This is a genomic window from Bradyrhizobium sp. CSA207 (assembly GCF_029051685.1).
Lineage (GTDB): Bacteria > Pseudomonadota > Alphaproteobacteria > Rhizobiales > Xanthobacteraceae > Bradyrhizobium.
This window is the reverse complement of sequence record NZ_JAACFT010000005.1, coordinates 170,843-223,929: the sequence shown is the minus strand read 5'-3', so window position 1 is coordinate 223,929 and position 53,087 is coordinate 170,843. Positions and strand designations below refer to the sequence as shown.

General features: G+C 64.0%; 63 protein-coding genes and 2 pseudogenes (1 of these 65 cut by a window edge). 15 read left to right on the top strand and 50 right to left on the bottom strand.

Annotation, left to right across the window (positions count from 1 at the left end; genetic code table 11):
- Positions 1-31 precede the first annotated feature (31 nt).
- On the bottom strand, positions 32-3,523 hold the full coding sequence (locus GWG65_RS07445) for an indolepyruvate ferredoxin oxidoreductase family protein (RefSeq protein WP_275194721.1): 3,492 nt from the start codon (positions 3,521-3,523) through the stop codon (positions 32-34).
- Positions 3,524-3,803: 280 nt separating this feature from the next.
- On the opposite strand from GWG65_RS07445, the gene GWG65_RS07440 reads away from it, so the two are divergent.
- Entirely contained in the window at positions 3,804-5,015 is a 1,212-nt protein-coding gene (locus GWG65_RS07440) for a c-type cytochrome (RefSeq protein WP_275194785.1), read from the top strand.
- Positions 5,016-5,236: 221 nt separating this feature from the next.
- Here the strand turns inward: GWG65_RS07440 and GWG65_RS07435 are convergent, their stop codons facing one another.
- The gene (locus tag GWG65_RS07435; RefSeq protein WP_275194720.1) at positions 5,237-5,878 is read right to left on the bottom strand and encodes a trimeric intracellular cation channel family protein; all 642 of its coding nucleotides are present in this window, start codon (positions 5,876-5,878) and stop codon (positions 5,237-5,239) included.
- Between the two features lie 162 nt (positions 5,879-6,040).
- Between GWG65_RS07435 and GWG65_RS07430 the strand changes: the two genes are divergently transcribed.
- Entirely contained in the window at positions 6,041-6,418 is a 378-nt protein-coding gene (locus GWG65_RS07430) for a hypothetical protein (RefSeq protein ID WP_275194719.1), read from the top strand.
- Between the two features lie 199 nt (positions 6,419-6,617).
- On the opposite strand, the gene GWG65_RS07425 is transcribed toward GWG65_RS07430, so the two are convergent.
- From GWG65_RS07425 to GWG65_RS07415, 3 genes are read right to left on the bottom strand one after another with little or no spacing between them, the layout of a single operon-like run.
- Positions 6,618-7,427, bottom strand: coding sequence for an isocitrate lyase/phosphoenolpyruvate mutase family protein (locus tag GWG65_RS07425; protein WP_275194718.1), 810 nt, complete (start codon positions 7,425-7,427; stop codon positions 6,618-6,620).
- Positions 7,428-7,481: 54 nt separating this feature from the next.
- Positions 7,482-7,832, bottom strand: a complete 351-nt coding sequence (locus tag GWG65_RS07420) for an antibiotic biosynthesis monooxygenase (RefSeq protein ID WP_275194717.1) — start codon at positions 7,830-7,832, stop codon at positions 7,482-7,484.
- A gap of 28 nt (positions 7,833-7,860) precedes the next feature.
- Positions 7,861-8,169 carry an NIPSNAP family protein gene (locus GWG65_RS07415; protein WP_275194716.1) on the bottom strand — a complete coding sequence of 103 codons (309 nt, stop codon included), beginning with the start codon at positions 8,167-8,169 and terminating at the stop codon, positions 7,861-7,863.
- 258 nt (positions 8,170-8,427) lie between these two features.
- Here GWG65_RS07415 and GWG65_RS07410 point away from each other — a divergent pair, with 258 nt between their 5' ends.
- The 3 genes from GWG65_RS07410 (at position 8,428) to GWG65_RS07400 (ending at position 10,773) form a co-directional block, all read left to right on the top strand.
- Positions 8,428-9,126, top strand: a complete 699-nt coding sequence (locus GWG65_RS07410) for an ArsR family transcriptional regulator (RefSeq protein ID WP_275194715.1) — start codon at positions 8,428-8,430, stop codon at positions 9,124-9,126.
- 149 nt (positions 9,127-9,275) lie between these two features.
- On the top strand, positions 9,276-10,283 hold the full coding sequence (locus GWG65_RS07405) for an alpha/beta hydrolase (RefSeq protein WP_275194714.1): 1,008 nt from the start codon (positions 9,276-9,278) through the stop codon (positions 10,281-10,283).
- Between the two features lie 238 nt (positions 10,284-10,521).
- Positions 10,522-10,773: a hypothetical protein gene (locus GWG65_RS07400; RefSeq protein ID WP_148737809.1), complete on the top strand. Its 252-nt coding sequence runs from the start codon at positions 10,522-10,524 to the stop codon at positions 10,771-10,773.
- A gap of 176 nt (positions 10,774-10,949) precedes the next feature.
- Here the strand turns inward: GWG65_RS07400 and GWG65_RS07395 are convergent, their stop codons facing one another.
- Entirely contained in the window at positions 10,950-11,219 is a 270-nt protein-coding gene (locus GWG65_RS07395) for a twin-arginine translocation signal domain-containing protein (protein ID WP_275194713.1), read from the bottom strand.
- 183 nt (positions 11,220-11,402) lie between these two features.
- On the opposite strand from GWG65_RS07395, the gene GWG65_RS07390 reads away from it, so the two are divergent.
- A complete protein-coding gene (locus GWG65_RS07390) occupies positions 11,403-12,059 on the top strand; it encodes a glutathione S-transferase family protein (protein WP_275194712.1) in 657 nt (218 codons plus the stop codon).
- A gap of 93 nt (positions 12,060-12,152) precedes the next feature.
- Entirely contained in the window at positions 12,153-12,305 is a 153-nt protein-coding gene (locus GWG65_RS07385; protein ID WP_275194711.1) for a hypothetical protein, read from the top strand.
- A gap of 24 nt (positions 12,306-12,329) precedes the next feature.
- On the opposite strand, the gene GWG65_RS07380 is transcribed toward GWG65_RS07385, so the two are convergent.
- Both GWG65_RS07380 and GWG65_RS07375 read right to left on the bottom strand, forming a co-directional pair.
- The gene (locus GWG65_RS07380; RefSeq protein ID WP_275194784.1) at positions 12,330-12,677 is read right to left on the bottom strand and encodes a hypothetical protein; all 348 of its coding nucleotides are present in this window, start codon (positions 12,675-12,677) and stop codon (positions 12,330-12,332) included.
- Positions 12,678-13,390: 713 nt separating this feature from the next.
- Positions 13,391-14,923, bottom strand: a complete 1,533-nt coding sequence (locus tag GWG65_RS07375; protein WP_275194710.1) for an acyl-CoA carboxylase subunit beta — start codon at positions 14,921-14,923, stop codon at positions 13,391-13,393.
- A 139-nt stretch (positions 14,924-15,062) separates the two neighbouring features.
- Here GWG65_RS07375 and GWG65_RS07370 point away from each other — a divergent pair, with 139 nt between their 5' ends.
- From GWG65_RS07370 to GWG65_RS07360, 3 genes are all read left to right on the top strand, one after another.
- Positions 15,063-15,467: a DUF4260 domain-containing protein gene (locus tag GWG65_RS07370; protein ID WP_275194709.1), complete on the top strand. Its 405-nt coding sequence runs from the start codon at positions 15,063-15,065 to the stop codon at positions 15,465-15,467.
- Positions 15,468-15,629: 162 nt separating this feature from the next.
- Positions 15,630-16,226, top strand: coding sequence for a hypothetical protein (locus GWG65_RS07365; RefSeq protein WP_275194708.1), 597 nt, complete (start codon positions 15,630-15,632; stop codon positions 16,224-16,226).
- Between the two features lie 181 nt (positions 16,227-16,407).
- The gene (locus GWG65_RS07360; RefSeq protein WP_275194707.1) at positions 16,408-16,890 is read left to right on the top strand and encodes a hypothetical protein; all 483 of its coding nucleotides are present in this window, start codon (positions 16,408-16,410) and stop codon (positions 16,888-16,890) included.
- A gap of 21 nt (positions 16,891-16,911) precedes the next feature.
- On the opposite strand, the gene GWG65_RS07355 is transcribed toward GWG65_RS07360, so the two are convergent.
- The 4 genes from GWG65_RS07355 to GWG65_RS07340 all read right to left on the bottom strand — a co-directional run bounded on the left by GWG65_RS07355 (position 16,912) and on the right by GWG65_RS07340 (position 20,548).
- Positions 16,912-17,730 (bottom strand): penicillin-binding transpeptidase domain-containing protein, encoded by an 819-nt coding sequence (locus GWG65_RS07355; protein ID WP_275194783.1) that lies wholly within the window; start codon positions 17,728-17,730, stop codon positions 16,912-16,914.
- A 72-nt stretch (positions 17,731-17,802) separates the two neighbouring features.
- Positions 17,803-18,066 carry an EscU/YscU/HrcU family type III secretion system export apparatus switch protein gene (locus GWG65_RS07350; RefSeq protein ID WP_275194706.1) on the bottom strand — a complete coding sequence of 88 codons (264 nt, stop codon included), beginning with the start codon at positions 18,064-18,066 and terminating at the stop codon, positions 17,803-17,805.
- A complete protein-coding gene (locus tag GWG65_RS07345; RefSeq protein WP_275194705.1) occupies positions 18,063-19,700 on the bottom strand; it encodes a flagellar hook-length control protein FliK in 1,638 nt (545 codons plus the stop codon). The genes GWG65_RS07350 and GWG65_RS07345 overlap by 4 nt, the downstream gene beginning before the upstream one ends.
- Positions 19,701-19,753: 53 nt before the next feature.
- Positions 19,754-20,548, bottom strand: coding sequence for an ATP12 family protein (locus GWG65_RS07340; protein ID WP_275194704.1), 795 nt, complete (start codon positions 20,546-20,548; stop codon positions 19,754-19,756).
- A gap of 76 nt (positions 20,549-20,624) precedes the next feature.
- Here GWG65_RS07340 and GWG65_RS07335 point away from each other — a divergent pair, with 76 nt between their 5' ends.
- Entirely contained in the window at positions 20,625-21,071 is a 447-nt protein-coding gene (locus tag GWG65_RS07335) for a hypothetical protein (protein ID WP_275194703.1), read from the top strand.
- A gap of 217 nt (positions 21,072-21,288) precedes the next feature.
- Here the strand turns inward: GWG65_RS07335 and GWG65_RS07330 are convergent, their stop codons facing one another.
- The 4 genes from GWG65_RS07330 to GWG65_RS07315 all read right to left on the bottom strand — a co-directional run bounded on the left by GWG65_RS07330 (position 21,289) and on the right by GWG65_RS07315 (position 25,688).
- Positions 21,289-22,566: an RluA family pseudouridine synthase gene (locus GWG65_RS07330; protein WP_275194702.1), complete on the bottom strand. Its 1,278-nt coding sequence runs from the start codon at positions 22,564-22,566 to the stop codon at positions 21,289-21,291.
- On the bottom strand, positions 22,563-22,874 hold the full coding sequence (locus GWG65_RS07325) for a HigA family addiction module antitoxin (RefSeq protein WP_275194701.1): 312 nt from the start codon (positions 22,872-22,874) through the stop codon (positions 22,563-22,565). The genes GWG65_RS07330 and GWG65_RS07325 overlap by 4 nt, the downstream gene beginning before the upstream one ends.
- A 76-nt stretch (positions 22,875-22,950) precedes the next feature.
- Complete coding sequence (locus GWG65_RS07320) at positions 22,951-24,285, bottom strand: replication-associated recombination protein A (protein ID WP_275194700.1); 1,335 nt, start codon at positions 24,283-24,285, stop codon at positions 22,951-22,953.
- The gene (locus GWG65_RS07315) at positions 24,282-25,688 is read right to left on the bottom strand and encodes a DegQ family serine endoprotease (protein ID WP_275194699.1); all 1,407 of its coding nucleotides are present in this window, start codon (positions 25,686-25,688) and stop codon (positions 24,282-24,284) included. The genes GWG65_RS07320 and GWG65_RS07315 overlap by 4 nt, the downstream gene beginning before the upstream one ends.
- 316 nt (positions 25,689-26,004) lie before the next feature.
- On the opposite strand from GWG65_RS07315, the gene GWG65_RS07310 reads away from it, so the two are divergent.
- Both GWG65_RS07310 and GWG65_RS07305 read left to right on the top strand, forming a co-directional pair.
- Positions 26,005-27,606, top strand: coding sequence for an OprO/OprP family phosphate-selective porin (locus GWG65_RS07310; RefSeq protein ID WP_275194698.1), 1,602 nt, complete (start codon positions 26,005-26,007; stop codon positions 27,604-27,606).
- A gap of 141 nt (positions 27,607-27,747) precedes the next feature.
- Positions 27,748-28,757: pseudogene (locus GWG65_RS07305) on the top strand (zinc-binding alcohol dehydrogenase family protein).
- Positions 28,758-28,885: 128 nt separating this feature from the next.
- Here the strand turns inward: GWG65_RS07305 and GWG65_RS07300 are convergent.
- Positions 28,886-29,185, bottom strand: coding sequence for a DUF1330 domain-containing protein (locus GWG65_RS07300; RefSeq protein WP_275194697.1), 300 nt, complete (start codon positions 29,183-29,185; stop codon positions 28,886-28,888).
- A gap of 8 nt (positions 29,186-29,193) precedes the next feature.
- Positions 29,194-29,982, bottom strand: coding sequence for an SDR family oxidoreductase (locus GWG65_RS07295; RefSeq protein ID WP_275194696.1), 789 nt, complete (start codon positions 29,980-29,982; stop codon positions 29,194-29,196).
- Between the two features lie 199 nt (positions 29,983-30,181).
- Here GWG65_RS07295 and GWG65_RS07290 point away from each other — a divergent pair, with 199 nt between their 5' ends.
- On the top strand, positions 30,182-31,159 hold the full coding sequence (locus tag GWG65_RS07290) for a tripartite tricarboxylate transporter substrate binding protein (RefSeq protein ID WP_275194695.1): 978 nt from the start codon (positions 30,182-30,184) through the stop codon (positions 31,157-31,159).
- A gap of 75 nt (positions 31,160-31,234) precedes the next feature.
- On the opposite strand, the gene rplQ is transcribed toward GWG65_RS07290, so the two are convergent.
- The 31 genes from rplQ to rpsL form a co-directional block, all read right to left on the bottom strand.
- Positions 31,235-31,651 carry a 50S ribosomal protein L17 gene (gene rplQ, locus GWG65_RS07285; protein WP_275194694.1) on the bottom strand — a complete coding sequence of 139 codons (417 nt, stop codon included), beginning with the start codon at positions 31,649-31,651 and terminating at the stop codon, positions 31,235-31,237.
- 121 nt (positions 31,652-31,772) lie between these two features.
- Positions 31,773-32,804, bottom strand: coding sequence for a DNA-directed RNA polymerase subunit alpha (locus GWG65_RS07280; protein WP_275194693.1), 1,032 nt, complete (start codon positions 32,802-32,804; stop codon positions 31,773-31,775).
- Between the two features lie 112 nt (positions 32,805-32,916).
- Positions 32,917-33,306: a 30S ribosomal protein S11 gene (gene rpsK, locus GWG65_RS07275; protein ID WP_007603045.1), complete on the bottom strand. Its 390-nt coding sequence runs from the start codon at positions 33,304-33,306 to the stop codon at positions 32,917-32,919.
- A gap of 130 nt (positions 33,307-33,436) precedes the next feature.
- Positions 33,437-33,805, bottom strand: a complete 369-nt coding sequence (rpsM, locus tag GWG65_RS07270; RefSeq protein WP_275194692.1) for a 30S ribosomal protein S13 — start codon at positions 33,803-33,805, stop codon at positions 33,437-33,439.
- A gap of 187 nt (positions 33,806-33,992) precedes the next feature.
- The gene (locus GWG65_RS07265) at positions 33,993-34,850 is read right to left on the bottom strand and encodes an adenylate kinase (RefSeq protein WP_275194691.1); all 858 of its coding nucleotides are present in this window, start codon (positions 34,848-34,850) and stop codon (positions 33,993-33,995) included.
- A 276-nt stretch (positions 34,851-35,126) separates the two neighbouring features.
- Positions 35,127-36,458, bottom strand: coding sequence for a preprotein translocase subunit SecY (gene secY, locus GWG65_RS07260; protein ID WP_275194690.1), 1,332 nt, complete (start codon positions 36,456-36,458; stop codon positions 35,127-35,129).
- Positions 36,459-36,606: 148 nt separating this feature from the next.
- Complete coding sequence (gene rplO / locus GWG65_RS07255; RefSeq protein ID WP_275194689.1) at positions 36,607-37,092, bottom strand: 50S ribosomal protein L15; 486 nt, start codon at positions 37,090-37,092, stop codon at positions 36,607-36,609.
- Between the two features lie 75 nt (positions 37,093-37,167).
- The gene (rpmD, locus tag GWG65_RS07250; RefSeq protein WP_148737839.1) at positions 37,168-37,365 is read right to left on the bottom strand and encodes a 50S ribosomal protein L30; all 198 of its coding nucleotides are present in this window, start codon (positions 37,363-37,365) and stop codon (positions 37,168-37,170) included.
- Positions 37,366-37,389: 24 nt separating this feature from the next.
- Complete coding sequence (gene rpsE, locus GWG65_RS07245) at positions 37,390-37,983, bottom strand: 30S ribosomal protein S5 (protein ID WP_275194688.1); 594 nt, start codon at positions 37,981-37,983, stop codon at positions 37,390-37,392.
- A 47-nt stretch (positions 37,984-38,030) separates the two neighbouring features.
- Positions 38,031-38,393 (bottom strand): 50S ribosomal protein L18, encoded by a 363-nt coding sequence (rplR, locus tag GWG65_RS07240; protein ID WP_275194687.1) that lies wholly within the window; start codon positions 38,391-38,393, stop codon positions 38,031-38,033.
- 11 nt (positions 38,394-38,404) lie between these two features.
- The gene (gene rplF, locus GWG65_RS07235) at positions 38,405-38,938 is read right to left on the bottom strand and encodes a 50S ribosomal protein L6 (protein WP_275194686.1); all 534 of its coding nucleotides are present in this window, start codon (positions 38,936-38,938) and stop codon (positions 38,405-38,407) included.
- Positions 38,939-38,954: 16 nt separating this feature from the next.
- Positions 38,955-39,353, bottom strand: a complete 399-nt coding sequence (gene rpsH, locus GWG65_RS07230) for a 30S ribosomal protein S8 (protein WP_007603034.1) — start codon at positions 39,351-39,353, stop codon at positions 38,955-38,957.
- Positions 39,354-39,367: 14 nt separating this feature from the next.
- A complete protein-coding gene (rpsN, locus tag GWG65_RS07225) occupies positions 39,368-39,673 on the bottom strand; it encodes a 30S ribosomal protein S14 (RefSeq protein ID WP_148737843.1) in 306 nt (101 codons plus the stop codon).
- Positions 39,674-39,719: 46 nt separating this feature from the next.
- A complete protein-coding gene (gene rplE, locus GWG65_RS07220; protein ID WP_148737844.1) occupies positions 39,720-40,277 on the bottom strand; it encodes a 50S ribosomal protein L5 in 558 nt (185 codons plus the stop codon).
- Positions 40,270-40,584 (bottom strand): 50S ribosomal protein L24, encoded by a 315-nt coding sequence (gene rplX / locus GWG65_RS07215; protein WP_148737845.1) that lies wholly within the window; start codon positions 40,582-40,584, stop codon positions 40,270-40,272. Before rplX ends, rplE begins: the two co-directional genes overlap by 8 nt.
- The gene (gene rplN / locus GWG65_RS07210) at positions 40,584-40,952 is read right to left on the bottom strand and encodes a 50S ribosomal protein L14 (protein WP_008549246.1); all 369 of its coding nucleotides are present in this window, start codon (positions 40,950-40,952) and stop codon (positions 40,584-40,586) included. Before rplN ends, rplX begins: the two co-directional genes overlap by 1 nt.
- A gap of 83 nt (positions 40,953-41,035) precedes the next feature.
- Positions 41,036-41,284: a 30S ribosomal protein S17 gene (gene rpsQ, locus GWG65_RS07205; protein ID WP_145660379.1), complete on the bottom strand. Its 249-nt coding sequence runs from the start codon at positions 41,282-41,284 to the stop codon at positions 41,036-41,038.
- A 13-nt stretch (positions 41,285-41,297) separates the two neighbouring features.
- Positions 41,298-41,504, bottom strand: a complete 207-nt coding sequence (gene rpmC, locus GWG65_RS07200) for a 50S ribosomal protein L29 (protein WP_148737846.1) — start codon at positions 41,502-41,504, stop codon at positions 41,298-41,300.
- A gap of 5 nt (positions 41,505-41,509) precedes the next feature.
- Complete coding sequence (gene rplP, locus GWG65_RS07195; RefSeq protein WP_027535296.1) at positions 41,510-41,923, bottom strand: 50S ribosomal protein L16; 414 nt, start codon at positions 41,921-41,923, stop codon at positions 41,510-41,512.
- Positions 41,924-41,955: 32 nt separating this feature from the next.
- Positions 41,956-42,678, bottom strand: coding sequence for a 30S ribosomal protein S3 (gene rpsC / locus GWG65_RS07190; RefSeq protein ID WP_275194685.1), 723 nt, complete (start codon positions 42,676-42,678; stop codon positions 41,956-41,958).
- A gap of 18 nt (positions 42,679-42,696) precedes the next feature.
- Positions 42,697-43,083 (bottom strand): 50S ribosomal protein L22, encoded by a 387-nt coding sequence (gene rplV, locus GWG65_RS07185; protein WP_247387520.1) that lies wholly within the window; start codon positions 43,081-43,083, stop codon positions 42,697-42,699.
- A gap of 10 nt (positions 43,084-43,093) precedes the next feature.
- The gene (rpsS, locus tag GWG65_RS07180) at positions 43,094-43,372 is read right to left on the bottom strand and encodes a 30S ribosomal protein S19 (protein ID WP_008136357.1); all 279 of its coding nucleotides are present in this window, start codon (positions 43,370-43,372) and stop codon (positions 43,094-43,096) included.
- Between the two features lie 12 nt (positions 43,373-43,384).
- Positions 43,385-44,218 (bottom strand): 50S ribosomal protein L2, encoded by an 834-nt coding sequence (gene rplB / locus GWG65_RS07175; RefSeq protein WP_275194684.1) that lies wholly within the window; start codon positions 44,216-44,218, stop codon positions 43,385-43,387.
- Between the two features lie 12 nt (positions 44,219-44,230).
- Positions 44,231-44,533, bottom strand: coding sequence for a 50S ribosomal protein L23 (locus GWG65_RS07170; RefSeq protein WP_148737850.1), 303 nt, complete (start codon positions 44,531-44,533; stop codon positions 44,231-44,233).
- A complete protein-coding gene (gene rplD, locus GWG65_RS07165) occupies positions 44,530-45,150 on the bottom strand; it encodes a 50S ribosomal protein L4 (RefSeq protein ID WP_011088150.1) in 621 nt (206 codons plus the stop codon). Before rplD ends, GWG65_RS07170 begins: the two co-directional genes overlap by 4 nt.
- A gap of 1 nt (position 45,151) precedes the next feature.
- On the bottom strand, positions 45,152-45,868 hold the full coding sequence (gene rplC, locus GWG65_RS07160) for a 50S ribosomal protein L3 (RefSeq protein ID WP_275194683.1): 717 nt from the start codon (positions 45,866-45,868) through the stop codon (positions 45,152-45,154).
- Positions 45,869-45,921: 53 nt separating this feature from the next.
- A complete protein-coding gene (gene rpsJ, locus GWG65_RS07155; RefSeq protein ID WP_002712302.1) occupies positions 45,922-46,230 on the bottom strand; it encodes a 30S ribosomal protein S10 in 309 nt (102 codons plus the stop codon).
- A gap of 85 nt (positions 46,231-46,315) precedes the next feature.
- On the bottom strand, positions 46,316-47,506 hold the full coding sequence (tuf, locus tag GWG65_RS07150) for an elongation factor Tu (RefSeq protein WP_129268061.1): 1,191 nt from the start codon (positions 47,504-47,506) through the stop codon (positions 46,316-46,318).
- 40 nt (positions 47,507-47,546) lie between these two features.
- On the bottom strand, positions 47,547-49,619 hold the full coding sequence (fusA, locus tag GWG65_RS07145) for an elongation factor G (protein WP_275194682.1): 2,073 nt from the start codon (positions 49,617-49,619) through the stop codon (positions 47,547-47,549).
- 32 nt (positions 49,620-49,651) lie between these two features.
- The gene (gene rpsG, locus GWG65_RS07140) at positions 49,652-50,122 is read right to left on the bottom strand and encodes a 30S ribosomal protein S7 (protein ID WP_148737852.1); all 471 of its coding nucleotides are present in this window, start codon (positions 50,120-50,122) and stop codon (positions 49,652-49,654) included.
- A gap of 15 nt (positions 50,123-50,137) precedes the next feature.
- Complete coding sequence (rpsL, locus tag GWG65_RS07135) at positions 50,138-50,509, bottom strand: 30S ribosomal protein S12 (protein WP_007603006.1); 372 nt, start codon at positions 50,507-50,509, stop codon at positions 50,138-50,140.
- A 641-nt stretch (positions 50,510-51,150) separates the two neighbouring features.
- Here rpsL and GWG65_RS07130 point away from each other — a divergent pair.
- Positions 51,151-51,473, top strand: a pseudogene (locus tag GWG65_RS07130) (FAD-dependent monooxygenase); the annotation flags it as partial.
- 156 nt (positions 51,474-51,629) lie between these two features.
- Here the strand turns inward: GWG65_RS07130 and GWG65_RS07125 are convergent.
- Positions 51,630-53,087, bottom strand: partial view of an ABC transporter ATP-binding protein gene (locus tag GWG65_RS07125; RefSeq protein ID WP_275194681.1) — the 3' portion only. The gene runs 564 nt beyond the window's last position; the window shows 1,458 of its 2,022 coding nt (coding positions 565-2,022); its start codon lies beyond the right edge, outside the window; the stop codon is at positions 51,630-51,632.

The window sequence follows — 53,087 nt, the reverse complement described above, 5'->3', positions numbered from 1 at the left end:
CTTCGCGCTCCTCACCATGAGGAGATGAAGTCTACTCCGCCGCGATCTGCCTTGGCGCGGGCGGCGGGCTGGCGAGGTCGGCGGCGAGCTGGGCGTAGCGGGCCTTGGCGTCCGCGACTGCCTTCTCCTTCACCGGGCCGTAGCCGCGGATGCGGTCGGGCAGCGAGAGCAGTTCGACCGCGGTGTCGATCGTGAGCGGCGACAACAGCCCGAGCACGGTGGCGACGTCCTTCTCGTAGCCGGCGATCAGGTCGCGCTCGAGCTTGCGGTCGGCGCTATAGCCGAAGATGTCGAGCGGCGTGCCGCGCAGGAACTTGAACTTCGCCAGCGTGCGGAACACACCGAGCATCCACGGGCCGAAGGCGCGCTTCTTCGGGCGTCCCAGCGCATCGACGCCAGAGGCCAAGATCGGCGGGGCGAGATTGAAGTTGAACTTGAAGTCGCCCTCGAACTGGTCACGGAGCTGCTTTTCGAAGGCGCCGTCGGTGAAGAGCCGCGCGACCTCGTATTCGTCCTTGTAGGCCAGCAGCTTTGCGTAGTTGATCGCGACCGCGCGCGGCAGCGCATCGTCGTAGCCGCCCTTCAACGCCGCATCGCGGACCTGGTCGACCAGCTTGCGATAGCGCCTGGCGAGACGACCGTTCTGATAAGCGGTCAGATGCCTGGTGCGATGCTCGATGACCTCGTCCAACGTCATCGCGTCCAGTGCCTTGGGCGCGACGACCTCGTCCGTCCCCTTCAGCATCTCCGCAAGGCGCGCGGGATCGGCGACCGCGAGACGGCCGAGCCTAAACGCTTCCTTGTTCATCTTGATCGAAACGCCGTTGACCTCGATCGCCTGCTCGATCGCTTCGGCGGACAGCGGCAAGAGGCCCTTCTGATAGGCATAGCCCATCATCATCATGTTGGTGGCGATGCTGTCGCCGAGCAGCTGCTCGGCCGGCTTGGTGAAATCGAAGAACACCGAGTCCTTGTGCAGCGCGGTTTCCAAAAGCCCATTCAGCTTGCGGGTCTGGAAGTTGAAATCGCGGTTGAGGACGAAGTCGGCGGTGGGAATGACGTGGCTGTTGATGATGCCGCGGGTGCGGCTGGTGTCGCAGAGCGAGATGGTGTCCTTGGCGACCGCGACCACCTCGTCGGCGGCGAGCACGACATCGGCCGTGCCGGTGACGATGCGCGAGCAAGTCACCTCCGCCGGATGATCTGACAGGCGGACGTGGCTGAGCACGGCGCCGCCTTTCTGTGCGAGGCCGGACATGTCGAGGATCATCGAGGCCTTGCCCTCGATATGCGCGGCCATGCCGAGCAGCGCGCCGATGGTCAGCACGCCGGTGCCACCGACACCGCCGACCGCGATGTTGTAGGGCTTGTCCAGCGTCGGGCGCGAGGCAGGCTCCGGCAGCGTGCCGATGTCGCTGAGATCGGCCGGCGCGCGGTGGCGCGGCTTGCCGCCATCGACGGTGACGAAGGACGGGCAGAAGCCCTTCACGCAGGAATAGTCCTTGTTGCAGGACGACTGGTTGATGGCGCGCTTGCGGCCGAACTCGGTCTCCAGCGGCTCGACCGAAATGCAGTTCGACTGCACCGAGCAATCGCCGCAGCCTTCGCAGACGGCCGGATTGATCATGACGCGGCGCGCCGGATCCTCCATCAGGCCGCGCTTGCGGCGGCGGCGCTTCTCGGCGGCGCAGGTCTGCACGAAGACGATGGCCGAGGTGCCCTTGAACTCGCGGCACATCTTCATGACGCTGTCGAGTTCGTCGCGGTGATACTTCTTCACGCCGGGCGCGATGGTGTCGGCGGGATAAGCGTCGGGCGCCTCCGAGACCAGGTAGATCTCGCGAATGCCCTCGGCATGGAGTTGGAAGGTGATCTGCTGCGGCGAGAGATCGCCGTCGTGGCGCTGGCCGCCGGTCATGGCGACCGCATCGTTGTAGAGGATCTTGTAGGTGATGTTGGTCTTGGAGGCGACCGCCTGGCGGATAGCCAGAAGCCCGGAATGGAAATAGGTGCCGTCCCCGAGATTGGCGAAGATGTGCTTCTCGTCGGTAAAGGGCGCGATGCCGACCCACGGCACGCCCTCGCCGCCCATATGGGTGAAGGTCTCGGTCGAGCGGTCCATCCACAGCGCCATGAAGTGGCAGCCGATGCCGGCGAGCGCGCGGCTGCCTTCGGGGACCTTGGTCGAGGTGTTGTGGGGGCAGCCGGAGCAGAAATATGGAGTGCGGGACACGGGTGCGACCGCCTGCATCTGGGTCGCCTGGCGGCCGTTGAACCAGTCGGCCTTGACGCGGAGCATCTCCGCGATCTCGGGGTTGAGATTAAGCCGTAGAAGTCGCTCGGTAAGCGAGGTCGCAAGCGAGGCGACGCTGAGCTCGGCCGAGAAGGTCAGGAAGCGCTTGTCGTGCTCGTCCATCTTGCCGACGATGCGCGGGCGGACGTCGTCGCGCCAGTTGAACAGCTCCTGCTTGACCTGGTTCTCGACGATCTCGCGCCGTTCCTCGATGATGAAGATCTCCTCGAGGCCGACGGCGAACTGGCGTACGCCTTCCGGCTCCAGCGGCCAGGGCATGCCGATCTTGTAAAGCCGAAGCCCGATCTTGGCGGCGACCTCCTCGGTGATGCCGAGCTCGCGCAGCGCCTGGCGGACGTCCTCATAGCTCTTGCCGGACGCCATGATGCCGAACCGGGCGTTCGGCGAATCCATGGTGACGCGGTTGACCCTGTTGGCGCGCGCAAAGGCTATCGCGGCAAAGCCCTTGTAGTCCTGGAGGCGGCGGTCCTGGTCGAAACGATCGTCGGGCCAGCGCAGGTTGAGACCGCCGGGCGGCAACTCGAAATCAGGGGGAATGATGAAGGGCTTCATCTCGTCGGAGAGATCAATCTCGGCGGTGGTCTCCACCGTCTCCGTGATCACCTTCATGCCGACCCAGCAGCCGGAGTAGCGCGACATCGCGATGCCGAGCAGGCCCATCTCGATCATCTCGTGGATGCTGGACGGGTAGAGATAGGGCATCAGCGCCGACATGAAGGCGTGGTCGGACTGATGCGGAACGGTGGAGGATTTTGCGCCGTGGTCGTCGCCGGCAAGGCACAGCACGCCGCCGTTCTTCGCGGAGCCCGCCGCATTGCCGTGGCGGAAGACGTCGCCGCAGCGGTCGACGCCGGGGCCTTTGCCGTACCAGATGCCGACCACGCCATCGTATTTGGCGCCGGGCGAGAGGTTGAGCTGCTGCGAACCCCAGACCGCGGTGGCAGCGAGGTCCTCGTTCACGCCGGGCTGGAACTTGATGTTGTACTGCTCGAGATGCTTGCGCGCGGCGAACAGCTGCTGGTCGTAGCCGCCGAGCGGCGAACCGCGGTAGCCGGAGATGAAGCCGGCAGTGTTGAGGCCGTTGGCGCGGTCGCGCCGGATCTGGGCCATGGGCAAACGAACCAGCGCCTGGATGCCCGTGGTGAAGACGTGTCCGGTGTCCTGGGTGTATTTTTGATCGAGACTGATCGGACCCTGGTTGATGCCCATTGTTGTCCTCTTCCGCCCTTTGAGCGTTTGGCTGCCTAAGCCGTTGCCTGCCCGTTGTTTTTAGCTAGGGCGCGCCGACCACCTCCGCCACTCTATGTCGGATATTTCACGTTCCGCATCACAAATCTGCCGCTTCGGCGGCGCCGGGTAAAAATCGCAATTTAGTGCCCGGAAGGTGCCGGCCATTTTCAATTTGTGTCACCATACCCCCGCCACCGCGAAACGACGTGACGCGCACATCATGCGGCTGGGGGCGATTGGCCGCGGGAGAAGGTCGATGATGCGGACGATTCTGGCTGCCGTGCTGTTGTCAGGTGCGGTTGCGAAGGCGGCCATAGCGAGCGAGCCGTCGCCCGAGTTGATCGCCTACGGCAAGATGCTGGTCGAGGCCGGCGACTGCGCGGGCTGCCACACCGCCGATCCCGCCAAACCGTTTGCGGGTGGAAAGCGCATCGACACGCCCTTCGGCGCGATCTATGCGCCGAACCTGACCCCGGACCGCCAGACCGGTATCGGCGGCTGGGCGGATGCCGATTTCACCCGTGCCTTGCGCTACGGCGTGGCGCCTGATGGCTCAAACTACTACCCGGCCTTCCCCTATCCCTACTTCACCAGGATGACGAAGGACGACACGCTGGCGATCCGCGCCTATCTCGGAACGCTCGCACCCGTCGCCAGCCGCAACAAGCCGCCGGATCTGCGCTGGCCGTTCGGTCATCGCGGCCTGATGAGGGCCTGGAACTATTTGTTCTTCAAGCCCGGCCTGTTCGAGCCGGACCAGGACAAGAGTGCGGCGTGGAACAGAGGTGGCTATCTCGTCACCGGGCTCGGCCATTGCGGCGCCTGCCACACGCCGAAGAACTATTTTGGCGCGGACAAGGAGGCGCAAGCGCTGTCCGGCAGCGAGGTCGGCGGCTGGTTTGCGCCGCGGCTCGACGGCGCTGCGCGCAGCGGGCTGAAGTCGTGGAGCGCCGAGGACATCACCGAGTATCTGCAAAGCGGACGCAATGCCAAAAGCCATGCCGGCGGGCTGATGGCGGAGGTGGTCGTGGGCGCGACCTCGAAGATGAGCGATGCCGATGTGCAAGCGATCGCCGTATATCTGAAAAGCCTGCCGCCGGCGCGGCGCGAGCCGACAGTGACGCCGCCCAACGATGCCGAGATGAAGGCAGGCCAGGTCATCTATGCACGGCTCTGCATCGCCTGCCATGAAGCCGATGGCGCCGGTGCGCCGCGGATCTATCCGCCGCTGCCCGCCAACGCGCTGCTGCAATCGATCAACCCATCCTCGACCTTGCGCATCATTCTCGACGGCGCCAGGACCGTAACGACGCCCCGCGCACCCAACACCGGCGAAATGCCGGCCTATGCCAAGCAATTGTCCGACGAGCAGATCGCGGCGGTGACGAACTACATGCGCAATTCCTGGGGCAATGCGGCGCCGCTGGTGACGCCGGCGCAGGTGGCGAAGGCGCGTAAGCAGGAGCCGTAGCGAGGGCCCCTGCCGCCTCCTCTTCGTCATTGCGAGCGCAGCGAAGCAATCCAGAGTCCATCCGCGGAAAGATGCTGGATTGCTTCGCTGCGCTCGCAATGACGAGTGGATAAAGCTGTGCGCGTGTCGACCAGTTCGACTCGCGGAGACTCCCCCTCACCCGGAATTTGCTCACGCAAATTCCGGCCTCTCCCCGCAGGCGGGGAGAGGCGAAAGAAATGCTACCGCTTATCTTCCGTGAACAAGAATTTCGGCATCTCCCATTTGTAGCGGACCGCGAGCAGGCGGAAACTGATGCCGAGGATGAAGGTCAGGATGGTCCAGAGTTCGGCGTTGAGATTGAGGCCGAACGCGGTGGCGTAGAACAGTCCGGTCACCACCGAGACGCTGGCATAGAGCTCGGAGCGAAACAGCAGCGGCACGTCGTTGCAGAGCACGTCGCGCAGCACGCCGCCGGCGCAGCCCGTCACCATGCCCGAGACAATGACGATCGGCAGCGTGGCATCCATCTGCCAGGCGATGTCGCAGCCGGTCATGGTGAAGACGACGAGGCCAATGGCATCGAGCACGATGAATGCGAGGCTCAGCCGATGCACCAGCCGCGCGATCACGATCGTCAGCAGCGCCGCCCCACCCGGCAGAGCGAGGTAGATCGGGTTCGCGACCCAGGCCAGCGGATAGTGCCCGAGAAACAGATCGCGCAGCGTGCCGCCCCCGAGCGCCGTGACGCAGGCGAGAAAACAGACGCCGACATAGTCCATGCTGCGGCGCCCGGCGGCCAGCGCAGCCGTCATCCCTTGCGCCGTCAAGGCGACCAGCGCCAGGACGTGTAGCACGCTATCGCTCGGTGGCACGCTCCACATCGATCTGTTCCCCCATCCCGTGGAACTTACGTCCGCGGTTCCCCAGACGAACAGGTTCCCGATTCCGGGCCCGGGAGCAACATGCGACGAAAGCATAAAGGCCGCGGAACTGAATCTCGCATCCACGGGTTGTCTCTGTCTCATAAGCGAGGAGACCAATCGATGGCCGACGACCGTTTTCCCAACGATCCGTACCGCCCGAACTTCGCCGACGATGAGTATCTCCGTGCGGCACGGCGGGATGCGAACCTTCAGGCCGACCCGGAGCTGGGCGAAGGCCCCGCCTCCAGCGGCAAGGTCGCGCTGTTTGCCGTGGCCGTCGCCCTGGTGCTGGGCGCCGTGTTCTACGGCTTGAACAATACGACCACCAGTAACCAGGCGAGCAATACGCCAGCGTCGCAGACCGCCCAGACCAATCCGGCCAATCCGGCCGCGCGTGACATGACGCCGCGCAACAATACCCAGCCGGGCGTGACCACGGGTGCAGCGCCGAGCAAGCCGGCCCCGGATACGCAGGCGCCGTCGGACGGCGCCAAGTAGCGGCAACAACTGTCATCGCCCGGCTTGACCGGGCGATCCAGTATTCCGAGGCGGTCGAATTTATGTCGAGTGGACGCCGCGTACTGGATGCTCCGCCGGAGCCTGTCATGGGCTCGCCGAGGGCGAGACCCGGTGGCGACGCATGACGTCGAGAGCGAAATAAAGCGGCGGGATGAAAGTCCCGCCGCTTTATTTGCCGCTAGCTGAACATCTTGTTGAGCTCGCCGCCGGGATAGCCGCTGCCGAGTTCGGCGAAAGTCCCCTTCTCCGCCATCTCCTTCGCCGCACGCATGAAGCCGCCCCAGGCGGCGCGCGCGAGCGAACCGCCGACGCTGATCCGGCGCACGCCGAGATCGGCGGCTTCCCGCAACGACAGCCCGGAGCCGCCGATCAGGAGATTGAACGGCTTTGGATGCACCGCCTTCACCACCGCGGCGATATCTTCGCGGCTCTTCAGGCCCGGCGCGTAGAGACAGTCGGCGCCGGCGTCCGCATAGGCGGTGAGCCGATCAATGACGAGCTTGAGGTCGGCGACGCCCCAGAGATACGCCTCGCAGCGGCCGACCAGCAGCGTGCCGCTGTCGCCGATCGCCTTGCGCGCCGCCTTGATGCGTTCGACCGCGAGCGCGCGGTCGTAGATCGGCTTGTGCTTGTCGCCGGTGGAATCCTCGATCGAGAGGCCGGCGACGCCGGTGCGCACCCCGCGCTCGACATTTTCCCTGACCTGATCCGGCTCGACGGCAAAGCCGCCCTCGAAATCGGCGTTCACGGGGATGTCGACGGCCGAGCACAATGCTGCCAGATGCTGACAGACGTCTTCGACGGTGACGTGGTTGTCGGCCTTGCCGATGGTCCAGGCAAAGCCCGCGCTGGATGACGCAAGCGCCTTGAAGCCGAGATGCTGCAACGCCTTGGCGCTGCCGACGTCGAACGGATTGGGCAGGATGAAGCAGCCGCTGTCGTGCATCTTCCTGAACGTCGCGCGCTTGTCCGCGGTCGTGACCTGCATGTTTCTCTCCCTGATTGTTGGCGGCGCAGACATAGGCATGTTGTTTCGCGTGCGCTAGTGCGCATCGTGCACGGCGCGGCTGTCCTTCGGCGCCTGCTCGCGATCGTTCATGCCGTAGTCGCGGATGACGCTGGCGATGCGCAGGCGGTAGTCGGCGAAGATCTGGCCGCGGCCTTTGGCCTGGCTGCGACGATGCTCCATCGTGTTGCGCCAGGCCTCGACCGCCGCCTCGTCGCGCCAGAACGATACCGACAGGATCTTGCCCTTCTCGGTCAGGCTCTCGAAGCGCTCGACCGAGATGAAGCCGTCGATGGTTTGCAGGATCGGCTTCAGGTCGGCTGCGATGTCGAAATAATTCTGGCGGTGTTCCGGCTTCGGCCAGACCTCGAAGATCACGGCGATCATTGGGCGTCTCCTGCTATGCGTGGTTCGCCTACAATACCACTTTGCGCAGGAAGGTGCGCTCCTCTGCGAGGATGAATTTGTGCTCCTCCGCAAAGTGGAAGTTCGCCATGCCTTCCGCGTCCTGCCGCAGCCGCGCGCGATAGACCTCGTAGGCGGCGAGACTCTCGAAACTGATCAGCGCAAAGGCGATGTTGTTTGTGCCCTCATGCGGCATGAAATAGCCGATCAGCTCGCCGCCGCATTTCGGGATAATGGTGAGCCAGCGTTTCGAATATTCCTCGAACTGCGCGCGCTTGAACGGATCGAGCTGGTAGCGGATGAAGACGGTGATGGACATGGTGGGCTCCTATGTTTGCACACCGTCATTGCGCGAAGCATCGCCAAAGCCTGACCCTCACCCTGAGGAGCCGCGCGTGCGCGGCGTCTCGAAGGGCGAGGCCACAGCAGGGGCCATCATCCTTCGAGATGCGCGCAAGGGCGCGCTCCTCAGGATGAGGGTCGGGCAATAAGGATTGCCTCGTCATTCGTTCGCAACGACGACGTGACGGCACGCTACGCGCTTGCCCGACCTCAATGCTTCGGCTATCATCGAAGCATGAAATCAGGACCCGACATCGCCATGGTCGCTTCGCTGGTCGGCGACCCCGCCCGCGCCAACATGCTCACGGCGCTGATGAACGGCCGTGCCCTGACCGCGAGCGAGCTGGCGCAGGAGGCCGGCATCACGCCGCAGACCGCGAGCTCGCATCTGTCCAAGCTCGAGGCCGGTGGCCTCATCGAGCCGGAGAAGCAGGGCCGCCACCGTTACTACCGCCTCACCGATCCCGACGTCGCCGGCGTGCTCGAAGGGCTCGCGGGGCTTGCCGCGCGCACCGGCCACATGCGCGTCCGCACCGGGCCGAAGGATCCGGCGCTGCGGCGTGCGCGGATCTGCTACGACCATCTCGCCGGCGATCTCGGCGTGCAGATGCTCGACTCCTTGCGCGAACGGCGCCTGATCAAGCAGAAGAAGCAGGAGATCGAGCTGACGCCGGACGGCCGGCGTTTCCTGAGCGAGCATTTGCAGATTTCATCCGAGATGCTGAGCCATCCGCGCCGTCCCGTCTGCAAGGCCTGCCTCGACTGGAGCGAGCGGCGCCACCATCTCGCCGGCACGCTGGGTGCGGCGATGATGAATCGCTTCACCGAACTGAAATGGGCCGCCCGCGACGCCACGCCCGGCAGCCGCGTGGTGAATTTTACCCGTACCGGCGAGAAGCAGTTTGCCGCGCTGTTCGGCAACGGGCGAGACTAGCCACGCAAATCGTGTGAGACCACACAATCGCGTGTGAGCGACTCTTCTCGTTGTGGTCGGGCTTGACCCGGCCATCCGCGTCTTTATTTGCGGCTCGCACGTGAATGCGACTGTGTCTCGCAGCGTCAGTTCCAGACAGAGCCCTTCCCATGAATCGCATCCTCACGGCCGCGCTCGCCGCCGCCCTCCTCACCGTCCCGCTCGCATCCCGCGCTGCCGACAGCCCGCAGCGCGAGCCTTACGGCGTCGCACTGGAAGGCTTTGCCTATCCCTATCCCGTGCACCTGCTGCCTGTCGTCAATGACGGCGAACAGCTCGGCATGGCCTATATGGACGTGGCGCCAGCGCAGTCGAACGGCCGCACCGTGGTGCTGCTGCACGGGCGCAATTTTCCGTCGAGCTATTGGGCGCCGGTCATCAAGATGCTGGGCGAAGCCGGCTACCGCGTCGTGGTGCCGGACCAGGTCGGCTTCGGCAAATCCTCCAGGCCGACGGGTGAATTGCATTTCGACACGCTGGCGCGCAACACCATCGCGTTGCTCGATCATCTCAAAATCGACAAGGCCGAGATCGTCGCCCACTCGCTCGGCGGCATGCTCGGGGTGCGCATTGCCCGCGCCTATCCGGAGCGCGTCGCACACCTGGTGCTGACCGCGCCGATCGGGCTCGAGGACTACCAGCTCTACGTGCCGCCGACGCCGACTGAGAAGATCATCGAGGCCGAAGACAAGCTCACGGCCGAAGGCTACCGCAAGCAGCTCCAGACCAATTACGCGATCAAGCTGCCGGGCGAGGCGATCACGCCGTTCATCGACGCCCGCTTCAACATCAAGGGCAGCCCGGACTATCCACGATGGCTGCGCGCGTTCGTCAGCTCCGGACAGATGATCTATCGCGAGCCGGTCGCGCACGAGATCCCACTCCTCGCCGAGCCGACGCTCTTCATCATGGGCGCCGACGACCACAACGCGCCGGGTCGGCCGAATGCGCCGGAGGCGCTGCGCGCAAAAATGGGACAGAATGCCGAGCTCGCGAAGGCGCTGGCTGCGAAGATGCCGAACGCGCGGGCCGAGGTGATCCCGGACACCGGGCATCTCGTCTTCCTGGAGGCGCCGGACAAGTACAGGGAATTGGTGCTCGGCTTTCTCGGCCGCTGACGCCGCTTGCGTGTCGCCTCATGCAGCATGCGGCAGGGTGTTCATGCCGCATTCAGGTCATGATTGGCAGGTTTGGATCGCGACGTATCGGCACGTTATCTCCCCAAATTTAACGTGTCGAATCGTGCCTTTTGATTCATTGTGCGCCGCGAGCGCCAAGCCCCCAAGACTTACCCCCGACACTTACCCCAAAGACTTGCCCCCAAAACTTGCCCCCAAGAACAAGAAGGAAGATCGAATGAAATATCTGTTCGCCGCCGTGATGCTTGCCAGCGCGGTCGTTGGTTTCAGTGAGGCGGCCAGCGCCGCCGAGGGCTGCGGCCCGGGCTGGTACCGTGGCCGCTACGGCAACTGCCGCCCGATGCGCGGTGCGGTCGTCGTGCGCCCGGGCCCGGTGGTGGTCGCGCCGGCCCCCGTTGTCGTCGTGCCGCGCGCGCGCGTCTGCCCCTATGGTTTCCGCTGGTACGCCGGCCGCTGCCGCCCGTTCTGATCTCGTCTTTCGCATTGCGAAATGGCCGCGCGGCTTTGGCTGGCGCGGCCACTTTCTTTTTGCGCGGTCTTTTTTTGAACGTCTCGAAACAGGTCGCCGGCACATTTCCGTAGCGACTTCGAATCAAAACGGGGACCGCAACTGCGATCCCCGTCCAAGCCTCGATCGGCGAGAGTTTACCAGTGGCGGCGATGCCAGCGCCGACGGCGCCAGCCCCAGTGACGGGGATGCCAGCCGCGGCCGCGCCAATGCACCTGCTCGGGTTTCAACTGCGCGGCCGCATCGCTGGTGGTGACAGCGGGATGGGCGTCGGCATCGGGCCGCGGCGTTCCCGACGGGCCACCGACCGGCTGCGGCGACAGCGGCGCGGCCTGCGCGGTCGCGGCGAAGGCGGCGGCGCCTGCCGTCACACCAAATACGAATTTCAAAAAGTTCCGGCGCTCCATGACGTCTTTCCTCTAGGATGGTCGTGCCCGTGATGCGCGCGGAATGTCGCGGTGACGACATGAACCAAAGCTGAATCGCGCCGCGGCGACAAAAAGAGTTGGCATCGGTGTCGGAACGCCCGCCCGTCGCCCGTCCTTTGCACAGAACCAAGACACACTTGAGCAAAGGCATGGAGATGCCACATGGCCGACCTCACTCTCACCACCTTCGACTGGGTTCCCGAAATGCCGCGGGGCTTTGTACGCGACCTTCGCGTGCGCTGGGCGCTCGAAGAGGCCGCCCTGCCCTATCGCGTCGCTAGCGTGCCGTTCGCCAACCGCGGCGCGGACCATTTCGCGCACCAGCCGTTCGGCCAGGTGCCGTGGCTGACCGACGGTGACATCTCGATCTTCGAGAGCGGCGCGATCCTGCTGCATCTGGGCGAGCGCAGCGCGGCGCTGATGCCAGCCGATCCGCGCGGCCGCAGCGAAGCGATGCAATGGGTGTTCGCCGCGCTCAACTCGGTGGAGATGGCCAGCCTGCCGTGGTCGCTCCTGAAGTTCACCGGCGATGCAGGCGACACGCCGGCATGGAAATTTCTGGACGGCTTCCTCAAGCTCCGCCTCAAGCATCTCGAGCCGGTGCTCGCGGTGCGCGAATGGCTGGCGGGGTCCTTCTCCGTCGCCGATATCCTGATGGCGGATGTGCTGCGCCCGGTCGATCGTTTCGACGGGCTGGCAGACCACCCGGCTTGCTGCGACTACGTCGCGCGCGCGACGGCCCGCCCGGCTTTCGCCAAGGCCCACGCCGACCAGATGGCGCATTTCGCTGCGGCGGACGCGGCGCGCACCGGAGCGTGACGCGCCGCACATAATTAGCCCGGCGATAACCCTAGAGTCATGGCCGCCGGAACGAAGCAATTTGCTTCCAACCATCGCAGCGGAAGGTGACACATGGCCCGCATCGAATTCCTTAGAGAGCAACTAGCCCGCGCCGAGCGGCTGGCGAAAGCCATCCTCGACCAGAAAACCGTGGAGCGGCTTCAGGCCTTCGCAGCTGAATGCCGCACGGAGTTACAGGTCCTGACGCGCAGGGCTGCCGCGTGAGACGTGGCAGCGCCAAGTGGCGCGTCACACCAGCTTCATTGGCGCGTCCGCGACCACGCGCAGGTCGATCCTGCTGATCAGTTGAGACCGAAGCGCCTCCGCAGCACCGATGGCGCTTTCGGTTTGCCGCAACGTGCTGACGTTCGATCCAAGCGAGACGATTCCGCCCAGCATCAGAGCGATCGATCCGAGCGCCGCCGTTTGACCAAAGCCGAACACGCCGAGGATCGTCACCAGCAGCAACACAGCGCCACCGCCAATCGCGATCTTGGACGCCAGAATGTATTTCCTGCATCGCTCGGCGATCTCAGCCAGCGCCTCGATCCGCGCTTCGATGTCGGAAATCTCGTCGGTGGGATCGCCTTCGGTCATCGGGTTCAAGAATTTGGGTGCCGCATCATCAACGAACCAAACCGGCGGAGCGGCTATCGTTCGTCCACAGATTCAGCTTCGAAAATCCCGGCCCTGGTCGTTAGGCCCAGGCAAATTCAAGTTGATCCCGGCGCCCCCCAGCCCAACGACCGGATGGCATCAAATTAATCGGAGAACTCAAAGGAACACTCTCGATTCCTCCCGACACCGCGCGGCTAAGGAATTTTATCAGTCCAGAAACCCGGCCACTCTCGTCCCTCAAGATATCCTCTTGAGGCACAAGCACATTCAAAGTACGCGCTCCCAAATTGTCGAGTACGTTGGAAGGATTGGTACCAATTCTAAGCAGAAAGAATTGAACATCGTAGTATGTCTGCTGCCCTACCGAGCGCGAAAGGACCGGCCCATAGCGAACTTCGGCGGTCAGAGGCTCAAGAGTTAGGTCAGCCATGTTGCGAATGGAAGGAACCTCTTCCCATAACTCTCTCTGCGCAGCCCTGATTAGCTTCTACCGACGTGCTCTTGCCGGACTTCGGTGTGCCCGCAAATTCGATTACGAAGGCCCGATGCGCATACAACAACGTAGACTTTAGATGCGCGAGTCTATTCTCAAGTTGCGAAACAATCTCCAAAGTATTGGGCACGCACAATCTCCTCGACCGCAATCATATTAAGCACCATATTCGCTCTACCTTAGAGATTTATCAAAATAATCACAACGGCAAATTGTCGTGCTTCTTCGCCGGCGTTTCCACCTTCTTGTCCTTCAGCATCGAAAGCGCCCTTGCGATCCGCTTCCGCGTCGAGTGCGGCATGATGACGTCGTCGATATAGCCGCGCTCGGCGGCGATGAAGGGGGACAGGAAGCGGTCTTCGTATTCCTTCGTTCGCGCCGCGATCTTGTCGGGGTCGCCGATGTCGCTGCGGAAAATGATCTCGACCGCGCCCTTGGCGCCCATCACCGCGATCTGGGCGGTCGGCCAGGCGTAATTCATGTCGGCGCCGATCTCCTTGGAGGCCATGACATCGAAGGCGCCGCCATAGGCTTTGCGGGTGATGATGGTCACCAGCGGCACCGTGCACTGCGAGTAGGCAAACAGCAATTTGGCGCCGTGCTTGATCAGGCCGCCATATTCCTGGGCGGTGCCGGGCAGGAAGCCGGGCACGTCGACGAAGGTGACGATCGGGATATTGAAGGCATCGCAAAAACGAACGAAGCGCGCGGCCTTGCGCGATGCGTCGCTGTCGAGCACGCCGGCCAGCACCATGGGCTGGTTGGCGACGAAGCCGACGGTGCGGCCGGCGATGCGGCCAAAGCCGGTGACGATGTTCTTGGCAAAGGCGTCAGCGATCTCGAAGAAGTCGCCCTCGTCCACGACCTTCAGGATCAGCTCCTTCATGTCGTAGGGTCTGTTCGGATTGTCGGGGATCAGCGTATCCAGCGACATGTCGATGCGGCCGATGTCGTCAAAGCTCGGCCATTCCGGCACGCCATCGCTGTTATTGGACGGCAGGAAATCGATCAGGCGCCGCATCTGCAGCAGCGTCTCGACGTCGTTCTCGAACGCGCCGTCGGCGATCGAGGAGCGCGTGGCGTGCACGGAGGCACCGCCGAGCTCTTCTGCGGTGACGACCTCGTTGGTCACCGTCTTCACCACGTCGGGGCCGGTGACGAACATGTAGCTGGTATTCTTCACCATGAAGATGAAGTCGGTCATCGCCGGCGAATAAACGTCGCCCCCGGCGCAGGGGCCCATGATGACGGAGATCTGCGGGATCACGCCGGAGGCGAGCACGTTGCGGCGAAACACGTAGGAATAGCCCGCGAGCGCCGCGACGCCTTCCTGGATGCGGGCGCCGCCCGCGTCATAGAGGCCGATGATGGGCGCCCTCGCCTTCATCGCCATGTCCTGAAGCTTGGTGATCTTCAGCGCGTGGGTCTCCGACAGCGAGCCGCCGAACACGGTAAAATCCTTGGCGAACACGAAGGTCTTGCGGCCGTTGACGGTGCCCCAGCCGGTGACAACGCCGTCGCCGGGGATCTTGTTCTTCTCCATGCCGAACTCGGTCGAGCGGTGCTCGACGAACATGTCGAATTCCTCGAACGATCCCTTGTCGAGCAGCAGTTCGATGCGCTCGCGCGCGGTCAGCTTGCCGCGGGCGTGCTGCGCCTCGATGCGCTTCTCGCCGCCGCCGAGCTTGGCGCCGGCACGACGGTCTTCAAGGGCGTCAAGGATATGTTTCATTTGCTCCCGCCAGGTCGTAAGTGATGCTGGGTTCTAACACGGCATTTTGCGGGCCGGGAAGCGGCTTTCGGCCTCGCAGGTCTGCCCTGTGGCTGTGGAAACCGTGAGGGATTGCAAGGCTTTGCAGAGAGAGGCGACGATGGACGAAACAGCGGCTGCAGCCGGCACGGTGACCGGCGGGGTCAAGATCCTGCTGCGGCTCGAGGGCCTGACCCTGTTGGCAGGGATGGTGACGCTCTACGCGGCCTGGGACGGCTCCTGGTTGGTGTTCGCCCTGCTGTTCTTCGTCCCTGATCTCAGTTTCCTCGCCTACCTCTCGGACGCAAAGTTCGGCGCGCTGGTCTACAACGCCGCCCACAGCTACATGGCGCCGGTGGCGCTGCTGACGCTGGGCTTCGGCTTCGCCTCACCCTTGATCCTGTCCATCGCCTTGATCTGGCTCGCCCATATCGGCCTCGACCGGGCGCTCGGCTATGGCCTGAAATATTCGGCCGGCTTCGGCTTCACCCATCTCGGCCGGATCGGCCGGCAGAAGGACGCCTGAGCCCGCGCACTTTGGCGGCGGACTGCCGCCATTTTGTCTCCCGCGCCGGTTGACCAGGCCAACCGATTCAGGCTTGCTTGCCCTTCACGATCAGGCGCCGAATGTTGCGTGAGCTCAATCGGTACGGCGGCGGTCCACCACGTCTGGCTGCAAGCATCACACATGTCCGCCTCGGTCGTTCCCCTCCAGCCGAAGTCGTCGTCCGAGACCATCGCCTTCCTGCGGCGGATGGCCAGCATGGTCTCGGGTCGCAACGGCGAGATGCTGCTGCGTGCCGCCGCGCTGATCGAGTCGCTGGCGCAGCGGGCCATGACGGCCGAGCGGCTCTATCACCGGCAGCAGGAAGAAAACACCCGTGGCACCGAACTGCGCGAGGCCGCTGAGCTCGCCTCCGATGCCATGGCCAGGAAGATCGACGAGTTGCGGACGCAGCTCGCTGAAGTCACCGCTGCCGCCGCGGCCCAACGCACCGCATTCAATGCGGAGCGCGGCAAGCTCTCCTGCCTGATGCAGGATGCGGAGACCCACATCGGCAAGCTCACAACCGAGCTCGAGACCCTGCGCGCCTCCGTCGACAGCTTCAACGAAACCGTCGTCTCCGTGCCGATCGAGGTGCTGCGGCTGGCGCGCACGCAGTTCGATTTCCTCTCAGGCGGCTTTGCCCGCGAGGGCGACATAATCTCGCAAGCCATGAGCGAGATCGGCGGCTTTGCGATCGAGCAGGCGCTGACGGCAAAGAAGACGGCCGGTCCCACCTGAGGCTAGGGGCAACGGACATTCACGAGGGGTCGTTATGCCCGGGCTTGTCCCGGGCATCCACGTTCTTTGGTGCAAGCAAAGAAAAGAAGATCCGTCGCGCCAGCCTTCCGCGGAACTCCAAGAAACCGCTTCGAGTTCCGCGCGTTGAAACGACGATCCAGTCGAGAGAGGAGATCCTGCGATGCCTGGGTCCATGATCGCACGAACAGGATTGCTCGCGGCGACGCTCTGCCTTCCCTGCGGCATGGCGAGCGCCGCATCCCCCTTTACCGCCATGGCCGGCTCGTGGTCTGGCGGTGGCGTATTGAGCACGACGGATGGCGGGCAGGAGCGGCTGCGTTGCCGCGCGACCTACAATGTCGGCAACGGCAGCGCTCAGCTTGACCTCAATCTGAAATGCGCGAGCGAGAGCTACAATTTCGATCTTACCGGCGACGTCGAGTATCGGGGCGGCGCCGTTTCCGGGTCGTGGAGCGAAGCCACCCGCAACGCATCCGGCACGATCTCGGGCCGTGCGAGCGGCGATCATGTCGATGCGGCTGCGCGTGGCGACAACTTCTCCGCCAATCTGTCCCTGACAACGCGCGGCGGACGGCAAACGGTCTCGATTCGTCCGCAGGGTACCAACGTCACGAACGTTTCGCTGGCCCTGGAACGGCGTTAGTCCGGCGCTGCCGCTGCTACGCTAGATCGCGCCGATATCGGCAAGGCAGGCTTGCGTCAGCGGCATGCGCTCGCCGACGAGGCGCGGCTCGCCGCAGTCCATGTTGAGTGCGAACACCGTATGCGCTTCACCCTTCTCGGCCCAGCCGACCATCCAGCCGAGCGACGGCGCGCCGCGCTCGGCGCCCAAGAGCCCCGACTTGGCGCGGATGACGCTGTCGCCGACCTTGGTCACCGGCAGGATGTCGGCGACCAGATCCTGGCTGCGCTTGGAGATCGGCAGCGCGCGGCGGCGCAGCCGGTCGACGAAATCGATCTGCTCGACCGGGTCGATGCGTAAGGCACCGGTGAGCCAAAACTGGTCGATGCCGCCGCCGATGTCGCGATTGCCGTAGTCGAACAGGTCGATATATTTCTGCATGCGCTCCTGCCCGATCCGGCGCGCGATCTCCTGATAGACCGGCACGGCGCTCACCGCGATCGCACTGCGCAGCGTGTGATCCTTGTTCCAGGCCTCGATTGGACGTTTGACGCCGTCCCACGGAAAGACGTCCTTGTCGGGATCGGCGACGACACCGGTTTCCAGCGCGATCAGCGAGTTCGGAATCTTGAAGGTCGAGGCCGGCAGCTTGCCTTCGCCCGAGCGCTCCCGGTCGCTCGCAACGATCAGATAGTCCTCGACCTTGTAGCCAATGAAGGTGCCGGCCGTGCCCAAATCAGTGAAGCGCTTTGCAAGGCTCTCGCGGATCTCGTTGCGCGGCGGCGCGACAACAGCAAGCGCGCGGGATGGCAGGGTGGCGGCTGCGGCGAGAACGCCGAGGGTGGAACGGCGGGTCAGCAAGGGCAGTGTCCGTTGGGTGATGACAGTTGGCGCGACCATGCAGCCGATATCGTGGTGAAACGATGACAGGTGTCAGCGCCCTCGGCCCGACAGCCGCAGCACGAACACCAGCACTTCGGCGACGGCCTTGTAGAGGTCGGGCGGGATCTCCTCGCCGAGTTCGACCTTGGATAGCGCGCCAGCCAAGACCTCGTTCTCCTCGATCGGGATGTCGTGGGCCTTGGCGACCTCGATGATCTTTGCGCCGATCGTGCCCTTGCCCTTGGCGACGACCACCGGCGCGTTGCTGCCCTTCTCGTAATGCAGCGCGATCGCGAGCTTGGTTTGGTCGCTCATGTGGCGCGATCCAGGAAGTGCCCGGCGCGGGCAGGTGCGGGCTTGGGCGGCGTACCGTCGCGGACCACGATGTCGCCGGGCTTGAGCTCGGCTCGGGTCATGGCCTGGCTGAGCTCGCCGATGCCGGCGCGAAGCTGCTGCGCGGTTGCCGGCCGCTCTGCCCACATCCGCACGAAAGTCTTGTCGCCGCTCAGGGTGATCAGTGCATGCACGGGGCCGGCCGGCTCGACGTTGAGCGAGAAACGCGCGCGCCAGGCGCGCGTGGCCGGATCAGCCGACTCGTTGCCGCCGTCGCGCGAGATCTCGAACTGCGCCATCGCGGTGCCTTGCGGCGTCAAGAACGGAATCTCGAAATTCCACTGCGGGACGGTCGGATCGATGCGGTGACCGCTAGCATCGACGCGATCGGGCAGCGAGGCGACCTGCAGCAAGGTCTGCCGCGCGATCGCGGCGTCGGTGTCGTCGAGCAGTCGGTGCACGGTTGCAGCCAGCGGCATATCCGGCGCGAGCGACGGCGAGGCGATGGATTGCGGCGACGGCAGCGCGCCGCGGAACGGCGGCGGCGTGGTCGCGCGCGCGGCTGCCTCGAAGATGTGGCTGTCAGGCACCGCCTTGTTGGAGCCCGGCACGTTGCCGGTCATGCGCGGCAGGTTTTGCGTGACTTCCTGCAGCAGGCTCGCGGCGAGTCCGCCGGAGATGGTTCGCGGCCCTGCGGCCTGCGGCGTTTCACCCGCCACGTCTCCCAGCACTGCTGCTGCGAGCGCAGCACTGCGTGGCAGTTGGGCCGGTTGGGCGATCTCCGCACCGGTCGACGGCAACGCCGCATGCGCAGCCTCGCCCGCCGCCTGAAGTGCCGACGCTGCGGTCTGCGGCGTGGCCATGGCGCTCGTCGGCAGCGCGGCGCCTTGCACCGGTGCCTGCGGCGCGCCGGTTTCGAGCGCAACTGAGGTCGCGACCAGCGTCTGGCGCAGCACCAGCAGTGCCGCCTTGAGGTCCGGTACAGTGCCGGAAGACGGTGGCGCGCCCGTCCCAAGAGACGCCTCGAGAAAGAGCCCCGACCTCTGGAAGGCGGACTCAACATCGCCGCCATCGAGCCCCGCGTTGAGCGGCGTCTGCTGTGCCAGCACGTCCAGCATCGCCTGCTTCAGTCCGGCCGGCAGATTGCTGCCGGTCACGGCCGAAGCAAGATCGGTGAACAGCGGCGCCTGGCTGCCCTGCTTAGTCACAGCCTCGGCCGAGGCCGAGGTGACTGCGACCTGCTCGGACGGCGTCAGGAGACTGCGCGCGGTCGTCGCGGAGGGCGCGAACGGCGGGCTGTCCAGCAGCGACGCCGCTGTCGGCGTCAGTGTGACCTGATCAGCTGCCTCGCCTGCCCCATTGACGATTGCAAGCCGGATCGTGCCGTCGTTCTGCGACACCGCGAGCTGGAGATTTTGTCCGGGCGACAGCGCCACCTCGGACATCACGTCCAGGGAGAGGTTGGCAATCGCGATCCGCACCAGATTGTCGGCGAGCACGCTGACGACCTTGGCGTCGACGACGCCGCCGGCCTGAAGGACAAGGTCAGGCGTCGCCGCATCAGCCATGGGGCTGGCAGCGCCGACGGGCAGGATCGAGCTTATCGGCATCGCCATCTCAGGAGCCCAGGAGCACGGGCCACCCTAACGCCGGCGTCGTAAACCTCTCGTTAAGGACCTCTGGTCGCGGCCGGCTCGACCGCCGCCAGAACCGTCACGGCAGCCTGAAAATCCCTCAGCCGCGCGGCGCGGCGGGCGGCTGTTTCCTCGTCCACCCCCCACTTCTCGGCATTCCAGTCCTCATCGACATAGGCTGCCGCCCAGACTTGGTCGGCATCGCGCACCCCGTGGGCCAGTGCCAGCGCCAGCAGCGCCGAGCCGGTCAGGGCCGTGATCACGTGGAGCGCAGCCACGGACCACGCATCCTGCGGCAGCACGGCGCGCGCGGCCTGGATCGCCTCGTCCGGCTGCTTCACATGCATGATGCCCTCGGACAGGATGAAATGCGCGCCCAAGATCTCCGCGGCCCAGAACAGCACGGGATCCCAATGCGCGGCCTCGCGGGCCACCAGTCCCTCCGGATGGCCGGCGCGGTAGAATAGCAGGTCGGATTGCAGGTATTTTGCGAGGTCGTCACTGACGAGCTCGACGCGGTCGACAACGCCCTCGACCACGCTGTTGGCGATCCGCGTCAGCGGCATCGTCACGGGATCGATCGTCTCCGCCTGAGCCGCCCATTCTGCGGCCACGGCTTCGGCCAGCGCGCGCGACGGGATCACCACCTGGCGGCCGGAGGGCGTGCGGATCGGCTTGCCGTCGAGCGTGATGGCAAAGCCGCGCTCGGCCTCGGCCACACCAGCCTCCTGGTAGAAGCGCTTGCGCTGCGGCACGCGCGTGGCCCTACGCACCGCCTCCTGCGGATCGAGCGGGGATTGCCCCGCGGCCTCATCGAACAATTCGCGCATCTTGAGTTTTCGGTCTCCGCCGCACAATGCTAGCCTTTTAAGCTAAGACCGGTGGCCGATAAAGCGAGCGGCAAGCATGAGGGAACTTGCGGGCATTGTGGCCCTGTTCACCGGGTTCTGGCTGGCCACGGCGCAAGCCGGCTTCCGTACTCCGGAATCGGCCGTGCGCAACGTCTACGCCTATTACGGCGAGGGCGCGCCGGAGCTGTCCAAAGGCCTGCCGCGCGATGCCGCAAGCGCCCGGCAATTTTTCGATCCCAGCCTACGCAAGGCCTGGAGCACGCCGAGAGCCGAACCCTATGATTTCCTGGTGCAGAGCCCGACCTGGAAGCTCGGCCCGGTCACGCTCGCGGTCCTCCGCAAGCAATACGACAAGATCTATGTCGCGGCCAATTTCGACAATCGCGGCCGGCGTATCACGCTGAACTTCATCCTGGTTAACGGGCCCGAGGGCTGGCTGATCACCGACGTCGAGAGCCCGCATGACAGCTTGCGGATGTTTTTGGAGCAGTTCCGGAATTGAAGAGATGTACTGCGGGACATCGGCGAGCCTGTCGGCCAAATCTCAGCGTCTTCCCGGCGAAGGCCGGGACCCATACCGCGGAATCTATCTTTAGCGCGCGGTCTGCGTACCGACGAACAAATCCAACTGCGGGTCTTCGCCAAACTTCCGCCTGTGGCTATGGGTCCCGGCCTGCGCCGGGACGACACCGAGGAGACACCGTCCCCGTTCAACTTAGCTACTCTTCCGGCGCGTTCTCGATCGGATCAAATCTGGTTGCATCGAGGCCGAGCAAATTCCACGACTGCTGCATGTGCGGCGGCAGCGGCGCGGTAGCGTCGATCACACCGCCGCGCGGATGCGGGATCACGATCCTGCGCGCCAAAAGATGCAGCCGGTTTTGCAGGCCGCCCGGCAGTTGCCAGTTCTCGATATTGAAATATTTGGGATCGCCGACGATGGGATGGCCGATATGCTCCATGTGCGCGCGGAGCTGATGGGTGCGGCCGGTCACCGGCTTCAAGGACACCCAGGTGAGCTTGTTGCCGGCGGTCTCGACCACCGCGTAATAGGTCACCGCATGGCTCGCGCCTTCGTCGCCATGCTGGGCGATGCGCATGATGGTGTCGTCCTCGCTCTCTTCCTTCGCAAGGAACGTCGAGATGCGGCCCTGCTTCGGCTTCGGCAGGCCCGGCACCAGCGCCCAATAGGTCTTTCGCGCCGACCGCGAGCGGAACGCGCCGGTCAGATGGCTTGCGGCAAAGCGCGTCTTGGCAACGAGCAGGCAGCCCGAGGTCTCCCTGTCGATCCGGTGCACCAGGCGCGGCTTCTGGCCTTTGGCGTCGCGCATCACCTCCAGCATCTGGTCGATGTGCCGCGTCATGCCCGAGCCGCCCTGGACGGCGAGGCCGGCCGGCTTGTTCAGCACAAGGACGTCGTCGTCCTCGTAGATGGTCATCTCCTTCAGCGCCTGAAGCGTCTTCTGAGCAGCTTCCGACAGCGAGCCGGCCGCCGCCTTCGGCGCATCCAGCTTGAGCGGCGGAATGCGGACGCTCTGCCCCTCCTCGAGGCGGTCCTTGCTGTCGACGCGCTTGCCATCGACGCGCAACTCGCCTTTGCGCACTACGCGCTGGATGTGGGAGAACGAAAGCCCGGGAAAGCGCGCCTCCAGAAAGCGATCGACGCGCATGTTGTTCTCGTCGGCGGTCACGGTGACGGTCTGCACCTTGGTCGGCAGCAGCGCCTCGACGGGTTTAGCGGGCTCGGACCTTTCCAGCGCGGGCTTTCCTAGCGCAGGCTTTCCCAGTGCAGACTTTCCCAGCGCAGACTTTCCCAGCGCAGACTTGGGCGGGCGTCGCTCGGCGCGCTCGGAGGCAAAGCGCGGCGGCTTCGCGCCAGGCTTGCCGCCCGGCCGCGGCCCGGCTTTCTTCGCGCTGCGCGCTTGATGCGGACGCGAATCGTCGCGCTCGTCACGCGAACGGGGCTTGGGGTTCATTCTCTTGATGCGGCGGCTCATGCGGTTTTTCCAAACTTTCGTATCGCGGTCGCGCGGCGCGGCAGCGAAGCAACCCGCGCCCCCACCTCTTTCTCCGCGAGCCGCAGCTCATATTGTTGTTGAAGATTCATCCAGAACTGCGGACTCATGCCGAACCAATGACCAAGCCGCAGCGCCGTGTCGGCAGTGATACCGCGCTGACCGTTGATGATACCAGTGATGCGGTTCACCGGTACATCGATCTGGCGCGACAGTTCGGCTGCCGTGATGCCGATATCTCGCAGTTCTTCGGCAAGATGCTCGCCGGGGTGAGTGGGCTCGCGAGGCATAGTATTTCTTGGCCTTACTACCGGGAATTACGCGTTACGTAAACCGTAAATCCACCCCTTGGCAAGCTCCAAAAGCCTAGTCTCCGCCCCGCTCCTTCCGCAGCTTTGCCCAATAATCCAGCCGCTTGCGGATCTCGCGCTCAAACCCGCGCTCGGGCGGGTCATAGAACGTGTGGCGGCCGAGAGCTTCCGGAAAGTAGTCCTGGCCGGAGAAGGCATCGGGGGCGTCGTGGTCGTACTCGTAGGCTGCGCCGTAGCCTTCCGACTTCATCAGTTTGGTCGGGGAATTGAGAATGTGCTTTGGCGGCAGCAGCGAGCCGCCCTGCTTTGCGACCTGCATCGCCGCGCCGAAGGCGGTGTAGACGGCGTTCGATTTCGGCGCGGTGGCGAGATAGACCACAGCCTGCGCGATGGCGAGCTCGCCCTCGGGATGGCCGAGGAAGTCGAAGGCATCCTTGGCGGCGTTGGCGATGACGAGTGCCTGCGGATCGGCAAGACCGATGTCCTCGACCGCCATCCGCACGACGCGGCGCGCCAAGAACAGCGGATCCTCGCCGGCATCGAGCATGCGCGCAAGATAATACAGCGCGGCATCGGGATCGGAGCCGCGCACCGACTTATGCAGCGCCGAGATCAAGTTATAGTGCCCGTCGGCCGACTTGTCGTAGATCGGCGCGCGGCGCTGCAGTATCTCCTGCAACTGCGCGGCATCGAAGACTTCATTCTTGCGCGCAGCGCGCCAGACTTCCTCGGCGAGCGTCAGGGAGGCGCGGCCATCGCCATCGGCCATGCGCACCAGCACCGCACGCGCCTCCGCATCGAGCGGCAGCTTCTTGCCCTCAACCGCCTCGGCGTGCCTGAACAGCTTCTCGATCGCATCAGCATCGAGCGAACGAAACACCAGCACGCGGGCGCGCGACAGAAGCGCCGCGTTGAGCTCGAAGGACGGGTTTTCGGTGGTGGCGCCGACCATCACCACCGTGCCGTCTTCCATCACGGGGAGAAACGAATCCTGCTGGGCGCGGTTGAAGCGATGGACCTCGTCAACGAACAGCAGCGTGCCCTTGCCCATCTCGCGGCGGGCGCGCGCCGCATCGAAGGCCTTCTTGAGATCGGCGACGCCGGAGAACACCGCGGAGATCTGCTCGAAATGCAGGTCGGTTGCGTCCGCGAGCAGCCGCGCCACAGTGGTCTTGCCGGTGCCGGGCGGGCCCCAGAACACCAGCGAGCCCAGCGTGCGCGTCTCCAGCATGCGCGTCAGCGCGCCGTCGGGGCCGAGGATATGGTCCTGGCCGACGACCTCCGACAGCGCACGCGGACGCAGGCGGTCCGGCAGCGGATGCGGCGCGTCGTGATCGAGCCCCGCCGCGGCGAAGAGAGTCGGCGTCTCCTGTGGTCGCTTCGGACTCATCCGCCCAGCGTGACGTTGATTTGCTGGCCGCCACGCACCAGCGTGATGCGCCAGATCCGCTGGCGTTCAGCGGCCGCCTTCTCGATATCGCCGGTCCTGCTGATTTTCTGGTTGTTGACCGACAGAATGATATCGCCCTTCTGGAAGCCGACATTCGCGGCCGCGGTATCGCCGCCGATATCCGTGATCACCACGCCTTCGGTGTCGGCGTCCAGATGCAGCTCGTCGGCGACCGCCGGCGTGATGGTCGAGACCTTCGCGCCCTGGAACGGCGAGCGCGCGGTGATGACGAGCTCGTTGCGGCCGCCGTCGGGCGCCGTCTCCAGCGCGACCGTCAGCTTGACCGGCCTGCCGCCGCGCTGCACATCAATCTGCGCCGTGCCGCCGAGCGGACGTGTGGCGAAACGGTAGTCGAAGGCATTGGGATCGTCCACGGTCTGGCCGTCGATCGCGACGATCAGGTCGGACGATTTCAGGCCGGCCTTTGCGGCGGGTCCGCTCGCGACCACGCTTGCGACGAGCGCACCGGTCGGCGAGCGCAGGCCGAGGCTGTCGGCGATGTCGGGCGTGACCACCTGCAGCCGCGCCCCCAGCCATGGTCGCTTCACCGCCTTGCCGCCGCCCTTGGCCGAGGCGACGACGACGCGCACCATGTTCGCCGGGATCGCAAAGCCGATGCCCTGCGAACCGCCGGAGCGCGAATAGATCGCGGTATTGATGCCGGCGAGCTTGCCGCTCATGTCGACCAGCGCGCCGCCGGAATTGCCGGGGTTGATCGCCGCGTCGGTCTGGATGAAGAATTGATAGTCGGTGATGCCGACCTGCGTGCGCGCAAGTGCCGAGATGATGCCGTGGGTCACCGTCTGGCCGACGCCGAAGGGATTGCCGATCGCGAGCACGACGTCGCCGACCAGCAGCTCATCGGAATTGGTGAAGTCCAGCGTCGGGAATTTCTCCTTGGAGTCCTTCAGGCGCAGCACAGCGAGATCGGTGCGCGAATCCTTCAGCAGGATCTCGGCCTCGAACTCGCGCTTATCCGACAGCGACACCTTGACCTGGTCGGCTCCCTCGATGACGTGGACGTTGGTGACGACGAGACCGGAGGCATCGACGATGACGCCGGAGCCCAGCGAGCGCTGCATCTGCTCGGGTTGTTGACCCGGCACGCCGAAGAAGCGCCGGAAGATCGGATCGTCGAGCAACGGGTTGCGGTTCTGTACCATCTTGGCGGCATAGACGTTGACGACGGCCGGCTGCACCCGCTGCACAATCGGCGCATAGGACAGCCGCAACTCGGCCGGCGACGACGGAACGCGACGGTCCTGCGCGGCGGCTGGATGGACGTGGGCCGAAAAGGCTATGCACAAGGCCGTGATGACGGCGGCACGGATCGATCGAAACATTCCTACCTCTTGGAAAAGACGCCGGAATATAGGCGCCTTCGTTCTCTAATAGAAGGCCGGCGGACTGCAATATTCGAACCTCCGTCTGGCCGCCCGGCATGCAAGCCCTGCGCGGATCGCCGACATTCTGCGCGAGCGCACGTATTGGCATGACATCCATCATCCTGCATTGTGGCTTACGGTGGATTCGGTTGCGGCGAATTTGCATCAGTGGGAACCACGCAACCGGGGCGCGCCGTCGCGGGGCAGTCATCGATCATTCTTAGACTCTCCGTTCGCGACTTGGGGAAGTTGGTCCAACCGATGGAGTGATGACGTGAGCAGGACAAGAATTGCAGCGACTGCGATTGGTCTCGCCGGTGCGCTGGCGGCCTCGCAGGCCCAGGCCCAATCGGCAGGCAGCAGCGATCAGGAGATCGCGCTCCTGAAACAGCAGTTGAAGATGCTCGAGCAGAAGCTCGACAGGCTCCAAAGTCAGACCGCCGCGAACACGGCAGCCAATGCGAAGACCAAGGCCGAAGCCAAGGCGGAAGCGCGCTCGGAGGCGAAGGCCGCCGTCGCGAATGCCAATGCAGCACTTCCGGTCAAGGGCCCGGCGCCGCCGTCTGGCGTCGTGGTGACGATGCCGAACAACCGGCCGACGATCTGCACCGCCGATGGGGCGAACTGCGTCGGCATCACGAGCCGCGTACACTGGGATGTCGGCGGCTACGACTATCGTCCCAACACGGCAGGCACCGTGCCGCAGAAGCTCGACAGCGGCGAGAACCTCCGCCGGGCGCGTATCGGCGTCACCGGCAAATTCTTCAACGACTGGAATTTCGCGCTGGTCTACGACTTCGGCGGTTCGTCCGACGGATTTGGCGGCGCAGCTCCAGGCTCACTGCCGGGCGGCGGCGTCTCCGGCGTCGAGAACGCCTATCTCAGCTACACCGGCCTGAAACCGTTCGGCGGCAGGATGGCGATCGAAGCCGGCATCATGGACCTGCCCTACACGCTGGACGAAGCCACGAGTTCGAACGACATCATGTTCATGGAACGCGCCTCGCCCGGCGTGGTCGCGACCAACATCGCCGCCGGCGACTTCCGCTCCGCCGCCGGCGCACGCTGGTTCAACGACCAGCTCTGGATCGGCGGCTACGTCACCGGACCTTCGACCGGCGCGGTCCACTCCGCCTCGAGCGCCGCCCCGGCGGGCACCAGCGAGCAATACGGCGCCGTGGCGCGCGTGGCAGGCAACCCGATCAGCGGCAAGGACTACTCGGTGCATATCGGCGCCGACGCACAATGGCTGATCCAGCCGCCGCGCAATCTGATCGCGAACACGCAGACGGTCACGCTCAGCGATCGTCCGGAATTGCGTCTCGACCCGACGACGCTGGTATCGACGGGCGCGATCGCCAACGCCTCGGGCGCGCAGGTCTACAGCGTCGAAGCTGCCGCGACCTACGGACCGCTCATTCTTCAGGGCGAGTATTTCTGGTACAATGTCGATCGCAGTGCGAATACCGGCGTGCCGCTGGTCGGCGCGCCGAGCCTCAAATTCCAGGGCGGTTACGCGCAGGCCGGCTACGTGCTGACGGGCGAGACCCATACCTATAACGCCGCAAACGCCGCCTATAACGGCGTCAAGCCGGCGCATCCGTTCTCGCTCGATGGCGGCGGCTGGGGCGCATGGGAGATCGCGGGACGCGTGAGCCAGATCGACCTCAACGATCAGCTCGCGGCCGCCAACGGGATCGCCGGCGGACGGCAGACCGTCTACACCGCCGCGCTCAACTGGTACGTCAACGGCAACGTCCGCTTCATGCTCGACTACCTGCACGGCACCGTCTCGCGGCAGGCCTCGCCGGTCTCGACCGCCGATGTCGGTTCGAAATTCGACGCGGTCGCGATGCGCACGCAGTTCGCGTTCTGACGCAAACTCTTCCGGGAGCGGCACGGCACGCTCCCGGATACTTACGCCGCGTGCCGGGTTGTTGGTTTACAGGACTTGCAAAACCGGACCCAGGGCGACAGTTAGGGCTGCAGGCGAGCAACCATCTGATGGAGACAAGCCATGAAGGCCGTCGGCTACAGGAAATCGCTTCCGATCGAGGATCAGGACTCGCTGATCGATTTCGAGACCGCAAAGCCCGAACCCAAGGGGCGCGACATCCGTGTCGCCGTGAAGGCGATCTCGGCCAATCCGGTCGACTACAAGGTGCGCAAGCGTGCCACCCCGCCCGAGGGCGAGGTGAAGATCCTCGGCTATGACGCAGCCGGCGTAGTCGATGCCGTCGGGCCCGATGTCACGCTGTTCAAGCCGGGTGACGAGGTGTTCTACGCGGGCTCGATCCTGCGCCAGGGCACCAACTCCGAATTCCATCTGGTCGACGAGCGCATCGTCGGTAACAAGCCGAAATCGCTCTCGTTTGCGCAGGCGGCGGCACTCCCACTCACCTCCATCACCGCCTGGGAGCTGTTGTTCGATCGTCTTCAGTGCCGGGCAAGAGCGTCGATCCGCACACGCTGCTGATCACGGGCGGCGCCGGCGGCGTCGGCTCGATCCTGATCCAGCTCGCCCGCCGCCTCACGGGCCTCACGGTGCTCGCGACCGCGACGCGGCCGGAATCGCAAAAGTGGTGCCTCGATCTCGGCGCGCATGCGGTGATCGATCACGCCAAGCCGATGAAGGAGCAGATCGAGAAGCTCAAGCTGCCACCGGTCGCGCTGGTGGCGAGCCTCACCTTCACCGACCAGCACTACAAGGCGATCGCAGACTTTATGGCGCCACAGGGCAAGTTCGGCCTGATCGACGATCCGCCGGAATTCGCCATGAGCGCATTCAAGGGCAAGGCGATCTCGGTGCACTGGGAATCGATGTTTACGCGCTCCTCGTTCCAGACGCCCGACATGATCGCGCAGCATCACCTGCTCAATGATGTCGCCGATCTCATCGACAAGGGCGTGCTTCGCACCACGCTCGACCAGACCTTCGGCGCCATCAACGCGGCCAACCTCAAGCGCGCGCACGCGCTGCTCGAGAGCGGCAAGTCACGCGGCAAGATCGTGCTGGAGGGGTGGTAGCATCGACGACGTCGGTGCGTAGGGTGGGTCAGCCTACGACTGCGCAACGCGCAGTTCGCTGGGCGTAACCCACCACGCCTGCATTAACGTAGCGACAGAAGTGGTGGGTTACGCTTCGCTAACCGAACCTACGAGTCCGGCGCCACGCCCTCGACGAACAACAACCGCCGCTCCAGCGCGGTTCGCCGCAGTTTCAGCGCCTCGGCATATTCGACTGATGCGTACCACTCGCGTGCCCGCGCCATCGAGGGAAACTCGACGATGATGATGGTCTTGGGCGGCGGGCCGCCCTCCACCACCTCAGTGGCGCCGCCGCGCGCGAGGTAGCGGCCGCCATATTGCGCAATGGTTTGTGCTGCGAGCGTGCGATAAACCTCCATCGCGCTGCTATCGCGCACCTCGACCTCGGAAATCACATAGGCCGGCATGTATCGCCTCATGCGATGGTGTTGACGATGCCGCCCTCGGCACGCAATGCCGCGCCATTGGTTGCGGATGCCTCCTTCGAGGCGACATAGACCACCATATTGGCGATCTCGTCGACGCCAGCGAAGCGTTGCAACAGCGAGCTCGGGCGGTGCTGCTTGACGAAGTTGGCTGCGGCCTCATCCACCGACTGTCCGTTCTGCTTGGCGAGGTCCTTCACGAAGGTCTCGACGCCCTCGGACATCGTCGGGCCCGGCAGCACGGAATTGACGGTAACGCCGGTGCCGCGGGTGAGTTGGGCAAGCCCGCGCGCAACAGAAAGCTGCGCGGTCTTGGTCATGCCGTAGTGGATCATCTCGACTGGTATGTTGAGCGCGGACTCCGAGGAGATAAAGACGATGCGGCCCCAGTTGCGCTCGAGCATGTCCATCAGGTAAGCGCGCGACAGCCGCACGCCGCTCATCACGTTGACCTCGAAGAAGCGGGTCCAGCCCTCGTCCGGGATCTCGAAAAAGTCCTTCGGCTCGAAGATGCCGGCATTGTTGATGAGGATGTCGACTTCGGGCAGCGCTGCGATCAGCGCCTTGCAACCCGCCGTGGTGGAAACGTCGGCGGCGATGCCGCGCACCGTGCCGCCGATGCCCTCCAGCTTGCGCACGGCCGCATCGACCTTGTCCTGGCCGCGGCCGTTGATCACGACGTTCGCGCCGGAGGCCGCAAGCCCCCTGGCGATGGCGTGGCCGATGCCGGCGGTCGAGCCGGTCACCAGAGCAGTTTTTCCGGAAAGGTCTATGTTCATGCAGTATCTCCATCAGATCGATGATCGGGATATCGGACGTGGCGGATTGGGCCGCAATTGGCGCTCACCGATCAGTGAGACGATGAGCCGTTTCGGGAGCAGCGTGGCGCCTCACGTAACCCTGTCCGGAGCGTGCTGGAACGAATTTTGCTAAGCCTGACCGAGATTTCTTGCTCAGGTGACACGGAAGAACCATCCGATGAAAATAACGGCCCTCACTGTTGCGCTCGGGTTGCTCGGTCTGATCAGCGGCAATTCGCTCGCGCAGGCCCAAGCGGTCTATCCGGAAAAATCGTTGCAATTGATCGTCCCCTTCCCGCCCGGCGGCGCCTCCGACGTGGTCGCGCGTATCATCGGCGGCGAATTGGAGACGCGGCTCGGCAAACCCGTGGTCATCATGAACCGTCCGGGGGGCGGCACCACGATCGCAGCCAAGGAAGTCGCGCGCTCGGCGCCTGACGGATACACCCTGTTCTTCAGCTCAAACTCGAGCTTCACGCTGCCGGCGGCCGTGAAGGAAAGCGTGCCTTACGACGCGGCAAAGGATTTCGAGCCGCTCGGCCGGGTCGGCAAGATCACGCTGGCGCTGGTTACCTACAAGGACAATCCGATCACGGACGTGGCTTCGCTTGTCGCCGAGGCGAAGGCCAATCCCGACAAGCTGTCGCTCGCGTCCTTCGGCGTCGCCACCGTCTCGCATTTTGCGGGCGAGCTGTTCAAATCAGGCGCCGGGATCAAGATGGTCCACCTGCCCTACAAGGGTAGCGCACCGGCGATGAACGACCTCATCGGCAAGCACATCCAGTACCACGTCGACACCGTGATCGCCGTCAAGCCGCAGATCGAGGCCGGCACTGTCCGCGTGCTGGCAGTGTTTTCGGCAAAGCGCACGCCGTTCCTGCCCGAGGTGCCGACGCTCGCCGAACTCGGCTATGCCGGCATCGACTTCTCGTCTTGGGGCGCCGTGGTCACCCCCAAGGGCCTGCCGGCGGCCGTTCACGACAAGCTGTCGGCAGCCCTGGAGGAGACAATCAACAGTCCCTCCGTCGCCGAGCGCTTCGCCAAGGTCGGCTTCGAGCCAAGCTTCGCGCCTTACAGCGATTGGGCGGGAGCGATCGGCAAGGAGGCCGCTGAAATGAAGGAGATCGCGCAAAAGGCAGGGATCAAGGAGGAATAGTCCCGGGATATTCGCCCTCCCAATAAAAAAAGCGGCGCCCAAGGCGCCGCTTTCTCGAATTCCATACCGACCGGCTTACGCCGCCTCGGCTTCCTTGGCCTGCACCGGACCGGAGTCCTGGCCCTTGGCGTCGACATCGCGATCGACGAACTCGATCACCGCCATCGCCGCGTTGTCGCCGTAGCGGAAGCCGGCCTTGATGATCCGGGTGTAGCCGCCTTGGCGATCCTTGTAGCGGGTGGCCAGCGTGTCGAACAGCTTCCTGACCTGATCCTTGTCGCGCATCTCGGAGATCGCCTGGCGGCGCATGGCCAGCCCACCCTTCTTGCCGAGGGTGACGAGCTTCTCGACGATCGGGCGCAGCTCCTTGGCCTTCGGCAGCGTGGTGACGATCTGCTCGTGCTTGATCAGCGCGGCCGCCATGTTGGCGAACATCGCCTTGCGGTGCTCGGCGGTGCGGTTGAGCTTCCGATGAACCTTGCCGTGACGCATGTGTCTATTCCTTACGTGAAGATTGCCGCGACGGTTCGTCGGACATGTTGCTCAGGTGGGCTGCCTGCGTTCGCCCGCTAAAGCGCGATGAATTCGCGCTTCAGCTTGTCGTAAGTTGGGATCAGTAATGATCCTCGAAGCGCTTGGCGAGTTCGTCGATGTTCTCCGGCGGCCAGCCCGGCACTTCCATGCCGAGGTGCAGACCCATCTGGGCCAGCACTTCCTTGATCTCGTTCAGCGACTTGCGGCCGAAGTTCGGGGTGCGGAGCATTTCCGCTTCGCTCTTCTGCACGAGGTCGCCGATGTAGACGATGTTGTCGTTCTTCAAGCAGTTGGCCGAACGCACCGAGAGCTCGAGCTCGTCCACCTTCTTGAGGAAGGCCGGGTTGAAGGCGAGGTCCGGGATGATCTCCTGGGCGACTTCCTTGCGCGGCTCTTCGAAGTTGACGAACACGTTGAGCTGGTCCTGGAGGATGCGCGCGGCATAGGCCACCGAATCATCCGGCGTCAGCGCGCCGTTGGTCTCGATCGTCATTGTCAGCTTGTCGTAGTCGAGGATCTGGCCCTCGCGGGTGTTCTCGACCTTGTAGGAGACCTTGCGGACCGGAGAGTACAGGCTGTCGACCGGGATCAGGCCGATCGGCGCGTCCTCGGGGCGGTTGCGCTCGGCGGGCACGTAGCCCTTGCCGGTCGCTACCGTGAACTCCATGCGAATCTCGGCGCCCTCGTCCAGCGTGCAGATCTGCAGGTCCGGATTGAGCACCACGACGTCGCCTACGGTCTGGATGTCACCGGCGGTGACGACGCCCGGGCCGGACTTCTTCACGACCATGCGCTTGGGGCCTTCGCCCTGCATCTTGATCGAGATGTCCTTGATGTTGAGCACGATGTCGGTGACATCCTCACGGACGCCCGCGATCGAGGAGAACTCGTGCAATACGCCGTCGATGTGCACCGACTGCACCGCTGCGCCCTGCAGCGAGGACAGCAGGATGCGGCGGAGCGCATTGCCGAGAGTCTGGCCGAAGCCGCGCTCGAGCGGCTCGGCAACGATGGTCGCAAAGCGGGCCGGATCGCTGCCGGGGGTCACCTGGAGCTTGTTCGGCCGAATCAGTTCTTGCCAATTTTTCTGGATCGTCACTGTTTCACCCATACAGGCCAGTCAAACTGCCGTTGCAGATACTGGCGTTGGAGAAAGGCCACAGGTCGCACCTGCGGCTTCTTAAAAAAGTCATCGCGGACGACGATGCGCCCGCGACCTCGTATCAAACGCGCCGACGCTTGCGGGGACGGCAACCGTTGTGCGGGATCGTGGTCACGTCGCGGATCGAGGTGACGGTGAAGCCCGCGGCCTGGAGCGCGCGGAGCGCCGACTCGCGGCCCGAACCGGGGCCGGCGACTTCGACTTCCAGCGTGCGCATGCCGTGTTCCTGCGCCTTCTTGGACACGTCTTCGGCGGCAACCTGCGCCGCATACGGCGTCGACTTGCGCGAGCCCTTGAAGCCCATCGTGCCGGCGGAGGACCAGGCAATCGTGTTACCCTGCGCGTCGGTGATGGTGATGGTCGTGTTGTTGAACGACGAGTTCACATGCGCGACGCCGGAGGCGATGTTCTTGCGCTCACGACGACGAACGCGGGTGGCTTCCTTGCCCATTGAATACCTTTCCTGGAGATCTCAAACGCCGCCGTAATGCCAGCGGCTACACCTGTGGAAGCGAATGGTGAGCAGCGAATGGCGAATAGGGACGCACCCTACTCGCCATTCGCCATTCCTATTCGCCAGTTTACTTCTTCTTGCCGGCGATGGCCTTGGCCGGGCCCTTGCGCGTACGCGCATTGGTGTGGGTGCGCTGGCCGCGCACCGGCAGACCGCGGCGATGACGCAGGCCGCGATAGCAGCCGAGGTCCATCAGACGCTTGATGTTGATGCCGACTTCGCGGCGCAGATCGCCCTCGACGAGATAGTCGCGGTCGATCACTTCGCGGATCTGAAGCACTTCGGCGTCGCTGAGCTGATTGACGCGACGATCCTCGGGGATCTTCACCTTGTCCATGATCTCGCCGGCGATCTTCTCGCCGATGCCATGGATGTACTGGAGCGCGATCAGCACGCGCTTGTTGGTGGGAATGTTCACGCCGGCAATACGGGCCACGGCCTTCTCTCCTGTTGCCGATCCCTCGTCAGGAACCAGGCTTTAAGTGCTTGCTTTCTCGGGCAGGTGTTCACAAACGCGAACACGACGCCCACCCCCGGTCTTCCTGGGGCCCGGCATCGTCTGAAACTATCCGACTTGGATGCGGGGCTTATTAAGGGATTCAGGGGGCTTTCGTCAACCGCCGCTAGCGTTTGGCTCGCTTTTTCGTGACCTTTTTTGCGGTCTTTTTGGCACCCTTTTTGACGGCCTTCTTGACGGTCTTTTTGACGACCTTCTTGGCTGCCCTCTTGGCCGGCTTCTTGGCACCCTTCACGGCTTGCTTGGTCGCCTTCCTGGCCGCCTTTTTGGTCGATTTGGCGGCTTTTTTGGCTGTTTTGGCCGCTTTGGTCTTCTTGGCCCCGGTCTTGGCAGGCGCCGCCTTGGCTGCGCTTCTGGCGTGCGTCTTGGGCTCGACCGCCCCGAGCGCCAGGAGCTGGCGGTGGATGGCGCGCGTGACCTCGTCAATGGCCATCATGCCGTCGATGGTCGAAAGCTTCCGCCGCTCGGAATAGTAGTGAATCAGCGGTTCCGTCTGGCTGCGGTAGCTGGCGAGTCGTTTGGAGAGGACTTCCGGAGTGTCGTCGACCCGGACCTCCTCGCCGCGCTCCCGCATCTGGGCGACGCGGGTCTCGACGCGGTTCAGCAGCGCGCTCTCGTTGACGCGGAGCTCGATCACCGCATCGAGCTTGAGATGCTTGTGCTTGAGCAGATCATCCAGCGCCTCGGCCTGCGGCACGGTGCGCGGGAAGCCGTCGAGAATGAAACCGTTCCTGGCGTCGGGCTGGTCGATCCGGTCGGAGATGATTCCGACCACGACATCGTCGGGCACGAGGCCGCCGCTCGCCATGATCTCCTTGGCTTTCAGCCCAACCGGCGTTCCGGCCGCAACGGCTGCGCGCAACATCTCACCGGTCGAGAGCTGGACGATGTCATAGCGCTGCACCAGCAGTTGCGCCTGGGTCCCCTTGCCCGACCCCGGCGGTCCCAGAAGTATAATTCTCATCGGCGTACGCCCCCCGGATTGGTGAGCGATACGTCGCGCACCTGTGTTTGAAGTTCGACAACAGTGCAAACCACAATCGGCCGCGCACTGCCACCCATATCATAAGGGAGCAAGTGCCCGGAGGCCAAGAAGGCCTTTGAAATCAGCGATTGCGTCGCAGTGTGGGCTGCTCTGCCGATGCGACCGAACGGTCGGTCCTGGACTTCGCGGAAGCCGCGCATCTGCGCGCGCGGCGAATCGGCGAGTGAGTCGAGAAGCCCGAGAGAACGCCGCGCCTCAGCGGCGGCGGCCTCTCAGCTTCGACTTCCGGATCAGGCCTTCGTACTGATGGGCCAGCAGATAGCCCTGCACCTGCGCCACCGTATCCATGGTGACGCTGACGACGATCAGCAGCGACGTGCCGCCGAAATAGAACGGCACCGAGGCGTAGGAGATCAGGATTTCCGGAATCAGGCAGACGATCGCGAGATAGACCGCGCCGAGCACGGTAACGCGCGACAGCACGTAGTCGATATATTCGGCGGTGCGCTCGCCGGGACGGATGCCCGGAATGAAGCCGCCGTGCTTCTTTAGATTGTCGGCGGTCTCGGTCGGGTTGAACACGATCGCGGTGTAGAAGAACGCGAAGAACACGATCAGCGCCAGATAAAGAATCAGGAACAGCGGACGACCGTGGCTGAGCTGGGTGTTGATCCACTGGAACCACTCCGGCCCACTGCCGGCGTTGAAGTTGGCGACCGTGGTCGGCAACAGCAACAGGGAGGACGCGAAGATCGGCGGGATCACGCCGGAGGTGTTGAGCTTGAGCGGCAGATGCGAGGACTGGCCCTCGAACATCTTGTTGCCAACCTGGCGCTTCGGATACTGGATCAGCAGCCGGCGCTGCGCGCGCTCCATGAACACGATGAATGCGATCACGGCGACCGCCATGACGATGACGACCAGGATCAGGCCGGTCGACATCGCGCCCTGACGGCCGAGCTCGAGCATGTTGGCGAGTGCCGCAGGCAGCTCCGCGACGATGCCGGACAGGATGATCAGCGAGATGCCGTTGCCGATGCCGCGCGAGGTGATCTGCTCGCCCAGCCACATCAGGAACATGGTGCCGCCGGTCAGCGTGATCGCGGTGGAGAGGCGGAAGAACAGGCCGGGGTCGCTGACGACGTTGCCGGCCCCCTCGAGGCCGACCGCGATGCCATAGGACTGGAATGCTGCCAGGATCACTGTGAGGTAGCGGGTGTACTGGTTCAGCGTCTTGCGGCCGGACTCGCCTTCCTTCTTCAGCGCCTCGAGCTGCGGCGAGACTGTGGTCAGGAGCTGAATGATGATCGAGGCCGAGATGTACGGCATGATGTTCAGCGCGAAGATCGCCATGCGGTGGATGCCGCCGCCGGCGAACATGTTGAACATGCCGAGGATGCCGCCCGCCTGCGAGCGGAACACCTGCTCCCAGATGTTGGGATCGATGCCCGGCAGCGGGATGTAGGTGCCGAGTCGATAGACCAGCAGCGCGCCCAGGGTGAACCAGATGCGCTTCTTCAGTTCGTCGGCTTTGGCGAACGCGCCGAAATTAAGGTTGGCTGCCAGTTGTTCCGCTGCTGAGGCCATCTTGGACTTTCTCCCGCCGCCTTTTGCGCCGTCATACCCGCGGCCGGGCGTTTTAGCGGACGCCGGACATTATCTGGTGCTCGGCTTCGATAAGTCCATCGTCCCGCATGCGTAAAGGCCCGCGAGCCGCGGGCCAATGACGCAGTTGTTACGCCGCCTCGCCTTCTTCCTTGGCGGGCGCGAGGATCTTCACCGAGCCGCCGGCCTTCTCAACCGCCTCAATCGCGGTCTTCGAGGCGCCATGCACTTCGATGTTGAGCTTGGCCTTGAGCTCGCCGCGGCCGAGCAGCCGCAGGCCGCCCTTGGCGCGCCGCAGCACGCCGGCCTTGACCAGGGCCTCGACGTTCACGACGCTGCCGGCGTCGATCTTCTTGGCATCGACCGCTTCCTGGAGCCGGTCGAGATTGATCTCGGCGAACTCGATGCGGAAGATGTTGTTGAAGCCGCGCTTAGGCAGACGGCGATGCATCGGCATCTGGCCGCCTTCGAAACCCTTGATGCGCACGCCCGAACGCGCGGTCTGGCCCTTGCCACCGCGGCCGGCCTGCTTGCCCTTGCCCGAACCGATGCCGCGGCCGACGCGCATACGCTTCTTGCGCGAGCCGGCGTTGTCGGCGATATCGCTGAGCTTCATCGCCCTTCTCCTTGTTTCTTGCGCATGATCTCGGCCGAAAACCGGTACCCGCCTTTCGGGATCACGCGCTCTGTCTTACTTCTCGTCGACGATGCGGACGAGATGGTGAACCTTCTCGATCATGCCGCGAACCGCCGGGGTGTCCGGCAGTTCGCTGACGCGGCCGATCTTGTTGAGCTTGAGCCCGATCAGCGTCGAACGCTGCGAGTGATGGCGGCGGATCGCGCTGCCGGTCTGCTCAAGCTTGATCGTCTTTGCGGCACTCTTGGCCATGGTGGTCTACTCCAAAAGCTTCCGTTAGTCGGCAGCCACCTCGGCGTCGCCGCCGATGCGGCGGGCCTGCAGGGTGGACACCTTGATGTTGCGGCGGGCTGCGACCGAACGCGGCGAATCCTGGTGCTTGAGCGCGTCGAAGGTCGCGCGCACCATGTTGTAGGGGTTCGACGAGCCGATCGACTTCGCCACCACGTCCTGGACGCCGAGCGTCTCGAACACGGCGCGCATCGGACCACCGGCGATGATGCCGGTACCGGCCGGGGCGGCACGCAGGTAGACACGGCCCGCGCCGTGACGGCCGGCGATGTCGTGGTGCAACGTGCGGCCCTCGCGTAGCGACACGCGGGTCAGGTTGCGCTTGGCGGATTCGGTTGCCTTGCGGATCGCCTCGGGCACTTCGCGCGCCTTGCCGTGACCGAAGCCGGCGCGGCCCTTCTGGTCGCCGATCACGACCAGCGCGGCGAAACCGAAGCGCTTGCCGCCCTTGACGACCTTGGCCACGCGGTTGATGTGGACCAGCTTGTCGACGAACTCGCTGTCGCGCTCCTCGCGCTGCTGGCGGTCACGTCCGCCGCGTTGATCGCGTCCACCACGTTGTTCGCGTTCAGCTGCCATGGTTTTTCCAATCCTTCAAAGGCTTGCGCCTCAATCCTCAAATTCCGTTAGAAGCTCAGCCCGCTCTCACGCGCCGCGTCGGCCAGTGCCTTGACGCGCCCGTGATAGAGGTAGCTGCCGCGATCGAACACGACTTCCTTGACACCCTTCTCCGCGGCGCGCTCCGCGAGCAGCTTGCCGACCGCCTTCGCCGCATCCATGTCGGCGCCGGTCTTGCCGCCGTCGCGCATCGACTTCTCGAGCGAGGAGGCGGAGGCCAGCGTCTCGCCCTTGAGGTCGTCGATGACCTGGGCGTAGATGTGCTTGGACGAGCGGAACACCGACAGGCGCGGACGGCCGCCACCGGAGCGGCGCAGCTTGAGCCGCACACTCCGTTTGCGCCGGGCATTCGTAACCTTGGCTTTCGACATGACCGGCTCCGTTACTTCTTCTTGCCTTCCTTGCGGAAGATGAATTCGCCAACATACTTCACGCCCTTGCCCTTGTAGGGCTCCGGCGGGCGATAGGCGCGGATTTCGGCCGCAACCTGGCCGACGCGCTGGATGTCGCTGCCCGTCACCGTGATCTCGGTCGGCTTCGGCACCGTGATCGTGATCCCTTCCGGGATCGCATAAACCACGTCGTGGCTGTAACCGAGCGCGAGCTGCAGGTTCTTGCCCTGCATCGCGGCGCGGTAACCGACGCCGGTGATTTCCAGCTTCTTCTCGAAGCCCTTGGTGACGCCTTCGACCAGATTCGCGACCTGGGCGCGAGCGGTACCGTACAGCGCCCGCGCGCGGTTGGTCTCGAACCGCGGCTTGACCTTGACCTGGCCGCTATCGAGCTTCACCTCGACGTCGTCATGGACGACGAACTGAAGCTGGCCCTTCGGCCCCTTCATCTTGACGGTCTGCCCGTCGACGGTCGCGGTCACACCCGACGGCACCGCTACCGGCCTTTTGCCAACACGTGACATGGATCAAAAATCCTTCTCAGAACACCGTGAAGAGGACTTCACCGCCCACGTTCGCTTCACGCGCACTGTGGTCGGCCATGATCCCCTTCGGCGTCGACAACACCGAAATACCGAGTCCGTTATTGACCCGCGGCAGGTTCTTCACCGAGGCGTAAACGCGGCGCCCGGGCTTGGAGACCCGCTCGATCTCGCGGATGACGGGCTCGCCGTCGAAATACTTCAGCTCGATCTCGATCTCGCTGCGCCCGGAGGAATGCTCGAGCGTGGCGTAACCGCGGATGTAGCCTTCGGACTTGAGCACCTCGAGCACGTTCTCGCGCATCTTCGAGCCAGGCGTGGAGACCTTGTTCTTGGAGCGCATCTGCGCGTTGCGGATGCGGGTGATCAGATCGCTGATTGGATCGTGCGTAGACATCTAAACGACCCTCCTTACCAGCTCGACTTCACGAGGCCCGGGACCATGCCCTTGGAGCCAAGTTCGCGCAGCGCGATACGGGACAGCTTGTTCTTGCGGTAGTTCGAGCGCGGACGGCCCGACAGCTCGCAGCGCAGACGAATGCGGGTCGCCGACGAATTGCGCGGCATCTCGGCGAGCTTCAGGGTCGCGGCGAACCGTTCCTCCATCGGCAGCGTCTTGTCGGCGATGATCGCCTTCAACCGTTCGCGCTTGGGGGCGGCGTTCTTCGCCATCCGCTTGCGCCGGTTGTTCTTCTCGATTGAACTCTTCTTTGCCATGCTTGGCTCCTGGGTATCCGCGTTTGAGAGGCTTTAGGTCAGCGTCTCACTGCCGGAACGGGAAATTGAAAGCGGTCAACAAGGCCCTCGCCTCGTCGTCGGTCTTGGCCGTGGTGCAGACGGTGATGTCCATACCGCGGGCCTCGGTGACCTTGTCGAAGTCGATCTCGGGGAAAATGATGTGTTCCTTGATGCCGAGCGAATAGTTGCCGCGGCCGTCGAAGCTCTTCGGGTTCAGGCCGCGGAAGTCGCGGACGCGCGGCAGCGCGACCGTCACCAGGCGATCGATGAACTCGTACATGCGGGCCTTGCGCAGCGTGACCTTGCAGCCGATCGGCTGGTTCTCACGCAGCTTGAAGGTCGCGATCGCGATGCGCGAATAGGTCACGATCGCCTTCTGGCCGGCGATCTGGGTCAATTCGGCAGCAGCGTTCTCGGCCTTCTTGCGGTCGTTGACGGAATCGCCAACGCCCATGTTCAGCACGACCTTGTCCAGCCGCGGAACCTGCATGACGTTCTCATAACCGAACTTCTCGGTCATCTCCGTCCGGATCTTCGCGTCATATTCCGCGCGCAGGCGCGGGGTGTAAGCGGTCTCAGCCATCGATCTCAGCTCCCGAGCTCTTGGCGATGCGAACTTTCTTGCCGTCCGCCAGAATCTTGAATCCGACGCGCGTCGGCTTTCCGTCCTTGCCGACATAGGCGACGTTGGACAATTGGATCGGCGCCTCTTTCGAGATGATGCCGCCCTCCTGGGCCTGCGTCTGCTTCTGGTGACGCTTGACCATGTTGATGCCGCGCACGAGTGCCGTGCCGGCGTCCGGACGCACCTCGAACACCTCGCCGGTGCGGCCCTTGTCGCGGCCGGTCAGCACGATGACCTTGTCGCCCTTGCGGATCTTCGCAGCCATCACAGCACCTCCGGCGCGAGAGAGATGATCTTCATGTGGTTCTTGGCGCGCAGCTCGCGCGGCACGGGCCCGAAGATACGGGTGCCGACCGGCTCGGCCTGGTTGTTGATCAGGACGGCGGCGTTGCGGTCGAAACGGATGACCGAACCGTCGGCGCGGCGGATGTCCTTGCGGACACGCACCACGACAGCCTTCATCACGTCGCCCTTCTTCACCTTGCCACGCGGAATCGCTTCCTTGATCGAGACGACGATAATGTCGCCGATCGTGGCGTAGCGGCGCTTGGAGCCCCCGAGCACCTTGATACACATGACACGGCGTGCGCCAGAATTATCGGCCACGTCGAGGTTGGTCTGCATCTGAATCATTGATGCACCTCGTCCTCTTCTATTTGCGCCAGCCTAGCCGGCGCTCAACATTTTCCCGAAGTCAGTCGGCCAGGGCCAACAGATCAGGCGCTTTTCTTGTGTTCGCCCCGGATCACGACCCAGCGCTTCAACTTCGAAATCGGCTTCGATTCCTCGATCCACACCATATCGCCCGGCTTGAACTCGTTGCTCTCGTCGTGCGCGTGGTAGTTCTTCGAACGGCGGATCGTCTTCTTGTAGATCGGGTGCGTGAAGCGGCGATCGACGCGCACAACGACCGTCTTGGCTGTCTTGTCGCTGACGACCACGCCCTGCAAAGTACGTTTCGGCATCTTCGTAAGCCTCTTACTTCTTCTTCGCGCGCTGCTGCGCGGCGATGGTCTTGATCCGGGCGATGTCGCGGCGTGCTTCGCGCAGGCGCGAGGTGTTCTCGAGCTGCCCGGTGGCACGCTGGAAGCGCAGGTTGAAGCGCTCCTTCTTCAGGTTCAGGATGGCGTCATCCTGCTGGTCGGGGCTCAACGCGCGGATGTCTTCGATCTTCATCTGGGCCATGGCCATTACTCCGCAATGCGCTCGACGAAGCGCGTCTTGATCGGCAGCTTGGCGGCCGCCAGGGTCAGCGCTTCACGCGCCGTCTGGGTGTTGACGCCGTCGATCTCGAACAGCACCCGGCCCGGCTTGACGCGCGCGACCCACAGCTCCGGCGAGCCCTTGCCGGAGCCCATGCGGACTTCGGCAGGCTTCTTCGACACGGGAACGTCGGGGAACACGCGGATCCAGACGCGGCCGGCACGCTTCATATGGCGGGTCAGCGCGCGGCGGGCGGCCTCGATCTGGCGCGCGGTGACGCGCTCAGGCTCGGTCGCCTTCAGGCCGAACTGGCCGAACGCCAACGTCGCGCCCGAAGTCGCCACGCCGTGGATACGGCCCTTATGCGCCTTCCGGAACTTCGTTTTCTTAGGTTGCATCATGGCTTCAAGCCCTCAAATTCTCTGTGCTGGCGTCAGGCCGCAGCGTTGTCACGGCGCTGCCGGCCGCCGCCACCACCGCCACCGATGTCACCTTCGGCCATTCTCTTGTCCTGGGCCATCGGATCGTGCTCGAGGATCTCGCCCTTGAAGATCCAGACCTTGACGCCGCAGGTGCCGAAAGTCGTGAACGCGGTCGCAACGCCGTAATCGATGTCCGCGCGCAGCGTGTGCAGCGGCACGCGACCTTCGCGGTACCACTCCATGCGCGCGATTTCCGCACCGCCCAGGCGACCCGAGCAGTTGATGCGGATGCCTTCGGCGCCCAGACGCATCGCCGACTGCACGGCGCGCTTCATGGCGCGGCGGAACGCCACGCGGCGCTCGAGCTGCTGCGCGATCGACTCGGCCACCAGCGTCGCATCGAGCTCCGGCTTGCGGATCTCGACGATGTTGATGACGACGTCGGACGAGGTGATGTCGGACACCTTCTTGCGCAGCTTGTCGATGTCCGCGCCCTTCTTGCCGATCACAACGCCCGGACGGGCCGAGTGAATGGTGACGCGGCACTTCTTGTGCGGACGCTCGATCACGATGCGGGCGACGGCGGCCTGCTTGAGCTCCTTGTGCAGGATCTCGCGGATCTTGACGTCCTCGTGCAGAAGCTTGCCGTATTCCTGCTTGCCGGCGAACCAGCGGGAATCCCAGGTCCGGTTGATGCCCAGACGCAGACCGATCGGATTGATCTTTTGACCCATCGTTTGCTCCTGCGTTCCTTAAGCCGCTGCTTCGGCTTCGACCTGACGAACAATGATCGTCAGCTGCGAAAATGGTTTGTAGACACGGCCAGAACGGCCACGGCCGCGCGGCGCAAATCGCTTCATCACGAGGCCGTTGCCGACGAACGCCTGGGTCACGACGAGATCGTCGACGTCCAGGTCGTGGTTGTTCTCGGCGTTGGCGATCGCCGATTCCAGGCACTTCTTGACGTCGACCGCGATCCGCTTGCGCGAGAACTGCAGGTCGGCGAGCGCGGCAGATGCCTTCCGGCCGCGAATGAGCTGGGCGACCAGATTGAGCTTCTGCGGGCTCACCCGCAACATCCGGGCGACCGCCTTGGCCTCGTTGTCGGCGAGGCTCCGTTCGCGCTTAGGTTTGCTCATCGTATAATCCTCAAGCCTTCTTGGCTTTCTTGTCGCCGGAGTGGCCATGGAAGGTCCGGGTCGGCGAGAACTCGCCGAACTTGTGACCGACCATTTCCTCGTTGACCGCCACCGGCACGTGCTTCTGACCGTTGTAGACGCCGAAGGTCAGGCCGACGAACTGCGGCAGGATGGTCGAGCGACGGCTCCAGATCTTGATGACGTCGTGACGGCCGGACGCGCGCGCGGCATCTGCTTTCTTGAGCAGAGAGCCTTCGACGAACGGGCCTTTCCAGACTGAACGAACCATGTCCGGCGTTCCTTACTTCTTCCGCTTGTGGCGGCTTAGGAGAATGAATTTGTTGGTCGACTTGTTGGTGCGGGTCTTCTTGCCCTTGGTCGGCTTGCCCCACGGGGTGACCGGGTGGCGACCGCCCGAGGTACGACCTTCACCACCGCCGTGCGGATGGTCGATCGGGTTCATCGAGACGCCGCGGTTGTGCGGGCGACGGCCCAGCCAACGCGTGCGGCCGGCCTTGCCGATCGAGGTGTTCATGTGATCCGGGTTCGACACCGCGCCGATCGTACCGCGGCAACGGCCGTGCACCAGGCGCTGCTCACCCGAGTTCAGGCGGATGATCACGTAATCATGGTCGCGACCGACGAGCTGGGCGTAGGTTCCCGCCGAACGGGCGAGCTGGCCGCCCTTGCCGATCTTGGTCTCGATGTTGTGGATGATCGTGCCGACCGGCATGTTGCCGAGCGGCATGACATTGCCCGGCTTCACGTCGACGTAGTTGCCGGCGATGATGGTGTCACCCACGGCCAGGCGCTGCGGCGCCAGGATGTAGGCCTGCTCACCGTCCTCGTACTTGATCAGCGCGATGAAGCCGGTGCGGTTCGGATCGTATTCCAGCCGCTCGACGGTCGCGGGAACGTCGATCTTCTCACGCTTGAAGTCGACGGTGCGCAGCGTCCGCTTGTGACCGCCGCCGCGGAACCGCACGGTGATGCGGCCGGTGTTGTTGCGACCGCCCGAGGAGTGCTTGCCTTCGGTGAGCGCCTTGACCGGCTTGCCCTTGTAGAGCGCCGAACGATCGACCATGACCAGCTGGCGCTGGCCCGGCGTCGTGGGATTGAATGTCTTCAGTGCCATCGTCGTAGGACCTTACAGACCGGTGGTCACGTCGATCCGATGACCCTCTTCGAGGGTCACGATCGCGCGCTTGGTGTTCGACTGCGAGCCGAGATTGCCGCGGAAGATCTTGGTCTTGCCCTTGCGGACCAGCGTGTTGACGCTCTTGACCTTGACGTCAAACAGCTTCTCGATCGCTTCCTTGATCTGCGGCTTGGTCGCCTTCGAGGCCACCTTGAACATGACCTTGTTGTGCTCGGACGCCAGCGTCGCCTTTTCGGTGACGACGGGAGCTACGATCACGTCGTAGTGGCGAGGCTCGATGTTCTTCGTCATTTGAAGCGCGCCTCCAGCGCATCGATGGCGGCCTTGGTCAGAACGAGCTTCTGACGGCGCAGGATGTCATAGACGTTGATGCCCTGGATAGGCAGCACGTCCATGTTCGGGATGTTGCGGGCCGCAGCGGCAAAGCCGTTGTTGAGCTCGGCGCCGTCGATGATCAGCGCGTTGGTGAGCCCGAGTCCCGAGAAATGACCGAGCAGCGCCTTGGTCTTGGCGGCTTCCAGCGCAGCCTTGTCGATCACCAGGAGATCGCCGTCCTTGGCCTTGGCCGACAGCGCGTGCTTGAGTGCAAGCGCGCGGACCTTCTTCGGCAGGTCGGTCGCGTGCGAACGCACCACCGGACCGAAGGCACGGCCGCCGCCGCGGAACTGCGGCACGCGGGCCGAGCCGTGACGAGCACCGCCGGTGCCCTTCTGCTTGTACATCTTCTTGCCGGTGCGCCAGATCTCGGCGCGGCCCTTGGCCTTGTGGGTACCGGCCTGGCGCTTGTTAAGCTGCCACTGCACGCAACGCGCAATGATGTCCTGGCGCGGCTCAAGGCCGAAAATGGCGTCCGAAAGCTGGACCGAGCCGGCTTCCTTGCCCTCGAGGGTCGTGACCTTCAATTCCATCTCACGCACCCTCCTGCTGGGCCGCAGCCTCGGCTTCGCCACCCGCAACCTTGAACTTGCCGGGCTTCGGAGCTTCCTTCGGCAGCGGCTTCTTGACGGCGTCGCGCACGCGGATCCAGCCGCCCTTGGAGCCGGGAACGGCGCCTTCGACGAGGATCAGGCCGCGCTCGACATCGGTCTGGACGACGCGAAGGTTGAGCGTGGTGATGCGATCGACACCCATGTGGCCGGGCATCTTCTTGTTCTTCCAGGTCTTGCCGGGATCCTGACGGCCACCGGTCGAACCGATCGAACGGTGCGAAACCGACACGCCGTGGGTGGCGCGCAGACCGCCGAAGTTCCAGCGCTTCATGCCGCCCGCAAAGCCCTTACCGACCGAGGTGCCGGTGACGTCGACGAACTGGCCGACGACGAAGTGATCCGCGAGGATCTCGGCGCCGACGGGGATCATGGCATCCGCGGAGACGCGGAATTCCTCGACCTGCCGCTTCGGCTCGACCTTGGCGACCGCGAACTGGCCGCGCTCTGCCTTGGGCAAGTAGACGGTCTTGCGGCTGCCAGAACCAAGCTGGAGCGCGACGTAACCGTTCTTCTCTTCGGTGCGGTGGCCTACGACCTGGCAATTGCCGAGCTTCAGCACGGTCACGGGGATATGTTCGCCGGCCTCTGTAAAGACCCGCGTCATCCCGACCTTTTGTGCGATCACTCCGGAGCGCATCGGCGTGCTTCCTGTTCTTTCTGTCCGCAAGTCGCGAACGTGATCCAAAAATCTTAGAGCTTGATCTCGACGTCGACACCGGCGGCCAGATCGAGCTTCATCAAAGCATCGACGGTCTGCGGGGTCGGATCGACGATGTCGAGCAGGCGCTTGTGAGTGCGCATCTCGAACTGTTCGCGGCTCTTCTTGTCGACGTGTGGCGAACGGTTGACGGTGAACTTCTCGATGCGGGTGGGCAGCGGAATGGGTCCGCGAACCTGCGCGCCGGTACGTTTCGCCGTGTTCACGATCTCTCGGGTCGACGTATCGAGAATACGATGGTCGAACGCCTTGAGACGGATACGAATATTTTGGCCGTTCATTGCCGTGTCTTTCTTAGTGAGTGGCGAGTAGCGAATAGCGAATGGATTTCATCCACTCGCCACTCGCCATTCCCTATTCGCTTGATTACTCGATGATCGAGGCGACGACGCCGGCGCCGACGGTACGGCCGCCTTCGCGGATCGCGAAGCGGAGCTTCTCTTCCATCGCGATCGGCACGATCAGGTGCACTTCCATCGCGATGTTGTCGCCGGGCATCACCATCTCGGTGCCTTCCGGCAGATGCACGACACCGGTCACGTCGGTGGTGCGGAAGTAGAACTGCGGACGGTAGTTGGTGAAGAACGGGGTGTGGCGACCGCCCTCTTCCTTGGTGAGGATGTAGGCCTCGGCCTTGAACTTGGTGTGCGGCTTGACCGAACCCGGCTTCGCCAGCACCTGGCCGCGCTCGACGTCCTCGCGCTTGGTGCCGCGGAGCAGTGCGCCGATGTTGTCGCCCGCCTGGCCCTGGTCGAGCAGCTTGCGGAACATTTCGACGCCGGTGACCGTGGTCTTCTGGGTCGCACGCAGACCGACGATCTCGATTTCCTCGCCGACCTTGACGATGCCGCGCTCGACACGGCCGGTCACGACGGTGCCGCGGCCCGAGATCGAGAACACGTCTTCGACCGGCATCAGGAACGGCTGGTCGATCGGACGCTCCGGCTGCGGGATGTACTCGTCGACGTTCTTCATCAGTTCGAGGATGGCGTCGTGGCCGAGCTTCTTGTCGGAATCTTCGAGAGCGGCGAGCGCCGAGCCCTTGATGATCGGGATCTTGTCGCCCGGGAATTCGTACTTCGAGAGCAGCTCGCGGACTTCGAGCTCGACGAGCTCGAGCAGTTCCGGATCGTCGACCATGTCGCACTTGTTGAGGAACACGACGAGCGCGGGAACGCCGACCTGGCGGGCGAGCAGGATGTGCTCGCGGGTCTGCGGCATCGGGCCGTCAGCGGCCGACACGACCAGGATCGCACCATCCATCTGGGCGGCGCCGGTGATCATGTTCTTGACGTAGTCGGCGTGGCCGGGGCAGTCGACGTGGGCGTAATGGCGGTTCTTGGTCTCGTACTCGACGTGCGCCGTCGAGATGGTGATACCGCGTGCCTTCTCTTCCGGCGCCTTGTCGATCTGGTCGTACGCCGTGAACGTCGCACCGCCGGTCTCGGCGAGGATCTTGGTGATCGCCGCGGTCAGCGACGTCTTGCCATGGTCGACGTGACCGATGGTGCCGATGTTGCAGTGCGGTTTGTTACGTTCAAACTTTGCTTTGGCCATTTGACTCTCCGTTCAATCGTCAGTTCGAGACCGACGACAATCAGGCAAACTTCTTCTGGACTTCTGCCGACACGTTCGCCGGCGCTTCTGCGTAGTGGTCGAATTGCATGGTGAAGGTTGCGCGACCCTGGCTCATCGAGCGCAGGTTATTCACGTAACCGAACATGTTCATGAGCGGCACCATCGCGTTGATGACGTTGGCGTTGCCGCGCATGTCTTGACCCTGGATCTGACCGCGCCGGGAATTCAGGTCGCCGATGACCGAGCCGGTGTAATCTTCCGGGGTCACCACTTCGACCTTCATGATCGGCTCGAGCAGGACGGACTTGCCCTTCTGCAAGGCTTCGCGGAATGCAGCACGCGAAGCGATTTCGAAGGCGAGCGCCGACGAGTCGACGTCGTGATATTTGCCGTCGACGAGCTGCACCTTGACGTCGACCACGGGGAAGCCGGCAACGACGCCAGAGCTCAAGACGCTGTTGATGCCCTTTTCGACGCCGGGGATGTATTCCTTCGGCACCGCACCGCCGACGATCTTGGACTCGAACTCATAACCCTTGCCGGGCTCGTTCGGCTCCACGATGATCGACACTTCGGCGAACTGACCGGTACCGCCGGTCTGCTTCTTGTGGGTGTACTTGACTTCGGACTTCTTGGTCACGCGCTCGCGGAACGCCACCTGCGGCGCGCCGATGTTGGCGTCGACCTTGTAGGTGCGCCGGAGGATGTCGACCTTGATGTCGAGATGGAGTTCGCCCATGCCCTTGAGGATGGTCTGGCCGGACTCCTGGTCGGTCGACACGCGGAAGGACGGATCCTCCGCGGCGAGCTTCGCCAGCGCCACGCCCAGCTTCTCCTGGTCGGCCTTCGACTTCGGCTCGATCGCGATCTCGATGACCGGCTCGGGGAATTCCATCTTTTCGAGGATCACCTGCTTGTCAGGATCGCACAGCGTGTCACCGGTGCGCGCTTCCTTCAGACCGGCCAGCGCAACGATGTCGCCGGCATAGGCTTCCTTGATGTCTTCGCGGTTGTTCGCATGCATCAGCAGCATGCGCCCGATGCGCTCCTTCTTCTCGCGCGTCGAGTTCACGACACCGGTGCCGCTCTGCAGGACGCCCGAATAGATGCGGCAGAAGGTGATGGTGCCGACGAACGGATCGTCCATGATCTTGAACGCGAGCAGCGCGAGCGGCTCCTTGTCGTCGGCCTTGCGCACGACCTCGTTGCCGCGGTCATCGGTGCCCTTGATCGCAGGCACGTCGATCGGCGACGGCAGATAGTCGACGACGGCGTCGAGCAGCGGCTGCACGCCCTTGTTCTTGAAGGCCGAGCCGCACAGCACGGGATAGAACGCGCCGGTCAGCACCGCCTTGCGGATCAGCCGCTTCAGCGTCGCTTCGTCCGGCTCGTTGCCGTCGAGGAAAGCGGCGAGCGCATCGTCGTCGAGCTCGACGGCGGCTTCCACCATCTTCTCGCGGTATTCCTTGGCCTGATCGACGAGATCTTCCGGGATGTCGACATAGTCGAACTTCGCACCGAGCGATTCATCGTTCCAGACGATGCCCTTCATCTTCACGAGGTCGACGAGACCTTTGAAGTTGTTCTCGGCGCCGATCGGAAGCTGGATCGCGATCGGCTTGGCGCCGAGGCGATCGACGATGTCGGCCAGGCACTTGAAGAAATCGGCGCCGGTCTTGTCCATCTTGTTGGCGAAGACGATGCGCGGAACTTTGTACTTGTCGCCCTGGCGCCAGACCGTCTCGGTCTGCGGCTCGACGCCCTGGTTGCTATCGAGCACGCAGACGGCGCCGTCGAGCACGCGCAGCGAACGCTCGACTTCGATGGTGAAGTCGACGTGGCCGGGAGTGTCGATGATGTTCAGGCGCTTGCCGGCCCAGAACGCGGTGGTGGCAGCAGAGGTGATCGTGATGCCACGCTCCTGCTCCTGCTCCATCCAGTCCATCGTCGCGGCACCTTCGTGCACTTCGCCGATCTTGTGGCTCTTGCCGGTGTAATAGAGGATGCGCTCGGTCGTCGTGGTCTTGCCGGCGTCGATATGCGCCATGATACCGAAGTTGCGGTAGTCCTCGATGGCATGTTGGCGGGGCATGGGCGTTCCTTGCGAGTCCGTTGGCTTCGCTGTTACCAGCGATAATGCGAGAAGGCCCGGTTGGCTTCCGCCATGCGGTGCACGTCTTCACGCTTCTTGACGGCGTTACCCCGGTTGTTCGACGCGTCCAGGAGCTCCGCAGAGAGCCGCTCGGTCATCGTCTTCTCGTTGCGCTCGCGCGCAGCCGAGATCAGCCAGCGAATGCCCAGCGCCTGCCGGCGCACCGAGCGAACCTCGACCGGAACCTGGTAGGTCGCGCCACCGACGCGGCGGGAGCGCACTTCGATCGTCGGCATGACGTTCTCGAGTGCCTGCTCGAACACGCCGAGCGGGTTCTGCTTAGTCTTGGATTCGATGAGGCCGAGCGCACCGTACACGATGCCTTCGGCAACCGACTTCTTGCCGGCATACATCACCGAGTTCATGAACTTCGTGATGATGATGTTCCCGAACTTCGGATCGGGAAGGACTTCGCGCTTTTCCGCTGAGTGGCGACGAGACATGGAGGTGGTTCCCGCTTACTTCGGACGCTTGGCGCCGTACTTCGAACGGCGCTGCTTACGGTTCTTGACGCCCTGGGTATCCAGAACGCCGCGGAGGATGTGGTAGCGCACGCCCGGCAAATCCTTGACGCGACCGCCGCGGATCATGACCACCGAGTGCTCCTGGAGGTTATGGCCCTCGCCGGGGATGTAGCCGATCACCTCGAAGCCGTTGGTCAGGCGCACCTTGGCGACCTTACGAAGCGCCGAGTTCGGCTTCTTCGGCGTCGTGGTGTAGACGCGCGTGCAAACGCCGCGCTTCTGCGGCGACTGCTGCAGCGCCGGCACCTTCTTGCGCGACTTCTGCACTTCCCGCGGTTGTGCGATCAGCTGGTTGATCGTCGGCATCCTGGCCTTCACCCTTTTTCTGCCGCGGCCCGTCGCCGGGTCCGCAAATTCGTTCCGGACTACCCGCCCGAGGGGCCGCCCTGCACGGAACAATCCGCACAAAGCGAAATTGCGCCAACCGCTCCATCAATGAGCGGAAAGCGTTTCGACGCCACAGAGGACCGCAGTCTTTGGACCGATCGGCGAAAACGCCGCAGTCCGCGCACCGAGGTCATGCATCCGAGTTCGATCTCAAGAGAAAGTGCTCAAGAGAACTAAAATCGCCTGGCATTGCCTAGCTATGAGCGACAGCGTTTGAGCGGCATTCGTCGAGGTTGGTGCCCGTCCTGCGCCCCCTAGAGGATCAAACGGGTGGCCCGTTCCGACGCTGGCGATGCTCACCGCCTGTCGTTAAGTGAGGCGCTTTCTATAAGTGGGTGTCGATCAAGTCAAGGCGAAACGACGGGCACGAAGCGCTTCTCGCGCTCGGAGAAAACCACCGTTTGGTCGCCTCTCCGTGTCTTCCGGGTGTGGGAACGAAGCGCCTGCTTCGCCACCGCGCGAGCGATTTATACCCGGGAGAAATATACTTTTATAACCAACGCTAAGGCTTTTTTTCATGTTGATGCGTCAAACTGCCTTCTTGGGCAGAGTTTAGCGCCATGCGGTACACTGACGTTGCCATCATCGGCGGGGGCTTCTCCGGCTTGACTGCCGCCGCGATGCTCGGTCATGCCGGCATTTCGACCGTGTTAATTGACCCGCACGAGACCTATCCGGCCGATTTTCGCGTCGAAAAACTCAGCGGCCAGGTCCAGATCGAGCGATTCCTGAACACCGGGATCGGAGAATCGGTGCTACGCCGCGCGACATTGCCGGCGAGAACTGGATTGCGCGATTCGGCCGCCTGCTCGACAAGGCGCCAAGCCGGCAGTTCAACATGCTCTATGATTCGCTCGTCAACGCCGTCCGTGACGAAATCCCCGAGACGGAGTTCGTGACGGTAGAAGGTCCGGCTCGCCAACGGCGGGGGCGAAGGCGTTCGACCTCCGCTCAGCTGGGCGCGCTTGATTGCCTGATCGGCTCAGGGGCCGCTGCGGCCGCTTGGAGGAACGTTGCATATCGAACCGAACTTCCTCGGTCATTCCTCCTCGTCGTCGTCCTCATCATTCTCGATATTGTCGTCATCGTCATCTTCGGCGTCATCGTCGGCATGAGCTGCGGCACCATGCGGCTGGTGGGTCTGGTCGTCCCACAGCTTGCGATAGGTGCCGGCCTTGGCCAGCAGCTCGGCATGCGAACCGCGCTCGATCGCCCTGCCCCCTGAGATCACGATGATCTCGTCCATCTCGACCACCGAGGTCAGGCGGTGGGTCGACCAGATCATGGTGCGGCCCTTGGCGACCTTCAACAAAGTCCGGTTGATCGCGGCCTCCGTGGTCTGGTCCAGCGCCGAGGTCGCCTCGTCCAGCAGCAGTACGGAGGGATTGCGGATGATCGCGCGCGCGATTGCGATGCGCTGGCGCTGGCCGCCGGACAGGGTATCGCCGCGCTCGCCGACCGGCGTGTCGTATCGCTGCGGCAGACTCATGATGTAACGGTGGATCTCGGCCTTCCTGGCAGCCTCCTCCACCTCTTCGTCGGTGGCACCCTCCTTGCCGAGACGGATGTTCTCGCGGATCGACATGTTGAACAGCATGTTCTCCTGGAACACGACCGCCATGCTCCGGCGCAGCGAGTCCAGCGTCACCTTGCGGACATCGACGCCGTCGATGGTGACGCGCCCCTCGTCCGGCACGTAGAGCCGCAGGATCAGATTGAGCAGCGTGCTCTTGCCGGAGCCGCTCGGACCGACGATGGCGATCCGCTTGCCGACATCGAGCTTGAGGCTGAGATTATCCAGCACCGGCGTCTGGCTGCCTTCGTACTGGAACGTCACGCGGTCGAAGGTGATGTCGTGGGTGACGCGCGGCAGATCTGGCGCGCCGGCACGATCGGCGCCGCGAGTCGGCTCGTCGAGCAGCTCCTGGATGTGGCGGATCGCGGCGGCCGAGGAGATCGATACCGGCACGAAATGCATCACATGGGCGATGTTGTAGGAGACTTCCCAGAACGCGCTCTCGAAGGTGACGAAGGTGCCAATGGTGATCTGGCCCTTGGTTGCGAGATAGGCGCCGATCGCCAGCACGACGAGGTGCAGAAGCAGCACCGAGATGGTGACCGTCCGCTCCACCATGGTCGAGAGGAACGCGGCCGAGGCGATCTTCCTGCGCGTCTCGTCGTTGCGGAAGTTGAAGAAGCCGAACATCCTGCGTTGCAGGCTGAACGCCTTGATCACGGCCTGCGCCGCCACGTTCTCCTGCACCATGCCGAGCAGCGCGGACTCGTTGAGCTTCTGCTCGTAGTTCGCCTGCACCGCTTTCGGCGTGAGCATCCGCGGGCCGATTAGGGTGATCGGAAACACCAGCAGTGCGACCACCGCAAGCTGCCAGTTCAAAAAGAACATCAGGATGATGCCGGCGATCAACTCCAGGAACGGCAGCGCCGCACTGTTGGCAAACGTCTTGACCGAGCCTTCGAAGGCCGAGAGGTCGACCGA

Excerpts from the sequence above, each read along its gene's own strand:
- GWG65_RS07445 (WP_275194721.1), bottom strand. The coding sequence starts at position 3,523 with ATGGGCATCAACCAGGGTCCGATCAGTCTCGATCAAAAATACACCCAG.
- GWG65_RS07440 (WP_275194785.1), top strand. The coding sequence starts at position 3,804 with ATGCGGACGATTCTGGCTGCCGTGCTGTTGTCAGGTGCGGTTGCGAAG.
- GWG65_RS07435 (WP_275194720.1), bottom strand. The coding sequence starts at position 5,878 with ATGTGGAGCGTGCCACCGAGCGATAGCGTGCTACACGTCCTGGCGCTG.
- GWG65_RS07430 (WP_275194719.1), top strand. The coding sequence starts at position 6,041 with ATGGCCGACGACCGTTTTCCCAACGATCCGTACCGCCCGAACTTCGCC.
- GWG65_RS07425 (WP_275194718.1), bottom strand. The coding sequence starts at position 7,427 with ATGCAGGTCACGACCGCGGACAAGCGCGCGACGTTCAGGAAGATGCAC.
- GWG65_RS07420 (WP_275194717.1), bottom strand. The coding sequence starts at position 7,832 with ATGATCGCCGTGATCTTCGAGGTCTGGCCGAAGCCGGAACACCGCCAG.
- GWG65_RS07415 (WP_275194716.1), bottom strand. The coding sequence starts at position 8,169 with ATGTCCATCACCGTCTTCATCCGCTACCAGCTCGATCCGTTCAAGCGC.
- GWG65_RS07410 (WP_275194715.1), top strand. The coding sequence starts at position 8,428 with ATGAAATCAGGACCCGACATCGCCATGGTCGCTTCGCTGGTCGGCGAC.
- GWG65_RS07405 (WP_275194714.1), top strand. The coding sequence starts at position 9,276 with ATGAATCGCATCCTCACGGCCGCGCTCGCCGCCGCCCTCCTCACCGTC.
- GWG65_RS07400 (WP_148737809.1), top strand. The coding sequence starts at position 10,522 with ATGAAATATCTGTTCGCCGCCGTGATGCTTGCCAGCGCGGTCGTTGGT.
- GWG65_RS07395 (WP_275194713.1), bottom strand. The coding sequence starts at position 11,219 with ATGGAGCGCCGGAACTTTTTGAAATTCGTATTTGGTGTGACGGCAGGC.
- GWG65_RS07390 (WP_275194712.1), top strand. The coding sequence starts at position 11,403 with ATGGCCGACCTCACTCTCACCACCTTCGACTGGGTTCCCGAAATGCCG.
- GWG65_RS07385 (WP_275194711.1), top strand. The coding sequence starts at position 12,153 with ATGGCCCGCATCGAATTCCTTAGAGAGCAACTAGCCCGCGCCGAGCGG.
- GWG65_RS07380 (WP_275194784.1), bottom strand. The coding sequence starts at position 12,677 with ATGACCGAAGGCGATCCCACCGACGAGATTTCCGACATCGAAGCGCGG.
- GWG65_RS07375 (WP_275194710.1), bottom strand. The coding sequence starts at position 14,923 with ATGAAACATATCCTTGACGCCCTTGAAGACCGTCGTGCCGGCGCCAAG.
- GWG65_RS07370 (WP_275194709.1), top strand. The coding sequence starts at position 15,063 with ATGGACGAAACAGCGGCTGCAGCCGGCACGGTGACCGGCGGGGTCAAG.
- GWG65_RS07365 (WP_275194708.1), top strand. The coding sequence starts at position 15,630 with ATGTCCGCCTCGGTCGTTCCCCTCCAGCCGAAGTCGTCGTCCGAGACC.
- GWG65_RS07360 (WP_275194707.1), top strand. The coding sequence starts at position 16,408 with ATGCCTGGGTCCATGATCGCACGAACAGGATTGCTCGCGGCGACGCTC.
- GWG65_RS07350 (WP_275194706.1), bottom strand. The coding sequence starts at position 18,066 with ATGAGCGACCAAACCAAGCTCGCGATCGCGCTGCATTACGAGAAGGGC.
- GWG65_RS07345 (WP_275194705.1), bottom strand. The coding sequence starts at position 19,700 with ATGGCGATGCCGATAAGCTCGATCCTGCCCGTCGGCGCTGCCAGCCCC.
- GWG65_RS07340 (WP_275194704.1), bottom strand. The coding sequence starts at position 20,548 with ATGCGCGAATTGTTCGATGAGGCCGCGGGGCAATCCCCGCTCGATCCG.
- GWG65_RS07335 (WP_275194703.1), top strand. The coding sequence starts at position 20,625 with ATGAGGGAACTTGCGGGCATTGTGGCCCTGTTCACCGGGTTCTGGCTG.
- GWG65_RS07330 (WP_275194702.1), bottom strand. The coding sequence starts at position 22,566 with ATGAGCCGCCGCATCAAGAGAATGAACCCCAAGCCCCGTTCGCGTGAC.
- GWG65_RS07325 (WP_275194701.1), bottom strand. The coding sequence starts at position 22,874 with ATGCCTCGCGAGCCCACTCACCCCGGCGAGCATCTTGCCGAAGAACTG.
- GWG65_RS07320 (WP_275194700.1), bottom strand. The coding sequence starts at position 24,285 with ATGAGTCCGAAGCGACCACAGGAGACGCCGACTCTCTTCGCCGCGGCG.
- GWG65_RS07315 (WP_275194699.1), bottom strand. The coding sequence starts at position 25,688 with ATGTTTCGATCGATCCGTGCCGCCGTCATCACGGCCTTGTGCATAGCC.
- GWG65_RS07300 (WP_275194697.1), bottom strand. The coding sequence starts at position 29,185 with ATGCCGGCCTATGTGATTTCCGAGGTCGAGGTGCGCGATAGCAGCGCG.
- GWG65_RS07295 (WP_275194696.1), bottom strand. The coding sequence starts at position 29,982 with ATGAACATAGACCTTTCCGGAAAAACTGCTCTGGTGACCGGCTCGACC.
- GWG65_RS07290 (WP_275194695.1), top strand. The coding sequence starts at position 30,182 with ATGAAAATAACGGCCCTCACTGTTGCGCTCGGGTTGCTCGGTCTGATC.
- rplQ (WP_275194694.1), bottom strand. The coding sequence starts at position 31,651 with ATGCGTCACGGCAAGGTTCATCGGAAGCTCAACCGCACCGCCGAGCAC.
- GWG65_RS07280 (WP_275194693.1), bottom strand. The coding sequence starts at position 32,804 with ATGGGTGAAACAGTGACGATCCAGAAAAATTGGCAAGAACTGATTCGG.
- rpsK (WP_007603045.1), bottom strand. The coding sequence starts at position 33,306 with ATGGGCAAGGAAGCCACCCGCGTTCGTCGTCGTGAGCGCAAGAACATC.
- GWG65_RS07265 (WP_275194691.1), bottom strand. The coding sequence starts at position 34,850 with ATGAGAATTATACTTCTGGGACCGCCGGGGTCGGGCAAGGGGACCCAG.
- secY (WP_275194690.1), bottom strand. The coding sequence starts at position 36,458 with ATGGCCTCAGCAGCGGAACAACTGGCAGCCAACCTTAATTTCGGCGCG.
- rplO (WP_275194689.1), bottom strand. The coding sequence starts at position 37,092 with ATGAAGCTCAGCGATATCGCCGACAACGCCGGCTCGCGCAAGAAGCGT.
- rpmD (WP_148737839.1), bottom strand. The coding sequence starts at position 37,365 with ATGGCCAAGAGTGCCGCAAAGACGATCAAGCTTGAGCAGACCGGCAGC.
- rpsE (WP_275194688.1), bottom strand. The coding sequence starts at position 37,983 with ATGGCAGCTGAACGCGAACAACGTGGTGGACGCGATCAACGCGGCGGA.
- rplR (WP_275194687.1), bottom strand. The coding sequence starts at position 38,393 with ATGTCGAAAGCCAAGGTTACGAATGCCCGGCGCAAACGGAGTGTGCGG.
- rplF (WP_275194686.1), bottom strand. The coding sequence starts at position 38,938 with ATGTCACGTGTTGGCAAAAGGCCGGTAGCGGTGCCGTCGGGTGTGACC.
- rpsH (WP_007603034.1), bottom strand. The coding sequence starts at position 39,353 with ATGTCTACGCACGATCCAATCAGCGATCTGATCACCCGCATCCGCAAC.
- rpsN (WP_148737843.1), bottom strand. The coding sequence starts at position 39,673 with ATGGCAAAGAAGAGTTCAATCGAGAAGAACAACCGGCGCAAGCGGATG.
- rplE (WP_148737844.1), bottom strand. The coding sequence starts at position 40,277 with ATGGCTGAGACCGCTTACACCCCGCGCCTGCGCGCGGAATATGACGCG.
- rplX (WP_148737845.1), bottom strand. The coding sequence starts at position 40,584 with ATGGCTGCGAAGATCCGCAAGGGCGACAAGGTCATCGTGCTGACCGGC.
- rplN (WP_008549246.1), bottom strand. The coding sequence starts at position 40,952 with ATGATTCAGATGCAGACCAACCTCGACGTGGCCGATAATTCTGGCGCA.
- rpsQ (WP_145660379.1), bottom strand. The coding sequence starts at position 41,284 with ATGCCGAAACGTACTTTGCAGGGCGTGGTCGTCAGCGACAAGACAGCC.
- rpmC (WP_148737846.1), bottom strand. The coding sequence starts at position 41,504 with ATGGCCCAGATGAAGATCGAAGACATCCGCGCGTTGAGCCCCGACCAG.
- rplP (WP_027535296.1), bottom strand. The coding sequence starts at position 41,923 with ATGATGCAACCTAAGAAAACGAAGTTCCGGAAGGCGCATAAGGGCCGT.
- rpsC (WP_275194685.1), bottom strand. The coding sequence starts at position 42,678 with ATGGGTCAAAAGATCAATCCGATCGGTCTGCGTCTGGGCATCAACCGG.
- rplV (WP_247387520.1), bottom strand. The coding sequence starts at position 43,083 with ATGAGCAAACCTAAGCGCGAACGGAGCCTCGCCGACAACGAGGCCAAG.
- rpsS (WP_008136357.1), bottom strand. The coding sequence starts at position 43,372 with ATGGTTCGTTCAGTCTGGAAAGGCCCGTTCGTCGAAGGCTCTCTGCTC.
- rplB (WP_275194684.1), bottom strand. The coding sequence starts at position 44,218 with ATGGCACTGAAGACATTCAATCCCACGACGCCGGGCCAGCGCCAGCTG.
- GWG65_RS07170 (WP_148737850.1), bottom strand. The coding sequence starts at position 44,533 with ATGACGAAGAACATCGAGCCTCGCCACTACGACGTGATCGTAGCTCCC.
- rplD (WP_011088150.1), bottom strand. The coding sequence starts at position 45,150 with ATGGAATTGAAGGTCACGACCCTCGAGGGCAAGGAAGCCGGCTCGGTC.
- rplC (WP_275194683.1), bottom strand. The coding sequence starts at position 45,868 with ATGCGCTCCGGAGTGATCGCACAAAAGGTCGGGATGACGCGGGTCTTT.
- rpsJ (WP_002712302.1), bottom strand. The coding sequence starts at position 46,230 with ATGAACGGCCAAAATATTCGTATCCGTCTCAAGGCGTTCGACCATCGT.
- tuf (WP_129268061.1), bottom strand. The coding sequence starts at position 47,506 with ATGGCCAAAGCAAAGTTTGAACGTAACAAACCGCACTGCAACATCGGC.
- fusA (WP_275194682.1), bottom strand. The coding sequence starts at position 49,619 with ATGCCCCGCCAACATGCCATCGAGGACTACCGCAACTTCGGTATCATG.
- rpsG (WP_148737852.1), bottom strand. The coding sequence starts at position 50,122 with ATGTCTCGTCGCCACTCAGCGGAAAAGCGCGAAGTCCTTCCCGATCCG.
- rpsL (WP_007603006.1), bottom strand. The coding sequence starts at position 50,509 with ATGCCGACGATCAACCAGCTGATCGCACAACCGCGGGAAGTGCAGAAG.